The 57,671-nt window shown below is 63.3% G+C and carries 49 protein-coding genes and 2 rRNA genes (1 of these 51 only partly in view); 23 read left to right on the top strand and 28 right to left on the bottom strand.

Going from position 1 to position 57,671, the window contains the following annotated elements:
- Window positions 1-1,198 (top strand): 23S ribosomal RNA (locus E6P07_RS00025) (it extends 1,694 nt beyond the left edge of the window).
- Between the two features lie 78 nt (window positions 1,199-1,276).
- A 5S ribosomal RNA gene (gene rrf, locus E6P07_RS00030) occupies window positions 1,277-1,392 on the top strand.
- A 54-nt stretch (window positions 1,393-1,446) separates the two neighbouring features.
- Here the strand turns inward: rrf and rnhB are convergent.
- The 15 genes from rnhB to rpsB all read right to left on the bottom strand — a co-directional run bounded on the left by rnhB (window position 1,447) and on the right by rpsB (window position 16,015).
- Window positions 1,447-2,016 (bottom strand): ribonuclease HII, encoded by a 570-nt coding sequence (gene rnhB / locus E6P07_RS00035; RefSeq protein ID WP_153973723.1) that lies wholly within the window; start codon window positions 2,014-2,016, stop codon window positions 1,447-1,449.
- Window positions 2,017-2,076: 60 nt separating this feature from the next.
- The gene (gene lpxB / locus E6P07_RS00040; protein WP_153973724.1) at window positions 2,077-3,258 is read right to left on the bottom strand and encodes a lipid-A-disaccharide synthase; all 1,182 of its coding nucleotides are present in this window, start codon (window positions 3,256-3,258) and stop codon (window positions 2,077-2,079) included.
- 5 nt (window positions 3,259-3,263) lie between these two features.
- Complete coding sequence (lpxA, locus tag E6P07_RS00045; RefSeq protein ID WP_153973725.1) at window positions 3,264-4,034, bottom strand: acyl-ACP--UDP-N-acetylglucosamine O-acyltransferase; 771 nt, start codon at window positions 4,032-4,034, stop codon at window positions 3,264-3,266.
- Window positions 4,031-4,543, bottom strand: a complete 513-nt coding sequence (fabZ, locus tag E6P07_RS00050) for a 3-hydroxyacyl-ACP dehydratase FabZ (protein WP_153973726.1) — start codon at window positions 4,541-4,543, stop codon at window positions 4,031-4,033. The genes lpxA and fabZ overlap by 4 nt, the downstream gene beginning before the upstream one ends.
- On the bottom strand, window positions 4,543-5,589 hold the full coding sequence (lpxD, locus tag E6P07_RS00055; protein WP_153973727.1) for a UDP-3-O-(3-hydroxymyristoyl)glucosamine N-acyltransferase: 1,047 nt from the start codon (window positions 5,587-5,589) through the stop codon (window positions 4,543-4,545). The genes fabZ and lpxD overlap by 1 nt, the downstream gene beginning before the upstream one ends.
- Window positions 5,590-5,631: 42 nt before the next feature.
- Window positions 5,632-6,165, bottom strand: coding sequence for an OmpH/Skp family outer membrane protein (locus tag E6P07_RS00060; protein WP_153976093.1), 534 nt, complete (start codon window positions 6,163-6,165; stop codon window positions 5,632-5,634).
- A gap of 39 nt (window positions 6,166-6,204) precedes the next feature.
- The gene (gene bamA, locus E6P07_RS00065; RefSeq protein WP_153973728.1) at window positions 6,205-8,535 is read right to left on the bottom strand and encodes an outer membrane protein assembly factor BamA; all 2,331 of its coding nucleotides are present in this window, start codon (window positions 8,533-8,535) and stop codon (window positions 6,205-6,207) included.
- A gap of 79 nt (window positions 8,536-8,614) precedes the next feature.
- Window positions 8,615-9,985 carry an RIP metalloprotease RseP gene (rseP, locus tag E6P07_RS00070; RefSeq protein WP_153973729.1) on the bottom strand — a complete coding sequence of 457 codons (1,371 nt, stop codon included), beginning with the start codon at window positions 9,983-9,985 and terminating at the stop codon, window positions 8,615-8,617.
- An 83-nt stretch (window positions 9,986-10,068) separates the two neighbouring features.
- Window positions 10,069-11,256, bottom strand: coding sequence for a 1-deoxy-D-xylulose-5-phosphate reductoisomerase (gene ispC / locus E6P07_RS00075; protein ID WP_153973730.1), 1,188 nt, complete (start codon window positions 11,254-11,256; stop codon window positions 10,069-10,071).
- Between the two features lie 13 nt (window positions 11,257-11,269).
- Complete coding sequence (locus tag E6P07_RS00080) at window positions 11,270-12,115, bottom strand: phosphatidate cytidylyltransferase (RefSeq protein ID WP_170286773.1); 846 nt, start codon at window positions 12,113-12,115, stop codon at window positions 11,270-11,272.
- Window positions 12,099-12,875 (bottom strand): polyprenyl diphosphate synthase, encoded by a 777-nt coding sequence (gene uppS, locus E6P07_RS00085; RefSeq protein ID WP_281346820.1) that lies wholly within the window; start codon window positions 12,873-12,875, stop codon window positions 12,099-12,101. The genes E6P07_RS00080 and uppS overlap by 17 nt, the downstream gene beginning before the upstream one ends.
- 33 nt (window positions 12,876-12,908) lie before the next feature.
- Complete coding sequence (gene frr, locus E6P07_RS00090) at window positions 12,909-13,466, bottom strand: ribosome recycling factor (protein ID WP_153973732.1); 558 nt, start codon at window positions 13,464-13,466, stop codon at window positions 12,909-12,911.
- Window positions 13,467-13,470: 4 nt separating this feature from the next.
- A complete protein-coding gene (gene pyrH / locus E6P07_RS00095; protein WP_153973733.1) occupies window positions 13,471-14,193 on the bottom strand; it encodes a UMP kinase in 723 nt (240 codons plus the stop codon).
- A gap of 69 nt (window positions 14,194-14,262) precedes the next feature.
- Complete coding sequence (gene tsf, locus E6P07_RS00100) at window positions 14,263-15,144, bottom strand: translation elongation factor Ts (RefSeq protein WP_153973734.1); 882 nt, start codon at window positions 15,142-15,144, stop codon at window positions 14,263-14,265.
- 142 nt (window positions 15,145-15,286) lie between these two features.
- Complete coding sequence (rpsB, locus tag E6P07_RS00105; RefSeq protein WP_211363176.1) at window positions 15,287-16,015, bottom strand: 30S ribosomal protein S2; 729 nt, start codon at window positions 16,013-16,015, stop codon at window positions 15,287-15,289.
- A gap of 362 nt (window positions 16,016-16,377) precedes the next feature.
- Between rpsB and map the strand changes: the two genes are divergently transcribed.
- From map to E6P07_RS00145, 8 genes are all read left to right on the top strand, one after another.
- Window positions 16,378-17,160, top strand: coding sequence for a type I methionyl aminopeptidase (gene map, locus E6P07_RS00110; protein ID WP_153976095.1), 783 nt, complete (start codon window positions 16,378-16,380; stop codon window positions 17,158-17,160).
- Window positions 17,157-19,802: a [protein-PII] uridylyltransferase gene (gene glnD / locus E6P07_RS00115; RefSeq protein ID WP_153973736.1), complete on the top strand. Its 2,646-nt coding sequence runs from the start codon at window positions 17,157-17,159 to the stop codon at window positions 19,800-19,802. Before map ends, glnD begins: the two co-directional genes overlap by 4 nt.
- Window positions 19,771-20,298 (top strand): hypothetical protein, encoded by a 528-nt coding sequence (locus E6P07_RS00120; protein WP_153973737.1) that lies wholly within the window; start codon window positions 19,771-19,773, stop codon window positions 20,296-20,298. Before glnD ends, E6P07_RS00120 begins: the two co-directional genes overlap by 32 nt.
- Window positions 20,299-20,409: 111 nt before the next feature.
- A complete protein-coding gene (locus tag E6P07_RS00125; RefSeq protein WP_153973738.1) occupies window positions 20,410-20,874 on the top strand; it encodes a hydrogenase expression/formation protein in 465 nt (154 codons plus the stop codon).
- A gap of 18 nt (window positions 20,875-20,892) precedes the next feature.
- Entirely contained in the window at window positions 20,893-21,996 is a 1,104-nt protein-coding gene (locus E6P07_RS00130) for a hydrogenase small subunit (RefSeq protein ID WP_153973739.1), read from the top strand.
- Complete coding sequence (locus tag E6P07_RS00135) at window positions 21,993-22,655, top strand: hypothetical protein (protein WP_153973740.1); 663 nt, start codon at window positions 21,993-21,995, stop codon at window positions 22,653-22,655. The genes E6P07_RS00130 and E6P07_RS00135 overlap by 4 nt, the downstream gene beginning before the upstream one ends.
- Window positions 22,652-23,917 (top strand): (Fe-S)-binding protein, encoded by a 1,266-nt coding sequence (locus tag E6P07_RS00140; RefSeq protein ID WP_153973741.1) that lies wholly within the window; start codon window positions 22,652-22,654, stop codon window positions 23,915-23,917. The genes E6P07_RS00135 and E6P07_RS00140 overlap by 4 nt, the downstream gene beginning before the upstream one ends.
- A 61-nt stretch (window positions 23,918-23,978) precedes the next feature.
- A complete protein-coding gene (locus E6P07_RS00145; protein WP_153973742.1) occupies window positions 23,979-25,709 on the top strand; it encodes a nickel-dependent hydrogenase large subunit in 1,731 nt (576 codons plus the stop codon).
- A 47-nt stretch (window positions 25,710-25,756) separates the two neighbouring features.
- On the opposite strand, the gene E6P07_RS00150 is transcribed toward E6P07_RS00145, so the two are convergent.
- Genes E6P07_RS00150 through E6P07_RS00155 form a run of 3 tightly spaced genes read right to left on the bottom strand, consistent with a single transcriptional unit; the run spans window position 25,757 to window position 29,146 of the window.
- Entirely contained in the window at window positions 25,757-27,145 is a 1,389-nt protein-coding gene (locus tag E6P07_RS00150) for an alginate export family protein (RefSeq protein WP_153973743.1), read from the bottom strand.
- Window positions 27,135-27,305: a symporter small accessory protein gene (locus tag E6P07_RS13595; protein ID WP_170286774.1), complete on the bottom strand. Its 171-nt coding sequence runs from the start codon at window positions 27,303-27,305 to the stop codon at window positions 27,135-27,137. The genes E6P07_RS00150 and E6P07_RS13595 overlap by 11 nt, the downstream gene beginning before the upstream one ends.
- Before the next feature lie 5 nt (window positions 27,306-27,310).
- On the bottom strand, window positions 27,311-29,146 hold the full coding sequence (locus tag E6P07_RS00155; RefSeq protein WP_153973744.1) for a sodium:solute symporter family protein: 1,836 nt from the start codon (window positions 29,144-29,146) through the stop codon (window positions 27,311-27,313).
- Window positions 29,147-29,355: 209 nt separating this feature from the next.
- Here E6P07_RS00155 and E6P07_RS00160 point away from each other — a divergent pair, with 209 nt between their 5' ends.
- The 4 genes from E6P07_RS00160 (at window position 29,356) to rapA (ending at window position 35,671) form a co-directional block, all read left to right on the top strand.
- Entirely contained in the window at window positions 29,356-30,423 is a 1,068-nt protein-coding gene (locus E6P07_RS00160) for a phosphoglycerate mutase (protein ID WP_153973745.1), read from the top strand.
- Between the two features lie 237 nt (window positions 30,424-30,660).
- Entirely contained in the window at window positions 30,661-31,404 is a 744-nt protein-coding gene (locus E6P07_RS00165; RefSeq protein WP_153973746.1) for a glutathione peroxidase, read from the top strand.
- A gap of 92 nt (window positions 31,405-31,496) precedes the next feature.
- Window positions 31,497-32,876, top strand: a complete 1,380-nt coding sequence (gene gorA, locus E6P07_RS00170) for a glutathione-disulfide reductase (RefSeq protein WP_153973747.1) — start codon at window positions 31,497-31,499, stop codon at window positions 32,874-32,876.
- A 17-nt stretch (window positions 32,877-32,893) separates the two neighbouring features.
- On the top strand, window positions 32,894-35,671 hold the full coding sequence (gene rapA / locus E6P07_RS00175) for an RNA polymerase-associated protein RapA (RefSeq protein ID WP_246172872.1): 2,778 nt from the start codon (window positions 32,894-32,896) through the stop codon (window positions 35,669-35,671).
- A 72-nt stretch (window positions 35,672-35,743) separates the two neighbouring features.
- Here rapA and E6P07_RS00180 read toward each other — a convergent pair whose 3' ends face one another.
- Window positions 35,744-35,935: a Trm112 family protein gene (locus E6P07_RS00180; protein WP_153976097.1), complete on the bottom strand. Its 192-nt coding sequence runs from the start codon at window positions 35,933-35,935 to the stop codon at window positions 35,744-35,746.
- 538 nt (window positions 35,936-36,473) lie between these two features.
- On the opposite strand from E6P07_RS00180, the gene E6P07_RS00185 reads away from it, so the two are divergent.
- Both E6P07_RS00185 and E6P07_RS00190 read left to right on the top strand, forming a co-directional pair.
- Complete coding sequence (locus tag E6P07_RS00185; RefSeq protein WP_246172967.1) at window positions 36,474-36,644, top strand: zinc ribbon domain-containing protein; 171 nt, start codon at window positions 36,474-36,476, stop codon at window positions 36,642-36,644.
- Between the two features lie 201 nt (window positions 36,645-36,845).
- Window positions 36,846-37,295: a hypothetical protein gene (locus E6P07_RS00190; RefSeq protein ID WP_153973748.1), complete on the top strand. Its 450-nt coding sequence runs from the start codon at window positions 36,846-36,848 to the stop codon at window positions 37,293-37,295.
- On the opposite strand, the gene E6P07_RS14255 is transcribed toward E6P07_RS00190, so the two are convergent.
- A complete protein-coding gene (locus E6P07_RS14255) occupies window positions 37,179-37,475 on the bottom strand; it encodes a hypothetical protein (protein WP_484600313.1) in 297 nt (98 codons plus the stop codon). The two genes, E6P07_RS00190 and E6P07_RS14255, sit on opposite strands and share 117 nt — an antisense overlap.
- A 612-nt stretch (window positions 37,476-38,087) precedes the next feature.
- Here E6P07_RS14255 and zipA point away from each other — a divergent pair.
- The 3 genes from zipA to E6P07_RS00205 are packed head-to-tail and all read left to right on the top strand — an operon-like array spanning window position 38,088 to window position 41,298.
- Complete coding sequence (gene zipA, locus E6P07_RS00195; RefSeq protein WP_153973749.1) at window positions 38,088-38,951, top strand: cell division protein ZipA; 864 nt, start codon at window positions 38,088-38,090, stop codon at window positions 38,949-38,951.
- Window positions 38,948-41,029, top strand: a complete 2,082-nt coding sequence (ligA, locus tag E6P07_RS00200; protein ID WP_153973750.1) for an NAD-dependent DNA ligase LigA — start codon at window positions 38,948-38,950, stop codon at window positions 41,027-41,029. The genes zipA and ligA overlap by 4 nt, the downstream gene beginning before the upstream one ends.
- Window positions 41,026-41,298: a segregation and condensation protein A gene (locus E6P07_RS00205; protein WP_153973751.1), complete on the top strand. Its 273-nt coding sequence runs from the start codon at window positions 41,026-41,028 to the stop codon at window positions 41,296-41,298. The genes ligA and E6P07_RS00205 overlap by 4 nt, the downstream gene beginning before the upstream one ends.
- 110 nt (window positions 41,299-41,408) lie before the next feature.
- Here the strand turns inward: E6P07_RS00205 and E6P07_RS00210 are convergent, their stop codons facing one another.
- The 8 genes from E6P07_RS00210 to E6P07_RS00245 all read right to left on the bottom strand — a co-directional run bounded on the left by E6P07_RS00210 (window position 41,409) and on the right by E6P07_RS00245 (window position 50,708).
- Window positions 41,409-43,613: a tRNA(Met) cytidine acetyltransferase TmcA gene (locus E6P07_RS00210; protein ID WP_246172873.1), complete on the bottom strand. Its 2,205-nt coding sequence runs from the start codon at window positions 43,611-43,613 to the stop codon at window positions 41,409-41,411.
- Window positions 43,610-44,272, bottom strand: a complete 663-nt coding sequence (locus E6P07_RS00215; protein WP_153973752.1) for a protein-L-isoaspartate(D-aspartate) O-methyltransferase — start codon at window positions 44,270-44,272, stop codon at window positions 43,610-43,612. Before E6P07_RS00215 ends, E6P07_RS00210 begins: the two co-directional genes overlap by 4 nt.
- 207 nt (window positions 44,273-44,479) lie before the next feature.
- Window positions 44,480-45,775 (bottom strand): sulfide-cytochrome-c reductase, encoded by a 1,296-nt coding sequence (gene fccB, locus E6P07_RS00220; protein WP_153973753.1) that lies wholly within the window; start codon window positions 45,773-45,775, stop codon window positions 44,480-44,482.
- 14 nt (window positions 45,776-45,789) lie between these two features.
- A complete protein-coding gene (locus E6P07_RS00225) occupies window positions 45,790-46,389 on the bottom strand; it encodes a c-type cytochrome (protein ID WP_153973754.1) in 600 nt (199 codons plus the stop codon).
- Window positions 46,390-46,488: 99 nt separating this feature from the next.
- A complete protein-coding gene (locus E6P07_RS00230) occupies window positions 46,489-47,460 on the bottom strand; it encodes an ankyrin repeat domain-containing protein (RefSeq protein ID WP_153973755.1) in 972 nt (323 codons plus the stop codon).
- A 21-nt stretch (window positions 47,461-47,481) separates the two neighbouring features.
- Window positions 47,482-48,036: a NapC/NirT family cytochrome c gene (locus tag E6P07_RS00235; RefSeq protein WP_153973756.1), complete on the bottom strand. Its 555-nt coding sequence runs from the start codon at window positions 48,034-48,036 to the stop codon at window positions 47,482-47,484.
- A gap of 151 nt (window positions 48,037-48,187) precedes the next feature.
- Window positions 48,188-49,243, bottom strand: coding sequence for a quinolinate synthase NadA (gene nadA / locus E6P07_RS00240; RefSeq protein WP_153973757.1), 1,056 nt, complete (start codon window positions 49,241-49,243; stop codon window positions 48,188-48,190).
- A gap of 19 nt (window positions 49,244-49,262) precedes the next feature.
- Entirely contained in the window at window positions 49,263-50,708 is a 1,446-nt protein-coding gene (locus tag E6P07_RS00245) for a dynamin family protein (protein ID WP_153973758.1), read from the bottom strand.
- Window positions 50,709-51,129: 421 nt separating this feature from the next.
- On the opposite strand from E6P07_RS00245, the gene E6P07_RS00250 reads away from it, so the two are divergent.
- From E6P07_RS00250 to E6P07_RS00265, 4 genes are all read left to right on the top strand, one after another.
- The gene (locus E6P07_RS00250; RefSeq protein ID WP_153973759.1) at window positions 51,130-52,236 is read left to right on the top strand and encodes an efflux RND transporter periplasmic adaptor subunit; all 1,107 of its coding nucleotides are present in this window, start codon (window positions 51,130-51,132) and stop codon (window positions 52,234-52,236) included.
- Between the two features lie 45 nt (window positions 52,237-52,281).
- Window positions 52,282-56,130, top strand: coding sequence for an efflux RND transporter permease subunit (locus tag E6P07_RS00255; RefSeq protein WP_153973760.1), 3,849 nt, complete (start codon window positions 52,282-52,284; stop codon window positions 56,128-56,130).
- A gap of 163 nt (window positions 56,131-56,293) precedes the next feature.
- The gene (locus E6P07_RS00260) at window positions 56,294-56,770 is read left to right on the top strand and encodes a hypothetical protein (RefSeq protein WP_153973761.1); all 477 of its coding nucleotides are present in this window, start codon (window positions 56,294-56,296) and stop codon (window positions 56,768-56,770) included.
- An 85-nt stretch (window positions 56,771-56,855) separates the two neighbouring features.
- Window positions 56,856-57,629: a hypothetical protein gene (locus tag E6P07_RS00265; RefSeq protein ID WP_153973762.1), complete on the top strand. Its 774-nt coding sequence runs from the start codon at window positions 56,856-56,858 to the stop codon at window positions 57,627-57,629.
- Window positions 57,630-57,671 lie beyond the last annotated feature (42 nt).

Below are 57,671 nucleotides of genomic sequence, written 5' to 3' on the forward strand. Positions count from 1 at the left end.
TCTGAGTAGGTGAAGACCCGCGCGGTTGGAGCCGAGAGAGGTTGCAGTGACCAGGCCGCTGCGACTGTTTATTAAAAACACAGCACTCTGCCAACGCGTAAGCGGACGTATAGGGTGTGACGCCTGCCCGGTGCCGGAAGGTTAAGTGATGGGGTTATCCGTGAGGAGAAGCTCTTGATCGAAGCCCCGGTAAACGGCGGCCGTAACTATAACGGTCCTAAGGTAGCGAAATTCCTTGTCGGGTAAGTTCCGACCTGCACGAATGGCGTAACGATGGCGGCACTGTCTCCACCCGAGACTCAGTGAAATTGAATTCTCGGTTAAGATGCCGAGTTCCCGCGGCTAGACGGAAAGACCCCGTGAACCTTGACTATAGCTTTGCACTGGACGTTGAACCGACTTGTGTAGGATAGGTGGGAGGCTGCGAACCCCAAACGCCAGTTTGGGTGGAGCCGACCTTGAAATACCACCCTGGTTTGTTCGACGTTCTAACCTCGACCCGTGATCCGGGTCAGGGACCGTGCATGGTGGGTAGTTTGACTGGGGCGGTCTCCTCCCAAAGGGTAACGGAGGAGCACGAAGGTACCCTCAGGTTGGTCGGAAATCAACCCGCTGAGTGTAATGGCACAAGGGTGCTTAACTGCGAGACCGACACGTCGAGCAGGTACGAAAGTAGGTCATAGTGATCCGGTGGTTCTGAATGGAAGGGCCATCGCTCAACGGATAAAAGGTACTCCGGGGATAACAGGCTGATACCGCCCAAGAGTTCATATCGACGGCGGTGTTTGGCACCTCGATGTCGGCTCATCACATCCTGGGGCTGAAGTCGGTCCCAAGGGTATGGCTGTTCGCCATTTAAAGTGGTACGCGAGCTGGGTTTAGAACGTCGTGAGACAGTTCGGTCCCTATCTGCCGTGGGCGTTGGAGATTTGCGGGACGCTGCTCCTAGTACGAGAGGACCGGAGTGGACGGACCTCTGGTGTTCCGGTTGTCACGCCAGTGGCAGTGCCGGGTAGCTATGTCCGGACGGGATAACCGCTGAAAGCATCTAAGCGGGAAGCCCCTCCCAAGATCAGATCTCCCAAGGTACTCAAGACCTCTAAAGGTCCGTTGCAGACGACAACGTCGATAGGCGGGATGTGGAAGCGTGGCAACACGTGCAGCTAACCCGTACTAATTGACCGTGCGGCTTGACCATATAACACCCAAGCCCGTTTCCCTTACAGACTCACCGTTTCGCGGATCAGCGACCCCCAACCGCTGATCCCACCCTTCCCCTGGCGGCCATAGAGACTTGGAACCACCTGATCCCATCCCGAACTCAGACGTGAAACAAGCCTTCGCCGATCCTAGTCTGGGGCCTCCCCAGGCGAACCTAGGGCACCGCCAGGGACCCCTTCCCATGCCACTCTGCCCCCAAAGGGGGCAGTGTTTTTTATCCCATCATTAACCACACCGATCAAAATTCACTAGCGGCGCGAAGCTGTATCGGTGCCAGCGACAGGGACCAAGCCGGTCGATGGCCTCGAGATGCTCTCGGGTTGGATAGCCCTTGTGTTTGGCGAAGCCATAGCCAGGGCACTTGGCGTCCAGTTCGACCATGAAGCGGTCGCGTGCGACCTTGGCCAGGATGGAGGCCGCACCGATGGCGGGCACCAAGCCGTCACCGCCGACGATGGCCTCGGCCGCGATGTCCAGCTCCGGGTAGCGATTGCCGTCAATCAGCACCTTGATCGGGCGGAGCCGGAGCGATTCGACCGCACGGCGCATGGCTAGCAGCGTGGCCTGCAGGATATTGAGTCGGTCGATCTCCTCGACACTGGCCCAGGCGATCGACCAGGCGAGTGCCTGTTCCCGGATCAGCGGCTCCAGGCGCTCGCGGCGTGCGGGACTGAGTTTCTTGGAGTCACCGATGCCGACGATCGGGCGCGCTGGATCGAGGATGACCGCCGCCGCGCACACTGGACCGGCGAGCGGGCCGCGCCCAGCTTCGTCGACGCCAGCGATCAAATCCATGCTGGTCAATGTTTTACTCGTTTCGTAGTAGTCAAAAATGCTGAATACGCTGATAACCGTTTACGCCTGAATGTCGAGTAGCTCTAAGACGGCCCGTGCCGCGTTCGCGGCGGCATCGCGCCGCAATTCACGATGGATGCGATCATATTCGGTCTGGATCTCGGTAACGCGCTCGGGATCGTCCAGATAGGCGAGCAGGGCGGGGGCCAGACGCTCGGGCCGACAGTCCCCTTGCAGGAACTCGGGTGCAAGTGCGCGTCCGGCGAGCAGATTGGCCATGGCGATATAGGGCACCTTGACCAGCTTCAGCCACCTGACCAGATAATAGGTCAGAGGGTGTAGCCGATAGGCCACGACCATCGGGCGCTTGAGCAGCAGCGTCTCCAGCGTCGCGGTCCCCGAGGCGGTGAGTACGGCATCGGCGGCCGCGATGGCGTCGCGGCTGCGGCCATCGACCAGCGTGATCGGCAAGCCGGGGTCGAGTCGCTGCAATTCGGCCTCGAACAACGCCCGCAGCCGCGCATTGACCAGCGGCACGACGAAACGCAGCTCGGGCCGCGTCTGAAGACAGCGCCGCGCCGTAGCAATGAAGGGCGCCGCCAGCCGACGCATCTCGCCAGCGCGGCTCCCAGGCAGCAGGGCGATGACCGGCACATCCACCGAAAGTCCAAGCGCCGCACGCGCCTCGGCACGATCGACCTGGAGCGGAATCTCATCGGCCAGCGGATGACCGACATAGGTCGCCGGTACGCCATGCCGGCGCAGGAAGTCTTCCTCGAATGGAAAGATGCACAGCATCCGGTCGACTGCACGCCGGATCCACTTGACCCGCCCGGCGCGCCAGGCCCAAACGGTCGGACTGACCAGATGCACGGTCTTGATCCCGCGTTCGCGCAGCCGGCGCTCCAGCCCCAGATTGAAATCGGGCCCATCGACACCGATGAAGACCGCGGGCGGATGGGCGATGAAATGCTCCCGAAGCTGGCGGCGCAGACGCAGCAGTTCGGGCAGATGGGCCAGGACCTCGGTCAGGCCCATGACCGACAACCGCTCCATGTCGAACAGGGTCTCACAGCCGACCTCACGCATCCGTGGACCGGCCACGCCAATGAAGCACACCTCTGGATACTGGGCGCGGATCGCCTGCGCCAAGGCCGCCCCGAGCAGGTCGCCCGAGGGTTCATTGGCCACCAATCCAATGCAGATCGGGCGACCGGGGATGGCTGGATCGAGTGGGTGCATCGCCGTCAGCGCACCAACCCGCGTCCGGTCGTGCCGATGAACTCCACCAAGGGTTGGAGTTCGGGTACCGAAGCGGCCAGGGCGGCGATCCGGGCGCGCGCCTCGTCGAGCTTGAGATCGGCCAGATAGAGCAGGCGATAGGCGCGCCGGATGATCCGAATCACCTCAGGCGAAAAGCCGCGCCGCTTCAAACCCTCGGTGTTGATCCCATGCGGTGCGGCGGGGTGCCCGGCGACCACCACATAGGGTGGCACGTCGCGTGTCAGCACCGAGCCCATGGCACAGAAGGCGTGCGCACCGATGCGGCAGAATTGATGCACGATGGTAAAACCGCCGAGGATGGCCCAGTCCTGGATCTCGACATGCCCGCCCAGTGAGGCGGCATTGGCCAGGATCACCTGGTTCCCGATGCGACAGTCGTGGGCGACATGGGTATAGGCCATGAATAGGTTGTCGTCGCCGATCCGGGTAACGCCCTGGTCTTGGACTGTGCCGCGATGCAGGGTCGCGAACTCGCGCACCTGATTGCGATCGCCCATCTCCAGCCGGGTCAGCTCACCGCCGTATTTCTTGTCCTGTGGGTCCTCACCGACCGAGGCAAACTGAAAGATGCGATTGTCGCGCCCGATCCGGGTCGGGCCGCGCAGCACGGCATGGGGTCCGATCCAGGTGCCAGCGCCGATCTCGACCCCGGCCCCGATGATGGCAAAGGGGCCAACCTCGACCGAGGAATCGAGCTCAGCAGACGGATCGACCACGGCAGTAGGGTGGATCAAGCTTCGAAGTCCCGTGCCGTGCACATGATCTCGGCGCTCGCGACCAGCTTGTCGTCGACGCGCGCCTCGCCGTCGAACTTCCAGATCCCACGGCGCACTGGGCCTAACCGCACATCCAGGATGAGCTGATCGCCCGGTTCAACCGGACGCTTGAAGCGTGCCTGGTCGATACCGACGAAGTAATAGAGCGACCTTTCACCGATCAGGTCCGGACGCGAGGCCATGGCTAAGAGTCCGGTCGCCTGAGCCAGGGCCTCAACGATCAGCACACCGGGCATGACTGGGCGCACCGGGAAGTGGCCCATGAAAAAGGGTTCGTTGAAGGTGACATTCTTGAGTGCGATCAGATAATCATTAACCCTGTAGTCGATGACCCGATCGACCAGAAGAAAGGGATAGCGGTGTGGCAGAAGGCTTAGCACCTTATGAATATCCATCGTGGTCACGACGTCCTCCGAACGACCCGCGCACTGATCGGAAGTCTGTGGATTCGGATCTGATCCATCCATTAGGATGCCTCCTGCTCGCGTATTGCGTTCATATTGGTAATAAGGGTTTCAAGTTGCTTGACTCGGCGCGCTAGATCATCCAGGTGTCTGAAACGCACCACATTACGTCGCCAATCCGTGTTTGGCATGGCTGGTATCCCGCTGCTATAGACACCAGGGTCTTTGAACGACCGGGTGACCATGGCCATGCCGGTGAAGTGAACGTTGTCGCCGATCTCTAGATGTCCAGCCACGCCGACTGCTCCAGCGATGGTGCAGTGACGGCCGATGCGGGTCGAGCCGGAGATGCCGGTGTTGGCTGCCATAGCGGTGTGGTCGCCAATGACGACGTTGTGTCCGATCTGGATGTGGTTGTCGAGTTTGACCCCGTGGCCGATGACCGTATCGCCGATGGTGCCGCGGTCGACCGAGGTATTGGCGCCGACCTCGACATCGTCGCCGAGTACAGCACGCCCGATCTGGGGGATACGTACCCAGCGTTCGCCATCTTTCGCGAAGCCGAAACCCTCACGCCCGATCACCGCCCCTGGATGAATCAGGGCGCGCGCCCCGACCCGGGTCCCTGAACAGAGTGTCACGCGCGCCGTAAGGCGGCTATCGGCACCGACCTCGACCCCTTCGCCCAGGATACAGCCGGGGCCAACGAAGACACGTGGACCGATCACCACGCCGGCCTCCAGGACTGTCAGCGGCCCGATCCAAGCGGTCGGATCGACCGAAGCGGTCGGGTCGACCACGGCGGAGGGATGGATACCGCCGATGACCTCCGGCTCCGGATGCAGCAGACGCGCCGCGCGCGCGAAGGTCAGATAAGGGTTCTCGCTGAGCAGCACAGGCACTCGGGCATCGGCCGCGTCGGACTCCTTGAGGATCACGGCCGAGGCATGTGTCCCGGCCAGATGGACACGATAGGCCGGGTCACCAAGAAAGCTCAGGCTACCGGGTCCGGCGTTGTCGAGTGGGGCGATATGATCGACCATGACCCCGCCGTCGCCACGCAGGGGCACAGCGAGCCGCGCGGCGAGTTCACCGAGAGAGATCTGCATGGGTTGGGTCTCCAAAACCGGAGGAAACGGCACCGACGGTATCTAGCGCGGAGCCGAGGTGTCGGCACGCGGCCCGGAGTTCTTCTCGAACTCCTGCTTGAGCCGCTCAATCACTAGATCTGAGATGTCGATCCGAGGATTGGAATAGACCAGACCTTCGCTCAGGATCAGGTCGATCTTTTGTTCCTTGGCCAGCTCGACAACGACTTCTTGGACCTGGCGGCTGAGTTTGGTTCGCAGCTCGTTCTGGCGCAACGCGAAATAGTCCTGAAACTCATCGCGCGCATATTTGACCTTGCGCGTGCGACTGCGGATGTCATTCTGGAGTCGCTGGATCTCACTCTCGCTCATCAGTGGTCCGTCGCGTTCGAGCTGGCGTTGCAGGGCCGCGATTTGTTCCTGCTGTTCGCGCAGATCGCGCTCGCGCTCCTCGATCTCGCGCTGGAGCGCATCGCGCGCGGCCTCGTATTGGGGCGACTGCTCCACGACACGATTGGGATCGACTACGGCGATGCGATAGTCTGAGTCGGCAGACAGCACAGGTTGGGTCGCGACACCAAGGAGTGTGGTCGCCATGAACGTCCGGGTTAGTGTCTTCACGGACACCTCCATGGGCTAGAAGATCTGGCCGAATCCGAACTGGAAGACCTGGGTCTTGTCGCCGTCCTTCTCATTGAGCGGAATGGCGAAGCTAATCGACAGCGCCCCGACCGGCGAGAGCCAGGTCAGTGAGATGCCGGTCGAGTAGCGCAGGTCACCGAGGTCGAAGCCACTGTAGGTCAGCAGATTCGAGTCATAGGTGGACCAGACGTTGCCGAGGTCCAGGAAGGCGCCCAGACGCAGGGATTTCTCGAATTTCCCGCCGACCGGGGCCGGGGCAAAGAACTCGATACTACCAGTGAGCTTGAGGTTTCCGCCCACGGGGTCGTCGCTGCCGACCTCGCGCGGACCGAGCGTGTTGGCCTTCCAGCCACGTACCGAGCGCGGACCACCGGCATAGAAGTTCTCGAAGAAGGGCAGGTAGTTGGTCTCACCATAGCTGTCGCCATAGCCCAGATTGGTACTCAGCGCGACGATATAGCGCGAGGTCAGGGGGATGTAGAGCTGCTCATCGTAGCGGATCCGATAATAGTTGAGATCGCTTCCGGGGACCGTCACCTCAGCCTGGAGACTGCGCAAAGAGCCGCGGGTTGGAAAAATGGCCTTGTCGCGTGTATCGCGTGTATAGCTGGCGATGAGCGAGAAGTCGTTGAAGGTATTGCCGTTGTCGGCAGCGAACGCCTGGGCGATCTCGGACTCGCCAGCGGTGAAATCGGTGTATTGATAGTTAAACCCCAGCCCGGCACGGCTGTTGTCCGTGATGGGCAGACCGAAGTTCACCCCGGCGACCCCGACGTCGGTGGAGTAATCGGCACCGACCAGCTCGTCGTAGTCGGTCTCGCGATAGGAGAGGTTGAAACCACGGCTGATGCCATCGACCGTGTAATAGGGATTGGTGTAACCAAACTGATAGAGGGTGGTCGAACTGCTGTTGTTGAAGGCAACCACCACGCGCTTGCCGGTTCCGAGGAAATTGTTCTGAGTCACGCTGGCATTGAGCAGGATGCCGTCGGACTGCGAGAAACCGATACCGGCGGCCAGATTGCCGGCGGGTTTTTCTTTGACCTTGACCTTAACGTCGACCTGATCGGAGGACCCAGCAACGGCCGGCGTCTCGATCGCGACCTCTTCGAAGTAGCCCAGACGCTGCAAGCGTTCGCGCGACTTGCGTACCAGATCGGCTGAGAACCAGGCGGTCTCGAGCTGGCGCATCTCGCGGCGCAGCACCTCGTCGCGGGTGCGGGTGTTACCCTGCATCTCGACCCGGCGCACATAGACGCGCTTGCCGGCATCGACGAAGAAGGTGACGGCGACCTCGTGTTTCTCTTCGTCGATCTCGGGGATGGTGTTGACATTGGCGAAGGCATAGCCCTCGTCACCGAGCAGGTTGGAGATGCGCTCGGCGCTCTCGGTGACGAGCTTGCGCGAGAAGAACTCGCCTCGCTTGAGATGGATCAGTGGAAAGAGCCGTTCGGCCGGCAACGCGGGTGCGCCAGCGAGCTTGATGTCGCTGATCCGGAACGGCTGGCCTTCATCGATGGTGACTGTGATATAGATGTCCTTCTTGTCGGCGCTGATCGAGACCTGGGTCGACTTGACTTCGAACTTGATGTAGCCGCGGTCGAGATAGAAGGAACGCAACGACTCCAAATCAGCGGCGAGCTTCTGCTTGGAGTATTGGTCGTTCTTGGTATAAAAGGAATTCCAACGTGTCGGTCCCAGATCAAACTGCTTGCGCAATTCCTCGACCGGGAAGGACTTGTTACCGATGATGTTGATCTGTCTGATGCGCGCCGTCAGCCCCTCGATGATCTCGATATTGACTGCGACCCGGTTACGTTCCAGCGGCGAGACGGTCGACTGCACCACCACGCCGTACTTGCCGCGTGCGTAGTACTGCCGCTCCAGTTCCTGTTCAATGCGGTCCAGCACCGAGCGGTTGAAGACACGGCCTTTTTTGAGTCCGATGTCGGCCAGTGCGGTCTCGAGCGCCTTGGTCTCGATGTCCTTGTTGCCGCTGATCTTGATCTCGGCGATGGCCGGTCGTTCCCGGACCTGGATGACCAGCACATTGCCGTCGCGCTCAACCCGCACGTCATCAAAGAATCCAGTCTGATAGAGTGCCCGGATGATGCCGCCCGTCACGTCGTCACCGACGGTGTCGCCGACCTGGATCGGCAGATAGTTGAAGACTGTGCCCGGGGCGATGCGGCGCAGGCCCTCGACCCGGATGTCGGTGACCTGGAAGACCTCCGCGATGGCCGTGCCAGGCGCGCCAGCGGCAAGGGCGCAGAGCAGGAGCGCTCGCCAGGCGCCATGGCGGAATGACTGAGTTTTAGCGCGCAAGACGGTTTCCCCTGAATTGAAGCCGGATGTGCCGGGCGGCCGGCATCCAAGGCGCGCTAGTATAAGGGATGGGCTCGGATTAGCCCAATAGTCGCGACAGGTCAACGTAGAAGGCAAGGGTCATGAGCACGGCCAACAACACAAAGCCAACCTTCTGGCCCTGGATCATGGCCTCCTCGGAGAGCGGGCGGCCCTTGATCCATTCGATGAGATTGAACATCAGGTGTCCACCATCGAGCACCGGGATCGGCAGCAGGTTGAGGATGCCCAGACTGATGCTGACGACGGCCAGGAACTTGACGAAGGCGTTCAGACCCTGGCTGGCAGTGCGTCCGGCGTTCTCGGCGATACTGATCGGGCCGCTCAGGTTGTGGATCGAGGCCTCGCCGATCAGCATCCGGCCCATGACGCGCAGCATCAGGGCGCTCATCTCGTAGGTCTTACCGAATGCCAGCCCCAGGGCCTCGATCGGGCCGTGACTGACGCGCACCAGATAGTCTTCCATGAGATCCGCGCGCGCCTCGACCCCGGCACCGATGCGTCCAACCCTGCGTCCATCGGCGTCGAGAGCGCGTGGGATGAGTCTGATCTGCCGGAGCCCAACGTCCGGGCGCTCGACATCAAGGATGATCGGTATCTCGGGGCGTTCGCGCACCAGCTCCACCAGCTCGCGCCAGGAGCCGATCGGCCGGCCATCGGCAGCAATCACCCGATCGCCGATCTGTAGGCCGGCCTGTTCGGCGGGCTCGCCGGGCAGGATCTCGCCGATCACGGCCGGGAGGCTCGGGCGGTCTGGTGTGACGCCGAGGCGTGCCAACAGATCCGGCTCCTCGCTCAGACCGGCGACGGATTCGCGCGGGATCAGCCGATCACGGACCTGACCGGTGTCGTCGCGCACCTGGACGATCAGGTCGTTTCCATCCATGGCGGCGACCGTCAGGGCAAGCAGGGCGTTCTCCCAACTCTGGATCGGACGCTCGCCCACGGCCAGCAGTTCATCGCCGGGCCGAAACCCAGCCTCGGCGGCGACCGATGCGGGCTCCACAGTGCCGATGATGGGCCTAAGTTCGGTGTCGCCGACCATGAAGATCGCCCAGTAGGCGAGCACAGCAAACAATAGGTTGAACAGCGGACCTGCGACCACGATCGCCGAGCGTTTCCACAGCGCCTGGCGGTTGAAGGCGCGATCGAGTTCGGACTCAGGGATCGGCGCTTCGGCCTCGTGCTCGTCGAGCATCTTGACATAGCCGCCGAGCGGGATGGCGGCCAGGACGTATTCGGTGCGGTCGGCCCCGAGGCGCCAGGCGAGGAGCGGCCGTCCGAAGCCGATGGAAAAACGCAGCACCTTGACACCGAGCCGTTTGGCCGCCCAGAAGTGACCGTACTCATGCACGGTGATCAGGATTGCCAGGGCAACCAGAAAGGAGGCGAGGCTGAAGGGGATGTCCATGGGTCGAGCAAAACCTTGGATGCGCTGAACACTGGGTCTGGTATTTCAAGATGGGGACGCGCTAAGACCTCAGCAACCTGGGGTTAGCCGAGACGCGCCTCGATCAAATGTTCGGCCTGCTCGCGCGCGCGCCGATCGACCTCGAGCAGGAATTCAAGCCCCTGTCCCTCGACCGACTCGCACGGTAGTGCCTCTAGCGTCCCCTCGACCACGGCGGCGATGTCTAGGAAGTCGATGCGCCGATCGAGGAAGGCCGCGACCGCGATCTCATTGGCCGCGTTGAGCACGACTGGCGCCGTACCGCCGACCCGTGCCGACTCGAAGGCCAGGCGCAGACAGGGGAAGCGCGCGAAGTCCGGCGCCTGGAAATCCAGACGGGCCACGGCAAACAGATCAAGCGGCATCACACCCGAATCGATCCGCTCGGGCCAGCCCATCGCATGCGCGATCGGAGTGCGCATGTCGGGGTTGCCGAGCTGCGCCAGGACCGAGCCGTCCTCGTACTGGACCAGCGAGTGGATGACGCTCTGCGGATGCACCACGACCTGGATGTGGTCCGGATCCGTGCCGAACAGCCAGCAGGCCTCGATCACTTCGAGCCCCTTGTTCATCATGGTCGCCGAGTCGACCGAGATCTTGCGCCCCATGTCCCAGGTCGGATGGGCGCAGGCTTGCTCAGGGGTGACTGAAGACAGACGCTCCAGTGGCCAGTCGCGGAAGGGGCCGCCTGAGGCGGTCAGCAGGATGCGCCTCACCCCGACCCGCTCCAGACCGACGCTGAAGTTGGGCGGCAGACACTGGAAGATGGCATTGTGCTCGCTGTCGATCGGGAGCAGTTCGGCGCCGCTGTCGGCCACCGCCTGCATCAAGAGCGCCCCGGCGACGACCAGTGACTCCTTGTTGGCGAGCAACACGCGCTTGCCGGCGCGCGCGGCAGCCAGGGTCGGGCGCAGACCCGCCGCCCCGACGATCGCCGCCATGACATAGCCCACCTCGGGCAGGGCCGAGACCTGTTCGAGCCCCGCAATGCCGCTGAGGATCTCGGGGCGCCCGGGCAGGTCGGCCAGCAGTGATTCGAGACGCCGTGCGGCCTTGGGATCGACCAACACGGCGTATTTGGGCCGATGGCGGCGACACTGTTCGGCCAGACGTTCGGCGTCGGTGTTGGCGGTGAGGGCCACCGCGTAGAAACGATCCGGATGACGCGCCAGCACGTCCAGGGTGCTGACGCCGATGGAACCCGTGGCTCCAAGTACGGTTACGCCAATCACAGTGCTACTCCAGTCAGGTCAGGGCCCAGGTCATGCCCAGGGAATAGAGTGGGGCAGCCGCCGTCAGGCTGTCGATACGATCGAGCAGACCGCCATGGCCGGGCAAGAGTTGGCTGACGTCCTTCAATCGGCGCTGGCGTTTGAGCAGGCTCTCGTAGAGATCGCCGATGATCGACAGCATGGCGACCAAGAGACACAGCATCACGACGGCCAAGGCACCAAGCGGCGCCAGACCAAGCCAGACGGCGATCAGCACACCGACCAGCGCGGCCCCGATCAGGGCGCCCTGGACACCGGCCCAGGTCTTACCCGGGCTGAGCGCGGGGGCGAGCTTGGTCCGACCCCAACGTTGCCCACTGAAATAGGCAACTGAATCGACCGTCGCGATCAGGATCAGGAGCGATAGCACCAGACCAGGGCCACGGGATTCGATCCGGTGCAGACTCAACAGGGCTGCCCAGGTCGAGGTCAGGATCAGCAATCCGGTGACCAGCAACCAGGGACGCAGTCCCTCGACAAACTCGACGTGCTGGATACGGGGAATGATCAGACTCTGTACGATCCACCAGATCAGGCTGGCCAGCAACAGCAGTGGCCAACTCAAGGCGGACCAGTGCCAGAGAGCCGCCAATACGGCGGCGATGAATGCCAGATAGAAGCGGCGCCCGGCCGGTTCGCGGAGACCGGCCAGAACGCACCACTCCCAAGCGGCGACGAGCATTGCGAAACTCAGAAAGAGCGCGAAGGCCCAGTTGGGCAACAACACGATCCCAACCACGAGCGGCACGAGCCAGAGCACGGTCTGGGTGCGGTGTCGCAGATTGTTGGCAACAGGCGAGGAGCTATCCGACACAGGCATCGACCAGGGTCAGGCGTCTGTCCTCGACTTGCTCGCCGGTGAGCCCGAAGCGACGCTGACGCCGGGCATAGTCGTCGAGTGCCTCGCCATAGGCCGCGGCATCGAAGTCCGGCCAGAACAGGTGCGAAAAATACAGCTCGGAATAGGCCGACTGCCAGAGGATGAAGTTGCTCAGACGCTGCTCACCGCCGGTACGGATGAAGAGATCCGGTTCGGGCAGGTCGGCGAATGACAGACGCTCGGCCAGGCAGTGTTCGTCGATTTGACTCGGATCGAGCCGTCCAGCCTGGACCTCGAGCGCCAGCCGCCGCGCCGCCTGGACGATGTCCCAGCGTCCACCGTAATTAGCAGCGACCTGGAGATAGAGCCGGGTGTTTTGGGCCGTCAGTGCCTCGACCTCGGCGATGCGGCGCTGGAGCTTCTCGGGAAAGGCGCTCCGCTCGCCGAGGATGCGCAACCGGATCCCGTTTTCGTGTAGCCGCCTGGCCTCGGTGCGTAGCGCGCTCATAAAGAGCTCCATGAGCACATTGACCTCAACGCGCGGTCGACGCCAGTTCTCACTGCTGAACGCAAACAGTGTCACGACCTCGATGCCTCGGCGCACGCTCTCCTCGACCACGGCGCGCACACTCTTGACACCCTCGCGATGGCCGGCCGTGCGCGGCAACCCGCGCTGCCTGGCCCAACGGCCGTTGCCATCCATGATAATGGCGACATGCCGTGGCAGCCGCGAAAGGGCGATGTCTGAATCGGTTTCCACGATGAATTCGGATAGGGTCTTGACGCGCAAGCCTTAGATGGACATCAGGTCCTGTTCCTTCTCGGCCAACACGGCGTCGATTTCCTTGATGTACTGATCGGTGAGCCTCTGCACGATCTCCTGGCCGCGACGTTCGTCGTCTTCGGAGATCTCCTTCTCCTTGACGAGATCCTTGAGGGTCTGATTGGCGTCGCGGCGGATGTTGCGTACCGCCACGCGCGCCTGTTCGGCCTCGTGGCGCGCAATCTTGATCAGATCGCGCCGGCGCTCCTCGGTCAGGGGCGGCATGGGCACACGGATGGCAGTCCCTGCGGTGTTGGGGTTGAGCCCGAGATCGGACTGTATGATCGCCTTTTCGACCGCCTGGACCATGTTGCGCTCCCAGGGTGTGACCAGCAGGGTGCGCGCATCCTCGGCGTTGATGTTGGCGACCTGGCGGATCGGTACCTCCTGCCCATAGTAAGAGACCAGGATGTGGTCGAGCAGCGAGGGGTGGGCGCGTCCGGTGCGAATCTTGGCCAGTTCGTGGGTGAGCGCCTCGACGGTCTTGGCCATACGCTCAGCGGTGTCTTGCTTGATATCGTCGATCATGATGTCAGTTTCCGCTTACGACCAGTGAACCGACGTCCTCGCCGGCCATGAGACGGGACAGGGCGTTCGGTTCGTTGATGTTCATGACCCGCAGGGGCATGGCGTGATCGCGGCACAGCACGATCGCGGTGGCGTCCATCACCCCAAGCCCCTCGCGTAGGGCCTGATCATAGCTGAGTCGGGGGTAGAAGATGGCGTTCGGATCCTTCACCGGATCGGCGGAATAGACCCCATCGACCTTGGTGGCCTTGATCAGCAGGTCAGCCCCAATCTCGATGGCCCGCAGACCGGCCGCCGAGTCGGTGGTGAAGAAGGGATTGCCGGTACCGCCGGCAAAGATCACCACGCGCCCCAGCTCCAGATGACGCACGGCGCGAAGGTGGTTGTAGTCCTCGCAGACCCGATCGATCGGCAGCGCCGACATCACGCGCGTCGGCACCGACATCCGCTCGAGCATGTCGCGCATGGCCAGGGCGTTCATCACCGTGGCGAGCATCCCGATCTGATCGCCCGTGACCCGATCTAGGCCGCGCGCCGCCAACCCGGCACCGCGAAAGATGTTGCCGCCCCCAATCACGAGCGCAACCTGGACACCTGAAGCGATCAGGTCGCGGATATCGCCCGCGAGCCGTTCCAGGACGTCCGGATCGATACCATGGTCGCCCGCGCCCATCAGCGCCTCGCCACTGAGTTTGAGCAGGATGCGTCGATACGCAGGAGCGGTCATGGCCGCGGGCCTCGTGGTGATGTGACTCGTGGTGATGTGATCGGATGGGCGGCAGGATACCGTAACGGCTCAGCTGCCGCGAACCTGCGCCATGACCTCTTCGGCGAAGTTCTCGACCTTCTTCTCGATCCCCTCGCCGACCTCCAGGCGCATGAAGCGACGCACCTCAGCGCCGGCCTGCTTGAGCAGCTGGGCGACGGTCTGGTCGGGGTTCTTGACAAAGGGCTGACCGAGCAGGGTGACTTCTTCCAGGAACTTGCGCACCCGGCCCTCGATCATCTTCTCGACGATCGCCTCGGGCTTGCCGCTGCCGAGCGCCTGGGCCCTGAAGATCTCGCGCTCCTTGTCCAGGGTCGCGGCCGGCACCTGATCGGCGCTGATGCACATCGGGTTGCTGGCGGCGATGTGCATGGCGATGTCGCGACCGAGCGTCTCGTCGCCGGCGACCAGCTCGACCAGCACACCGATGCGCACACCATGACGATAGCTGTAGAGCACACCCTCGGCGCCGTCGAAGCGCACCAGACGACGCACCTGGATGTTCTCACCGATCTTGGCGATCAGGGCCTCACGGGCGGCATCGACGGTATTACCGTCGGCCAGGGTCTGGCTGGCCAGTGCCTCGGCATCGGCTACGCCGCTGCTGAGCGCGGCAACGGTGACGGCCTCGGCGAAGGCCAGAAAGTTGGAGTCCTTGGCCACGAAGTCGGTCTCGCAGTTGATCTCGACCATGACGCCCTGTTTGCCGTCTTCGGCAATCCGGATCATGACCACGCCCTCGGCGGTAGTGCGTCCGGACTTCTTGGCGGCCTTCGCCTGACCGGACTTGCGCATGGCCTCGATGGCGGCCTCGATGTCTCCATTGGCTTCCACGAGCGCGGCCTTGCACTCCATCATGCCAGCGCCGGTGCGTTCGCGTAGTTCCTTGACCAATGCGGCTGTAATCGCCATGACTAGAACACCTCGTCGACCCACTTGGGGTCTGCTTGAATTCGGATATGAAGAGTCGCCGCATCGAGCGGCGTCTCTGAAGAACTGGATCGGCTGAGACGGGCGGCGCACCCCGTCTGCTCGGGGCGAGGCGCGCGGGCGATCACGCCTCGACCTGAGCCTGGTCCTGGATGACGTCCGAACCACGGCCCACCATGGCGGCGGCGGTATTGCGCCCATCGAGGATGGCGTCGGCGGCACCGGCGATATAAAGCCGCACGGCGCGGATGGCATCGTCGTTGCCGGGGATGACATAGTCGACATTGCTCGGGTCGTTGTTGGTGTCGACCACGCCGACGACGGGGATGCCAAGCTTATTGGCCTCGCTCACGGCGATCTTCTCGTGACCGACGTCGATGACGAACATGGCGTCCGGCAGGGCATCCATGTCCTTGATCCCACCGAGACTCAGCTCGAGCTTGTCGCGCTCGCGCGCCAGACCTAGGGCTTCCTTCTTGTTGAAACGCTCGATGGTACCGCTCTCGAACATGGCCTCCAGGTCTTTCAGACGCTTGACCGACTGACGGATGGTCTTGAAGTTGGTGAGCATGCCGCCAAGCCAGCGATGGTTGACATAGGGCATGCCACAACGCTCGGCCTCTTCCCGGATGGCGTCACGCGCGGCGCGCTTGGTGCCGACGAAGAGGATCTTGCCGCCGTTGGCCGCCAAGGTGCCCATGAAATTCACGGCCTCCTGGTAGAGCGGCAGGGTCTTTTCGAGGTTGATGATGTGAATCTTGTTGCGCTGCCCGAAGATAAAGGCCCCCATCTTGGGGTTCCAGTAACGGGTCTGGTGGCCGAAATGGACGCCGGCCTCCAGCATCTGGCGCATGGTGACGTTGCTCACGATCTTTGGCTTCCTTAAGGATAATGATTGGGTTGGACCTCCACGCACCCCAGGCGACAACCCGCGTCAATGGGCACCCAGTCATCTGTGACGGCGCGTGTGTGGATGGATCAGGGCGTCTATCGATCTTTGCGATCAAGACAGACGGGCCTGGCCGAAGGCTCAAACAAATTAAAGAGGGGAAACTAGAAGTTCCGCCTTGGTGTCACTGTCGCACGCCCCCACCCTGAATGGAGGGTGGCTGGTTGTCGATTGCGACAGGGCGCTGCCCCTTATACCATAGACCGTTACACATGGGCAAATACCCGAACGTCACACCAAAGACCGTGGATGCTTCCAATCGCAAGATGAATGTACGGATCAAGACCCCCGAGGCGATCGAGAAGATGCGTCTCGCCGGACGTCTGGCCGCTGATGTGCTCGATATGATCGAGCCCCATGTCCAACCCGGAGTCACCACCGAGGAGCTCGATCGGATCTGTCACGACTACATCGTCGATTATCAGGGCGCCATCCCGGCCCCGCTCGACTATCGCGGTTTCCCAAAGTCGATCTGCACCTCGGTCAACCATCAAGTCTGTCACGGTATCCCAAGCAATAAGCGTCTCAAGAAGGGCGATATCATCAATATCGACGTCACCGTCATCAAAAACGGCTATCACGGCGACACCAGCCGGATGTTCTTCGTCGGCGAGCCGTCCATTCTGGCGCGTCGGCTGGTGACCGTCACGCAGCAGGCGATGATGCTCGGAATCGCTGCCGTCAGGCCGGAGGCCACGCTCGGCGACATCGGGTACGCCATTCAGCGCTTTGTCGAGTCCCAGGGCTATTCGGTGGTGCGCGAATATTGCGGACATGGTATCGGTGAGGAATTCCACGAAGACCCCCAGGTACTGCATTATGGCAAGCCCGGAGAGGGATTGCGGCTCAAACCGGGGATGTGCTTTACCATTGAACCCATGGTCAATGCCGGCAAACGCTTCATCAAGGTCCTGCCGGACGGCTGGACCGTCGTCACCAAGGATCGCAGTCTGTCGGCCCAGTGGGAGCACACCGTACTGGTCACGGAGACGGGCCACGAGATCCTGACCCTGGGCGCCGCCGAGCGCGCGGCACGGGCGACCTCATGACCCAGTGCGCCGCCCAAGTGCCGGTCGAGCCACGGCGCTTGCCGTCAGACTCGCTGCACTTTTTTAAGGAGCGGTTGAAGACAGGCAAGGAAAGACTCTATCGTCGCTATGACGAGGGCGTCCCGGTGACTTGCCTGGTCCGTGAGCTGAGCGAACTCATCGACGCCGTCTTGCGTGATGTCTGGACCCTGCATCTGAGCGAATCCTCCGCGGCGGCGCTCGTGGCGGTCGGCGGCTATGGACGACGCGAGCTCCATCCGGCCTCTGACATCGACATCCTGATCCTGATCGAGGACGCGTCTGCACCATCGCTGATCGAGTCCATCGAACACCTGTTGACACTGCTGTGGGATCTCGGACTGGAGATCGGTCACAGTGTCCGCACCGTCGAGGAGTGTGCGCGCGCGGCCGCAGACGACGTCACGATCATGACCAATCTGCTCGAGGCGCGCTGGCTGGCCGGCTCAGAGACGCTGTTTCAGCAGATGCGCGTGGCCACCGGGCCCGATCGTCTCTGGGACAGCGAGCGCTTCTTCGCCGCCAAGACCCAAGAGCAGCGTGCACGCTGGCTCAAGTATGGCGACACCGCCTACAACCTTGAACCCAACATCAAGGAAAACCCCGGCGGACTCAGGGATATCCAGACGATCGCCTGGGTGGCCAAGCGGCATTTCGGTGCCGAGACCCTACACGAGCTGGTCGACCACGGCTTCCTGACCGAATCCGAGCATCAGACCCTGATCGATGGCCAGACCCTGCTATGGCGCATCCGCTTTGCCCTCCACCGCTTGGCTGGACGGCATGAAGACCGGCTGCTGTTCGATCATCAGCTTACCCTGGCGCGTCAGTTCGGTTTCAGCGACGGCGAGAACAATCTGGCCGTCGAGCAGTTCATGCAGCAGTACTACCGCACCGTCCAGGAGCTCAACCAGCTCAATGAGATGCTGTTGCAGCTCTTCGGCGAGGCGATCCGGCTGCACGACGATCTCGGCCCGCCGGTGCCGATCAACAAGCGTTTCCAGTCACGTTGCGGCTATCTGGAGGTCACCTCGCCGAGCGTGTTTCAGCGCACCCCGATCGCCTTGCTGGAGGTCTTTCACATCCTCCAGACCCATCCCGAGCTGCAAGGGGTACGCGCGAGCACCATCCGCCTGATCCGCGAGAACCGCCATCGCATCGACGACGCCTTTCGGGCCGATCTCCGGGCACGGAGTCTGTTCATGGAGATCCTGCGCGAGCCCTCCGGGCTCACCCATGCCCTGCGCCGCATGAGTCGTTACGGGGTGTTACCGGCCTATATCCCGGCCTTCGCCAACATCGTCGGGCGGATGCAGTACGACCTATTGCATGTCTATACGGTCGATGAGCACACCCTGATGCTGATCCGCAATCTGCGCCGTTTCGTCATCCCCGAGTACGATGAAGAGCTGCCGCTCTGTAGTGCCCTGGCACGGCGCATCCCCAAATTGGAACTGCTCTATCTGGCTGGACTCTTTCATGACATCGCCAAGGGCCGGAGCGGCGATCACTCGCTCCTGGGCGCGCGCGAGGCCTGGGACTTCTGTCGGCACCATGGTCTGAGCGACTTCGACAGTCGCTTGGTGTCCTGGCTGGTCGAGCACCATCTGGTGATGTCCATGACCGCCCAGCGCAAGGACATCAGCGATCCGGAGGTCATCCAGTCCTTCGCCGCCCTGATCGGCGATCAGACCCGGCTCGATTATCTCTATCTACTGACCGTGGCCGATGCACGGGCCACCAATCCGGGACGCTGGAACAGCTGGCTCGATGCCCTGCTGCGCGAGCTCTACTACAGCGCCAGGCGCGCCCTGCTGCGTGGACTCGACAACCCCCAGGCCCAGGACGAGCTCATCGCCCAAAAGCAGGCCGAGAGTCTGCGGCTAGTGGCGCGCCATGGTATCAAAGCGGACGCCTGTCAGGCACTTTGGCAGCGTTTCAACCACGACTTTTTTATTTACAATTCACCCGACGAGATCGCTTGGCAGACCAGACGCATTTTGGAGGCCGGCGCTGTGGACCGGCCAGTGGTCGACATCCGCCCGATCACAGCGCGCGGTGGCAGCGAGATCTTCATCTACTCGCGCAATCGCGACAATCTGTTCGCCCGTACCACGGCCGCACTCGATCAGATGGGTCTGAGCGTCATGGATGCGCGTGTCATGACCACCAGCGATGGCATGGTGGTCAACAGCTATCAGGTGCTCGATCAGGGCGGCACCCTGCTCAACAATCCCGCCCGACTCAGCGAGGTGCGCGAGCAGCTCGCCGCGCGTCTCACTGAGCCGAGTCAGGCCCGGATTCAGGTCACGCGCACGCCTTCGCGCCGGCACCGACATTTTCCGATCGAGACGCGGGTCTGTTTTTCCGTCGACGAGCCCAACCAGCGTACCATCATGCGTCTGACGACCCTCGACCGTCCGGGGCTGCTGGCCGAGGTCGGGGCCGTATTCGAGCAGTGCGGTATCCGGCTGCAGAACGCCAAGATCGCCACCGTCGGCGCCGAGGTCGACGATGTCTTCTTCATCACCACCGCCGAGGAGACGCCCATCACCTGCGAACAGGTGCTGTCCTGCCTGAGGCGCGAGATCCATGATCGACTCGAAGCGTCCCATTCCGTTTGAAGCGATGCGGCTCGGAGGCGGTCGCGCTTCGGCAGCGGTCTGTCTGCTGTGCGGCGGACTGCTGCTGGGTGTCGAAAGCGCATTCGCTGAGCCGGCGGCCCGGGGGCCTAATCCGGCGTTGACAGGCGAGATTCAACCCAATCAGGTATCATCCTGGCTCGACGAGGTGCGCGCCCAGCGTGAGGCCTGGGAGGCGCGACGGTCGGCGGTACGTGAGCAGCATGAACAACGCCACCGTCTCCTTCATCCGCGTGGGGCCATACAGCAAGAGAACTGGGAAGAGGATCTGCGCCGCCGTCGCGCTGAGCGTCAGGAGCGCATCGATCAGGATCTCGAGGTCTTTCGTCGACTCGGACCTGAGGTCTGGGGACCGCTTCTTCCTTTCCCCGAGGATGGATCCGAGGTCTCCGGACGGTCAGAACCTCTGTTGCCGCCCGGGCCGCCACCCGTCTCACCGCCGGGCTGGGACAATCTCTGGTATTTTCGCGGTTACTAGACCATCGAGATATCACGACTCGATTAAATGCTAAAATACCTGCTCCAGGTCAAATCAAAAATCCCTGGACCGTCTTAGAATCCACTCCATCGACATCGAGATGGAGTGGTCATGTCCAGCCTGGAACCCAAGATCGATCCGCCCGCGCCGGGTGGTTCCTGCCCTGGAGCCACGCCCGAACACGGGCAGGTGCTCTCCATCTTGTACGAGGTCCGTCACGCGCTCGAACGTCTGCTCGCCAGCGGCGAGTCGACGTGCATCGACCTCCACTCCATGCCCTTTGGTCCGGGCGATCTGGAACGTCTGACCGCCGTGCTCGGTTCGGGCGAGGTCCAGGCGCGCGTCGAGGCGCTCGGCCCGACCCTGATCCAAGAAACCGCCATCCCCGGTGTCTGGCTGGTCGACTACCGCAGCCTGGAAGATCAGCGCCTGAGCTATCAGGTCGAGATCGCCGCCATCCCCGAGATCCTGCGTCCGCACCCGGAGGATCTCGCCGAGTCGCTCAGTGCGCTCAATGCACGACTCGCCGAGTCTGGCCTGGATACCACGCTGAACGCTTCGCCACCTTCGTCCTGACACCCGAGAGGAGGGACCATGCGCAAGAAACCCGATAAGACACTGGGCGAGAGCCTGCGCGATCATGGCCTGTCGCGTCGCGGATTTCTCAAGCTCTGTGCCACGACCGCCTCGCTGATGGCCCTGCCGCCAAGCATGGTACCGACCATCGCCGCTGCACTAGAGCAGGCACGCCGCCCCTCGGTCATCTGGCTGTCGTTTCAGGAATGCACCGGCTGTACCGAATCCCTGACCCGCGCCCATGCACCGACGCTCGAAGACCTGATCCTTGATTTTATCTCGCTGGATTATCACCACACGCTCCAGGCCGCGTCCGGTGATGCCGCCGAGGAAGCACGCATCCAGGCGATGGAAGAGAACAAGGGCCAGTATCTGGTGATCGTCGACGGTTCCATCCCAGGTCCTAAATCCAATCCGGGCTTCTCGACCATCGCAGGTCACAGTAATTACGACATCCTGATGGAAACGGTCGAGCATGCCGTCGCCGTGATCGCGGTCGGTACCTGTGCCGCCTTCGGTGGTCTGCCCCAGGCACGGCCCAACCCGACCGGTGCCCTGTCGGTCAGGGAGCTGGTTCGGGACAAGCCGGTCATCAATGTCCCCGGCTGTCCGCCGATCCCCATGGTCATCACCGGCGTGATTGCGCACTATCTGGTCTTCGGTCAGCTGCCCGAGCTGGACGGCTATGGCCGGCCGCTCGCCTTCTACGGCCAGTCGATCCATGACCGCTGCTCTCGCCGGCCCTTTTACGACAAAGGACTCTTTGCCGAGGGCTTCGATGATGAAGGGGCCAAACAGGGCTGGTGTCTGTATCGGCTCGGCTGCAAGGGACCGACCACCTACAACGCCTGTGCCACCATGAAATGGAACGACGGCACCAGTTGGCCGGTCGAATCCGGGCATCCCTGTCTGGGCTGCTCCGAGCCGAGGTTTTGGGATGCCGGAGGTTTCTATGAACCGGTGTCTGTGCCGCTCACGCTCGGACCCACGACACTCTTGCAGGCGGGGGCGGCCGGGGCCGTCGTCGGCGGTGGACTCGCAGCCCTCTCCCGCAAGAAGGGCAGGGACGCCGCGGCCACGCGCCAACCCGTCACCGTCGCCGAACTGGAGCAAAAGCTATGAGCGGTTCGATGGAATTCCTGCTGTGGACCAAGGGTCCAGTCTTCGATATCGCGCTGGCGATCTTCGCCATCGGTCTCATGGTACGTCTGGTCGAGATCTTCATGCTCGGACGCGCGCCCAACTATGCCGAGCCGCGCGCCCATGAATGGCCGGCTGGACTGCGTACCATGCTCACCCGGAGCGTCGCCGATCCGGGCACCTTCAGGCGCGCACCCTTCAATGTGGTGGTCGGCTGGGTCTGGCACATCGGCTTCCTGACCGCGCTCCTGTTCTTCGTGCCCCATGTCGAGCTGATCCGGGGCGTGCTCGGGTTCGCTTGGCCGGGGCTGCCCACGCCGCTGGTCGACTTCGCCACCGCCATCACCCTCCTGGCCCTGATCGCGACCCTGGTGCATCGGCTCAGCCATCCAGTGAAGCGGCACATCAGCACGCCCGAGGACTATCTGGTGTGGGCCGTGGTGTTCATGGTGGTGCTCACTGGCTATCTGGCCTATCACCGTCTGGTCGCGCCCTATCCGCTGGCGCTCGGCATGCACATCCTCAGCGCCGAGATCCTGCTGATCATCCTGCCCTTCACCAAGCTCACCCACATCTTCACCGCCTTCGTCGCGCGCTGGTACAACGGCGCCGCCTTTGGTCGCAAGGGGGTTCAGTCATGAGCGAACTGACACTCGAACGGGGCCTGGCGGCCTTCCGCGCCGAGATCGATGCGCCGACGGCGGCCTTCTTCTCCAGTTGTGTGCACTGCGGACTCTGCGCCCAGGCCTGTCCTTTCTATCTCGAAACCGGCGATCCCAAATACACACCGATCCTGAAGCTCGAACCCCTGCGTCGGGTGTGGGAGAACGAATTCACCCTCTGGGGCCGGATCAAGGGTCGGCTCGGGCTCCAGCAACCGGTCACGGATGAGATGCTGGCCGAATGGGAGGAGCTGCTCTACGACTCCTGTACCCTGTGCGGCCGCTGTTCCATGGTCTGTCCGGTCGGCAATGATCTGGCTTACATGATCCGCAAGACCCGCGAGGGCATGGTCCAGTCGGGCCATGCACCCGAAGGGCTGATCTCGGCCGCCTCGCGCGCCATCCGCACTGGTAGCCCCATGGGGCTGCAATGGAAGACGCTTGCGGTGCAGATCCAGCATGTCGAGGCCAGCAGCGGTCTGACGGTGCCGGTCGACCAGGAAGGCGTCGAGTATCTGGTGTTGCTGTCCTCGATGGAGGTCATCAACTTCCCCGAATATCTCGCGGCCATCACCAAGATCTTCGACCATGCGGGCATCTCCTGGACGCTCTCGACCCAGTGTTTCGAGGCCACTAATGCGGGGGTCCAGATCGGAAGCAAGGACATCGCCGCCGAACTGGTCGAGCGCATGGTGGCGGCAGCGGAAGCGCTCAAGGTATCTAAGGTCATCAGTCCCGAATGCGGTCATGCCTACACCGCCATCCGCTGGGAGGGCCCGAACCTGATCGGACGCGCCTATCCGTTCCGCGTCTTCCACATTATCGAGGTGCTCGACGAACTGCGCGCCGCCGGACGGATCAAGATCGCAGACAAAGAGGACGCCCGGCTTTCGCTGCACGATCCCTGTAATCTGGCGCGCAAGAGCGGCGTGATCCAGCAGCAGCGCCATCTGATGGCGCTGGTGGCCGAGAACTTCGTCGACCTCAAGGAGCATGGCAAGTATCAGTGGTGCTGCGGGGCCGGTGGCGGCGTCAGCTCCAACGAACGGGCCGAGGAGCTCCGGATGAGGGCCTTTAAGCGCAAGAAGGCCCAGATCGAGGAGGTCGCACCCGACCGGATGGTGACCATGTGCGCCACCTGCCGCACCCAACTCGAAGAGGGCCTGGAGGCGTTCAACATGGACATCCCGGTGATCGGGCTCACCGAGATGATCGCCGAGCACCTGGTCGAGCGCGACTGAACCGAACACCTGTTCTTAGAGCCGGGCCGCGTTGGCGGCCCCGTATCGGAGATCCGCCAACATGACTGAACGCATCGTCGTCGATCCCATCACCCGCATCGAGGGCCATCTGCGCATCGAGGCCCAGATGGACGGCGCCAACATCGCCCAGGCCTACAGCTCGGGCACCATGGTCCGGGGCATCGAGACCATTCTCAAGGGCCGCGACCCGCGCGATGCCTGGGCCTTCGTCCAGCGCATCTGCGGCGTCTGCACCCTGGTGCACGGCATCGCCTCGGTGCGCGCCGTCGAGGACGCGCTCAGGATCGAGCTGCCGCTCAATGCCCAACTCATCCGTAACCTCATGATCGGCGCCCAGTACATCCACGATCATGTGATGCACTTTTATCATCTCCATGCGCTCGACTGGGTCGATGTGGTAAGTGCACTGAATGCCGACCCACGGGCGACCTCAGAGCTGGCCCAGTCCATCAGCCCTTGGCCCAAATCCTCGCCCGGTTATTTCGCCGACACCCAGAAGCGCATCAAGACCTTCGTCGAGTCCGGCCAGCTCGGCATCTTCGCCAACGGCTATTGGGGCCATCCGGCCTACAGGCTCCCGCCCGAGGCCAATCTGATGGCGGTCGCGCACTATCTAGAGGCGCTCGCCTGGCAGCGTGACATTGCCAAGTTCCATGCCATCTTCGGCGGCAAGAATCCGCATCCGAACTTCGTCGTCGGCGGCGTACCCTCGCCGATCGATCTGGAATCCGACTCGGCGCTCAATGCCAAACGGCTGGCCGAGGTCCTGAACCTGATCCAATCGATGCGCACCTTCGTCGATCAGGTCTATGTGCCAGACACCCTGGCCATCGCCGGGTTCTACAAGGACTGGGGCGAGCGCGGCGAGGGGCTTGGCAATTTCCTCTGTTATGGCGATCTGCCCTCGGGCGCGGCCATGGATCCGGCGACCTTTTTGTTTCCACGCGGGGCCATCCTCGACCGCGACCTCTCGGTCATCCACCCAGTCGCTCTGGAGGATGGGGACGAGATCCAGGAGTTCATTGCCCACTCTTGGTATCGTTACAGCGTCGGCAACGACCGCGGATTGCATCCCTACGAGGGCCAAACCACGCTGGAATACGACCGGCGCGGCGGGGTCAAGCCGCCCTACAAACAGCTCGATGTCAGCGACGGTTATTCTTGGCTCAAGGCGCCGCGCTGGAAGGGGCGTTCGGTCGAGGTCGGGCCGCTGGCGCGTGTCCTCATGCTCTATGCCACCGGCCACGAGCAGACTCAGGCGCTGGTCGACAGCACGCTCTCCCGGCTCGAACTGCCGATCAAGGCGCTCTACTCGACCCTGGGACGCACGGCGGCGCGCACCCTGGAGAGCAAGATCCTGGCCGACAACATGCAGGGTTGGTACGACGCACTGATCGCCAACGTCAAATCAGGTGATACCAAGACCTTTAATGAAACCCTGTGGGAGCCGTCACGCTGGCCGAGTCGGGCCCAAGGGGTGGGCTTCATGGAGGCGCCGCGCGGCGCGCTCGGACATTGGATCGTCATCGAGGATGGTCGCATCGCCAACTATCAGGCCGTGGTGCCCTCGACCTGGAACGCCGGACCGCGCGATGCAGAGGACCAGCCCGGTGCCTACGAGGCGGCACTCCAGGACAATCATCAGCTCATCGACGTCAAGCGGCCGATCGAGATCCTGCGCACCATCCATTCGTTCGATCCCTGTATCGCCTGTGCGGTGCATCTGGCCGATCCCGAGTCGGGCGAATCCTTTCAAATCCGGGTCGTTTGAACCCGTTCGAGCCCCGATGGCCGGGCCGGAGCGGCCCGGCCCTGACCTCACCAGCTTAGGTTCAGCTCCGCCCGGATGAAGAACGAGTCGTTGCGGCGGTTTTCGGCATAGTAGTCCCCCGGCCTCAGATACTCGGCGACCAGATGTCCCGAGACGTTCTTGGTGAACTTGCCCTTGAGCCAGGCCGTGAACAGATGGCCACGGAAGTCGCCATCGCCGCTCAGGTTGACCCTCTGGGCCGCGGTGCGGGTGCTCTGTTCATTGGCCCAGAGCGCATGGTAGTCGATCAGGAGCTGGGTCGTCGGATGGACCTGGGCGATCCAACCGAGGTTGAAACGCCTGAGGTTGGTCGCCTCGCCCACGCGCGACTCCAGCGGCCACTGATAGATCATGAGCTCACTCCACTGCGGCCAGCGACCCCAGAGCGGATCGAACGCCTGATCCTTGGCGCTGTCCGGGTCGTCGCCGGACAGATACTCGAAGTCAGCGTGGACCTGATTCTTGAGCGTATCGTTGAGGCTGTAGGTCAGTCGGCTGTTGAAGCCGAAGGCGCTCAGATCACGCTCGTTGCGCGTGCCCCATTCGTAGGCGGTCTCGGCACGCACTGACCAGTTGGGTGTCAGCTTGGAGTCAGTGCGCAGACCTGCGGCATAGAGGTCGCCTGAGTCGCTGGCCGAAGCGAAGGGTGTGCCGTTGTTGATACGGAGGTTGCGTGAGGTCAGGTTGGGCCTGTTGTGCTTGTAGATGAAATAGCCATCGAGATCCGTGCCCTCGATCAGCGACCTGTTACGGCCATAGAGGATGACGCCGGTCTCGTGCTGCTCGGTCTGGTCCTCGACCTCGCCGTTGAGCGACGGCGGGAAACGCCCGGTATCGGCGCTCTGGTCGATAGAGATGAGATCGAGCGTAGTGCCAAGCGACCTCAGCTCATAGGTGGCGCGCGCGGCATCGAAATAAAGGGTGCGCGAGCCGTCGAGCGGCGTGCCGTCGAGCACCAGCCAGCCGTTGCCCAACATGATGTCCTGGCGCCCGAGCTTGAGCGAGAGCGGCGCACCGCCGATCTCCTTGGCGGTGATTGTGATCTGATCGAACAGCACGCCGCCGCTGTACCAGGTCTCGAAGCCGGGAACCGGCCAGTTGGAGGAGGGAGGGTCTTGATAGTGACGCCCCTCCCACATGAGCCGGGCGCCGGCCTCGAACTGGTCGCCGAACGCATAGGAACCCCAGAGTCGCCCGCGATAGCGCTGGAAGGTACGATCGCCGGTGGGACTGTCGGCGTCTAGTCCCACATTGTCGATCCAGACCTCGCGCAGACGCAGGTCGGCGCCCCACTTGAAGGGTCCGCTGGTCTGTTCGGCCGCGACCGCCGAGCAGGCGAGGGTGAGGGTAGCGCCGAGGCCAAAGGCCAGGAGGCTGTTGTTCTTGTTAGATTTCATCATCCACCTTCTTTTCTTCGAGCGCCCATTGGCGGTCTTCTTCAGTGATTTCATCGCGCGCGGCATTGCGACGGATGAGTCCATAGAGAATGCTCAGGACGGCTAGGGCAATGATGCCCAGATAGGCCGCGAGTACGAAGGGATCATCAAGACCCAGCATAGGCTTTACCTCGTCTCCGGGAAGCAGCGTTGCAGGTGTTCCTCATCCGGCGAGCGGGTGAAGGCACTGACCAGGATCAGGGTCAGGAAGGCGGCGGGCAGGGCGATCACGATCGGATCGACCGCGGGCCAGTTGGGATGATCGGCCAAGATACTGGTCTTGCCGCCGGTGACGAGCTGCACCAGACCGATGGCGCTCGCCTCCTTGGACTTGACCAGCAGCAGCCAGAACAGCGACACCAGCAATCCGACCGTCATCGAGGCCAGGGCGCCGGCCTTGGTGACGCGCCGCGAGAAGAGTCCACCGAGATAGGCCGGTAGGAAGCTCGCCGCGCATAGCCCAAAGAAGATGGCGGTGAAGCGGGCGATGACGTATTCCTGACGGACGCTATAGCTGATGGTCACGGCGATGAAGAGACCGACCAGGATCGCCAGCCGCATGACTCGGATGCTCGGTTCGCGTGGCTGACCCTTGACGGCGATGCGCTCATAGAGGTCGCGCCCGGCCGCGGTGCCGATGGTGTGGAACTGGCTCGACAGGGTGCTCATGGCCGCCGCCAAGAGGGCCAGGAAGAAGATGGCCCCGAACCAATGGGGTAGGGCAGTCGCGATGAAGGTCGGGATGATCTTGTCGGCATCGCCCTTGACATAGGTGACGACTGAGGATCGCCCGCCGACCAGCTCGAGGCGCGAGCCCTGCACGTCCTCGGACTCCTGGCGCTCGGTGACGATCAGGGCCGCCGTGGCCGGGGTCTGGGTCTTGGGGTTGAGGATCGCGCTCCAGGCCCCGCTGTCGGTCTTTTGCATCAGCTCGACCAGGGCGTGGTCCTTCTCGGGGTCGAGGACCTGGACCAGCTTGCCATGGAGGGGCGGACCATGCTGGGCGAACCAGGCGTTTGCCAGACTGCCGACCAGGAAGGGCGTACCCGTCATCAGCAGGATGAAGACCGCGCCGATTGGCACCGCCCGATCCAGCTCGCGCCGGCTGCGTACCGTCATGAAACGCACCACCAGCTGGGGTTGCGCCAACACCCCGATGCCGACGCCCAGGATGATGGCCGTGATCACCGTCCACCACAGGTCATACCTCGGCGCCCCCCAGCCGAAGGCCGGCATCCGGGTCCAGCCCTGATGGCCGATCTGGGCAAGCGGCGCGGGGACCATGTCCTGCATCTCGGCCAGGGCGCGATGGGCCTCGGTCACGCCCCCCAGGCTCGAATAGGTGAAGACCAAGAGAAAGAGCATGGCCAGCACCATGACGAGGCCCTGAAAGGTGTCGGTGTACATCACCGCCTTGATGCCGCCCGGGATGACATAGGCCGCCGTGATCAGGGCGAAGATTAAAAGTGCAACCTCGAAGTCGAGCCCAAACTGGGTCGCCGCAAAGACGCTGCCGCCGGTCATGACCGCCGCGGCATAGAGCGGCATGAAGAGAAAGATCAGGGCCCCGGCGAAGATCTGGATCGCCCGGCTCTGGTAACGCAGTCCCAGCAGCTCTGGGAAGGTGTGGGCGCCGAGATGGTGTCCGAGCCGGCGGGTCGGCTCGCCGAGCACGATGAAGGCGATCAGGATCCCGACCCCAATGTTGAGGAAGGTCAGCCACAGCAGACTCATCCCGAAGAGCCCGGCCACCCCGCCGAAGCCAACGATGGCGGCCGTCGAGATGAAGGTGGCCCCATAGGAGACCGCCATGATGATCGGGTGGGCCGAGCGCCCCCCAATCAGGAAATCAGCCGCCGAGCGCGTGCCCCGGTAGCCGAGCCAGCCCAGATAGGCCGTGATGGAGAGGTAGGCGAGGATGACGATGATATCGATCCAGCCCACGGATGCATGATCGGGCATGTTTCCCCCTATTATTTTTGAATTTGTGGTATAGCCACCACATTACCCGCCTCTGGCCATGACGGTTCGAGTGGCGGGAAGGAGAACATAACCCGATTCAGGAGACGGTTGTATAGCCGCCGTGCCGAAAAGCCAGTTCTTCTCCATCGAGCTGATTCTGGACCCTTTGATTGTAACCGACCCGGGGAGACGCCAGACCAGGGTGCGCCATGAACGCCTTCATCCATGCGCCAGCGCGAAATCGCTCTCAATCGCCAGACACGCAACGCACTAGCCGGGCGCATCTGGAGATCCTGTGTCCAACCCTGCTTAGGCCCATCCCCGAGCACACCGGACTGAGGATGCGCACCCCGGCCATCGCGCGTCTGCTGGCGCGCGCCGAGCGCCGGCCCGGTCGCAACGCCGACCCCGTTGCGGCGCTCATGGGGGCCTTCGGGCTTGATGGTGAGCGACCGACCGCCCCGATCGCCGTGCTGGGAGAGGGTGTTGCGGTTGAACCCGAAAGATTTTGGATGCACGCCGATCCGATCCATTTGCGCCCGGATCGCGAGCGTCTGCTGGTCTATGCGGGGACAAGCATCGCTCCGGACCCTGACGAGGCCAAGGCCCTGGTTGAAGGTTTCAATCGTCATTTTGCCGACGAGGGTCTACAGCTCATCGCTCCAGCCCAGGCGCGCTGGTATCTCAGGGTCGATCGGCCCATGCCTGGCTGGCCGATGGCGCCCCTGCATCGAATCCAGGGTGGCTCTATGGCCGAGTATCTGCCGCGCGGATCCGAGGCCTGTGATTGGGTACGCCTGCTCAATGAGATCCAGATGCTCTTCCATGCCGATCCTGTCAACCGACGTCGTGAGGCGGCAGGACGTCCGATCATCAACGGGATCTGGATCTGGGGTGGGGGGACCTTGCCGAGGCCGTCGGAATTTGGGTCGGCGCCGGACACACTGGTCGGCGATCATCCATTGCTGTTGGGATTGGCGCGTCTGACCGGACGCCCACGACGCTCGCTGGCGAACTGGTTGGACGATCCAGGGCCCATTACCGGTCAGCAGCTCGTCTTTTGGGACCGTCCTTGGCGAGCTTGGCTGGAATACGACCTGGAGACCTGGTCAGGCGCCATACGCGAACTGGAGGCCGCGATCGAGCGACTATGGACGCCGTTACGTGTCGGGCGTCTTGGAACAATCCAGCTCGATCCCTGTGACGGCGAGACATTCGCGCTCACGACGCGCCAGACCTGGCGGTTCTGGCGGAGACGGGCTAGGATCCATGACTGACGGCGCGGCATCCCCATCCAGGCACTCAATGCTCGAGATCGCGTATCTAGGCCCCACCACAGGCCGGGCGTGGGACAAAGACGGTTTCATAGCCTGCACCAATCGGAACGATTTTTACAATCCATTTAATTCGACCAATGTGCTTGGGTTAATCTGATGTTCGTCGGCCCAGCGGGGCCAACCCGATCATCCAAACGAACAAACACCTCATCAGCCATCAATCAGGAGAACCAACGCATGTTTCAGGATCGTACCGGAAGTCGTGTTCCAAACGTCACCTTTCACACTCGCCGTGGCCACGAGTGGGTCGATGTGACCACCGACGAGATCTTCGCCGGCAAGACCGTGGTCGTCTTCTCGCTGCCGGGTGCCTTCACCCCGACCTGCTCGTCCTCACACGTACCGCGTTACAACCAGTTGGCGCCGACCTTCAAGAAATTGGGTGTCGATTCCGTGGTCTGTATCTCGGTCAACGACACCTTTGTCATGAACGAATGGCAAAAGGCCCAGAACGCCTATAACCTGATCTTCCTGCCCGACGGCAACGGCGAGTTCACCGAGGGCATGGGGATGCTGGTCGACAAAGACGCACTCGGTTTCGGCAAGCGCTCCTGGCGCTACTCGATGCTGGTGCGCGATGGTGTGATCGAGAAGATGTTCATCGAGCCCGAGGTCGAGGGCGACCCCTATGAGGTCTCGGATGCCGACACCATGCTCCGCTATCTGGCGCCCGACAAGCCCAAGCCGCTCGACATCGCCGTGTTCAGTCGCGAGGGTTGTCCATTCTGCTTCAAGGCCAAGGAGCTGTTGCGCAACGCTGGTCTGGACTTCGAGGAACTGGTGCTCAACCGTGACTATACCGAACAGGGTCTGCGCGCCGTCTCCAACCAGGCCACGGTGCCCCAGGTCTTCATCAATGGCCAGCACATCGGCGGCTCCGATGCCCTGGAGACCTGGCTGCAACAGCACAAAGCGGCCTAAGGTAGCGTCTTGATCCCTGACAGGCCCTGGGTGAGCATCGCGCCCACCCGGGGCCTTCATTTTGCGGCGCTGTAACAGACAGGAGTAAGGAGATGACTCAGCATTTCGACCTGATCGCCATCGGTGGCGGTAGCGGCGGCCTGGCGGTCGCCGAGAAGGCGGCCCAGCTCGGCCGGCGCGTGGCCCTGATCGAAGCGGCCAAGCTAGGCGGCACCTGTGTCAATGCCGGCTGTGTGCCCAAGAAGGTGATGTGGTATGCGGCCAATCTGGCGGCGGCGGTCGCGGATGCGCCCGACTATGGCGTCCAGGTCCAGGCCAGCGGTTTGGACTGGGGCAAGCTGGTTGCCGGACGCGATCGCTATATCGCCGCCATCAACCGCTATTGGGACGACTATGTGGAGCGGCTGGGCATCACCTGCGTCAACGGCCTCGCCCGTTTCGTCGATGCGCGCACGGTCGCCGTCGGCGATCAGCATTACACGGCTGATCATATCGTCATCGCTACCGGCGGGCGCCCGATCGTGCCGCGGATGCCAGGCGCCGAACTCGGCATCACCTCGGACGGCTTCTTCGCGCTGGAAAGACAACCGAAGCGGGTCGCCATCATCGGTGGCGGCTATATCGGGGTGGAACTGGCAGGGGTCTTGAGCGCGCTCGGCACTGAGATCACCATCGTGGCCCTGGAGGATCGGCTGCTCGCGCTGTTCGATCCACTCATCAGCGCGACCCTGGCCGAGAACATGCAGCAGCATGGCATCGACATCCACCTGCAATTCGAGGTTGCCGCGATCGAGCGCGATGCCCAAGGACTGGTCCTGGCTGCGCGCGACGGCCAGCGTCTGACCGGCTTCGATCAGGTCATCTGGGCGGTCGGGCGCACCCCCAACACGCGCGCGCTGAACCTAGAGGCCGCCGGCATCCGGCTCGAGCCGAGCGGTGTCATCCCGACCGATGCCTATCAGAACACCAATGTCCCTGGCCTCTATGCCATCGGTGACGTCACCGGGCGCGAGCCCCTGACCCCGGTCGCCATCGCCGCCGGGCGGCGGCTGGCCGAGCGTCTGTTCAACGACAGGCCGGACCTCAAGCTCGATTACGAGAATGTACCCACGGTGGTCTTCGCCCACCCGCCGATCGGCAAGGTCGGACTGACCGAACCCGAGGCGCGCGAACGCTACGGCGACAGCCTCAGCATCTACGAGACCCGTTTCACTCCCATGCGTTATTCGCTCAACGCGCACGGACCCAAGACCGCCATGAAGCTGATCTGCGCCGGTGAGGATGAGAAGGTGGTCGGCATCCATCTGATCGGCGACGGCGTCGATGAGATGTTGCAAGGCTTTGCCGTGGCCGTGAAGATGGGCGCCACCAAGTCCGATCTCGACAACACGGTCGCCATCCATCCGTGCAGCGCCGAGGAGCTGGTGACGCTGAAGGAACCAGTGCGCCGTTCCGGTCAGACCAATACTTGACTCCTATGCAGAACTTCGTGCCCGGTCAACGCTGGCTGAGCGAGACCCAATCCGAGCTGGGGCTCGGACTGGTCGAGGCCGTCGAGGGGCGCCATGTCCGCATCCTCTATCCGGCAACCGGCGAGACCCGGATCTATGCGCGTGACCAAGCCCCCTTGGTCCGCCTCGTGGTCCGGCGCGGCGAACGTATCCGCGACCGCGCCGGACGCGAACTGCGGGTGCTGGATGCGTGTACCGAGCAGGGACTCATTACCTATCGCGCTGAGGACAGCGCAGGTCTGATCCATGCCTTGCCCGAGTCCGAACTCGACGATCGTCTGAGCTTCAACCGTCCGGGTCAGCGACTGCTGGCGGCGCGGTTTGACAGCGATGTCTGGTTTAGACTGCGCTACCGTACCTGGCTTCAGAGGATGCGCGCCGCAGGCTCGCCGACCCTAGGTCTGGTTGGCGCACGCGTCGCGCTCATCCCGCATCAGCTGCATATCGCCGCCGAGGTCTCGCGGCGCGAGGCCCCGCGTGTGCTCCTGGCCGACGAGGTCGGTTTGGGCAAGACCATCGAGGCCGGGCTGATCCTACACCGGATGCGACTCACAGGCGGTGCGCGCCGGGTGCTGATCCTCACCCCCGAGCCGTTGCTGCATCAGTGGCTGGTCGAGATGCGCCGGCGTTTCAATCTGGCACTCGCCCTGTTCGATCGGGAGCGCTTCGAGTCGATCCGGGACGACAACCCCTTTCTGTCTGAACAGCGCGTGCTCTGCGGGTTGGAGTGGCTGGTTGAAGCGCCTGCCGCCGGGCAGGCCGCGCTGGACGCCCCCTGGGATCTCTTGATCGTCGACGAGGCGCATCGCCTGACCTGGACCGAGACCGCGCCCAGTCCGGCCTATCGGTTGGTCGAGGCGTTGGCGAGCCGGATCCCGTCGGTGCTGCTGTTGACCGCTACCCCTGAGCAACTCGGGCGTGCCGGACACTTCGGGCGTCTGCGTCTGCTCGACCCAGCGCGTTTCCAGGATCCCATCGCGTTTCAGGAGGAGGAAGCACGCTATGCGCCCATCGCGGCGCTCGCCGCGCGGCTGCTCGACGACGAACCGCTCGCTGCCGCCGATCGGGAACGCCTCGCCTCACTGCTTGGCAACATCGAGGGACTGGATCGCGACACATTGATCGATCGCTTGATCGACCGTCACGGTACCGGGCGCGTGCTCTTTCGCAACACCCGCGCGACCATCCCTGGCTTTCCGCGTCGCGAACTGATCGCCTATCCGCTCCCCGAACCCGAAGCCTATCGAGGACTTTCCGAGCCGCTGCTGCGGCTGACGCCCGAGTATGCGCACGGTCCCGGCTGGGAGACGATCGACCCGCGTGTCGACTGGCTGATTGCGACCCTGCGCGACCTGCGCCCGGCCAAGGTGCTGCTGATCTGCGCCCGGGCGCGCACCGTGCTCGAGCTGCGCGAGGTGTTGCGTCGGCGCGCCGGCATCCAGGCCGCCGTCTTCCACGAAGGTCAGGAGATCGTCGATCGCGACCGGGCGGCGGCCTATTTCGCGTCCGTCGAGGATGGCGCCCAGATCCTGCTGTGCTCGGAGATCGGCAGCGAGGGACGCAATTTCCAGTTCGCCCATCACCTGATCCTGTTCGACCTGCCGCTGGACCCGGATTTGCTCGAACAGCGCATCGGTCGGCTCGACCGCATCGGCCAGACTGAGACGATCTACCTGCTCCTGCCTTATCTGAGCGGCGGACCCATGGAGACGCTGTTTCGCTGGTATGCCGAGGGGTTGGGCGCGTTCGAGCATCCGTGTCTGGCGGCAGCGGCCGTGTATGAACGTCTAGGCGAGCGCCTGAAAGAGGCCCTGACCAGTCCAGCCGATTCCGCGCTGACCGAGGCGTTGATCACCGAGACCCGCGGGCTCGCCGCCCAAATCAAGGCCGAACTGGCCGCCGGTCGCGATCTGTTACTCGAGCTGCACTCACACCGGCTGACGCGCGATGCCGCCCTGGTCGAGTCGATTGCCGCGATCGATGCCGAGCGCACGGTTGCCGATTATCTGACCGACTTTTGGGACGCCTTCGGCGTCGAGCACGAGCCTGGTCCGGCTGGATCCGTGGTGGTACGACCCGGTCCGCAGATGCTCCAGGAGACCTTCCCGTGCCTGCCAGAGGATGGGCTGACTGTGACCTTCGACCGTGCCCAGGCGCTCGCGCATGAGGATTACGAATTCCTGACCTGGGAGCATCCCATGACGCGCGCGGCGATGGAACTGTTGACGACCTCCGATCTGGGCAGCGCGGCGCTGGTCCTGATCCGGGGCGACGCACGCCTTCCGCACACGACCCTGTTGCTGGAGATCCTCTATGTCGCCGAGTGTCCGGCCCCGCCCGAACTCCAGGTCGAGCACTTCCTACCGCCGACCCTGGTGCGGTTGCTGCTCGACGCCGAGGGGCGGGATCGTGCCGCAGAGATTGAGCACGAAAGCCTCAGGGGCGACTGTCTGAGTCACAACACCAAACTGGCCCGCGCCCTGATCGCCTCACAGGCGTCGCGTCTGACCGAATGGCTGGAGCGGGGCGAGGCACTGGCGCACGGCGCGCTGGAGTCCTTGGAGCAAGGGGCGCGCAGGCGCATGCATCAGGTACTTGGCGATGAGCTGGAACGCCTACTGGCCCTGGCGAAGGTCAATCCCAGGGTACGCCCCGACGAAATCGCACGGCTACGGCACAGGCGCGAGCGGCTCGATGCGCTGCTCGGCCAGATCCATCTACGGCTTGACGCGCTGCGGTTGATTGTCGCCCATTGATGGGCGACGAGTCGGATTGCATTTGAGTGCAGGGGCAGGCGGACGGATATCCCCCGTCCGCCCCTGTCTGCGTCAACGATAGCTGTCGAGCTCATCTAGCGTTAGTTGCCGCGCTTCTTCTTCCAGCATGATGGGGATGTCGTCGCGGATGGGATAGGCAAGCTGGGCCGATACCGAGATGAGTTCCCCGCGCGTCTGGTCAAGGATCAAGGGCCCCTTGGTGACAGGGCAGACGAGGATGTCGAGGAGTTTCTTGTCGAGCATGGATTGATCGCCGTCGTCAAAAAGTGCGCCAAAGTGCGCGCGTTTCTTTATCCTGCCCCAATGTGTCTTACCGACCACGGTCGTATCTGACAGGCGTGACTTTCCCGGCTACGACAGGAGCCCCTCCTGCCGCAGCGCCGCCATTGCTGGACGGACTCGCCGCGGGTAGGGCAGTTAAGGTTGCCAGCCGTTTCGGATTGCGCACGGCATCGAGGTCGCGATGGTGTTTTCAATCAGACAATAATAAATTGTCAAGATTTGCAAAACTAGAGTCAGATTCCCTGGACGAGACAGGGCTTGGTGGATGGTTTAACAGCCCTCCTGTCCCTGGGGAGATGTGGCAACTTCAGGCTTGTTTATGGCACATCACCAAGAGGCGTTGAACCATGCTTCGCACGGCAGCGATCGAGCTCGACGTTGCACCTGAACCAGCCGTGCGTCTTGCGGCCTTGCAAGCGGCCTACGCACGACTTCGGGCCAAAACGCCCCTTGGCAGCCAGATGTTCGGAGAGAACAACCTCGCCGCTCCTGTGGATGTCTGGGCAAGCGCTCGAGGCATCGCTTCGAGTGCCCCCACTGTGGTCTCCGGGCGCACAGCGACTTAAACGCCAGTCGAAACCTGGCCCGGATTGGCGGGACTGCCGTTTTGCCAAGGGCGGTCGTAGATACGCCCGATGTCGGGGATGGACATGCGTTCGTCCTACGATAAGGCCTTCGACTTCAGTCGAGGGTTATTTACACCGGAGTTTGACGTAAAATGGGAGTCATGGTGGTTTACTTGAGTCGCGACACCCTGATCTCGTCAAACGCGACCTGTACCATCCTAGTCTCCCGCAGGGGGGACTGTCCCTTGCGGAAGAGCACCAAAATACCACCTAGCTATCCACCGTTCGGCAGGAGGAGTCTCGACATGGTCGCTTTCGAACAATTACACGCTCAGAACCACAAGATCACTGAGCTCTCGAACGTCTTCCTCTATCTGGTGAGGGATCGTTCCATGTGCGACACCGATGTCGCCTGCGACATCTTCTTCAATCTGACCAACCATGTGCGCGAGCACATGGAAGTCGTCGACCGTGATCTCTGCGGCAAGCTGCTGTCCTATCCGGACCAATCGGTCAAGAACACGGCCAACCGCTTTCTGTCGGGCTCGACCGAGATCAAGCGCATCTTCAGCGCTTATGTCAAACAATGGTGCTCGGAAAAACGCCATTCACTGACGATTAGCGATTATGCCTCCTTCCTACAGGATACCGAGCAGATGTTTGCCCTGGTCATGGATCGTCTGCAACGCGAGACCGAACACCTCTACCCCCTGATCCGTAAGCTCGAAGAGAAGCAGCGTCAGGTCGCGGCTTGAGGGCCTAGGCGTCGGCCTGGACCGTCCGTGCGATCCAGGCCTCCCGGCAGTCATGCCGACACTAGGCTGCGAGCCGGGCGCAGATTGGCTTGTGTGCTCGATCGGTACCGACTCGCCGGTCGATGCGGCCTCTTCGAGGCGCAGACCCTTGGAGCGAATCAGACGTGGATCGACCGGCACCTTGTCGCCTGATCCTGGTGCGCGCCAAGCCCCTTCGTTTAGGGCGAGATCGGGGTGCGCTGCGCGCAGACGGCGCAGCCATCCTATAATCTTTCTGCCGCTGAAACCCAAGGCAGCCTAGGGCGGGGCACGCCGGAAGTCATACCTGTGGAGAGACGAGCCGCTGTTGGGGCTTGGCCCAGGAACCCACCGAAGCGCATGACGGATTGCCTTGAGTGCATCCTCGGCCTTACGCAGGAGGGCAAGGCCGAGGGCGGAGTTGAGGCCCCCTTGCGCGAAAACCTCGCTTCATCGTGTATTTCTATGTCCAGGATCCAGGGTTGGCCCCGATCCAATGGGTCCGGTTCCATCGCTTCGCTCGGACGAAGTCACCGCGGCATCCTGTGCATTCACCCGATCGTCTCGACTCGTGGCGCCCAGAAACCGCCCATGGCACGCCGGCAGGCAAGGCGGTGAGGCTTTGGTTAAGTTTGATTAAGAGGGTGGCGACACCTGATCGAGACTCATCCGCGGCTTGGTCGCCCCTGAAGAACCGACGAAAAACCGGCGGTCCTTGGGTATACTTGCGGCCTTGTATGACATTTAAAAATTCCATCAGACATAAGCATTCGAATGGACGCCAGCACCATCCGCCTGATCCTGATCGTCGTCGGGGCCATCCTGATCGTTGCGCTCTATCTATGGGAGCGTCATCGCGAGCGTCAGGGCGTCTATCAAGATGACCACGAGGACGATGGCCTGTTTGATGAACGAGGTGCGCACGGGCCTCACGGCATCCATCAGCGCCGGCGTGCGCCGATACTCGATCAGTATGACGATGAGGAGTGGCCCGACGACGAGGACTCTGCCACCAAACCGTCGCGGCCCGTCAAGTCCTGGTCGCGTTCGCGCGCCGACAAGGAACCGGAGCACGAGTCACGGCCGGAAGACGCGCGCACGCCCATGTCCGAGGATGTCGCGGATTCCAGATCGGTCAAGACGTCCAGAAAACCCGCACCTCCTCCACCACCCAAATCGCCGAAACGCCGTGAGATCTCGGTCCCGGATCCGCTGCTCATCCAATTGACCGTCAGCGCGCGCCGCTACCCCTTTAAAGGACCTGACATCCTGGAGGTGGCTGCCAGTTGCGGGCTCTATCCAGGCGAGATGGACATCTTTCACTGTTTCGACGAGTTCGAGGACGAGATCCGGGTCTATTTCAGCATGGCCAACATGGTCAAGCCGGGGCGCTTTCCCTTCGACGATATGGATGGGTTCTCGACCCCCGGGCTGGTGCTCTTCGCCCAACTGGAGGGTGATCCCGAAGACATGACCATCCTCGACGAGATGCTGGCCACGGCGCGCAAGCTGGCCCTATCGCTCAATGGAGACGTACTCGATGAGACGCGCCGCCCCCTGACGGTCAAGAAGGAAGAGGAGATGCGTCAGGCCGTGCTCGACAACGAACGGCGCTGGAAACGGACCCCGCGCCTGTGACCTCCTCGGATATCGCCCGGCGCATCGAGGCGCTGCGCGCCGAGATCCGCCATCACAATCATCGCTATTATGTACTCGACGACCCGGAGATCCCGGACGCCGAGTACGATCGGCTGTTTGCCGAGCTCCAGCGCTTGGAGGCCGAACACCCCGAGCTGATCACCCCCGACTCGCCCACCCAGCGGGTCGGCGCCGAGGTGCGTCCAGATCTCAGCGAGGTTCGGCATTCCGTCCCCATGATCTCGCTCGACAATGCGATGAACGACGCGCAGCTGGTCGAGTTCCATCGTCGTATCACCGCCGCCCTGCCTGAGCTCGATCCTGTGCCCTATACCGCCGAGCCCAAGTTCGACGGCCTGGCGATCAGCCTGCGTTATGAGTCCGGCGTCCTGGTGTTGGCCGCCACCCGTGGCGATGGCACGCGCGGCGAGGACGTGACCCACAATGCGCGCGTTATCCCGAGCGTGCCGCTGCGGCTTTTGGGGGGGGACTGGCCCGAGGTGTTGGAGGTGCGCGGCGAGGTCTATATGCCGCGCGCCGGATTCGATCGGCTCAACGCCGACCTGGAGGCGCGCGGCGAGCGTCCCTTCGCCAATCCGCGCAACGCCGCCGCCGGCAGCCTGCGTCAGCTCGATCCGCGCATCGCCGCCCAGCGCCCGTTGCGCTTTTGCGCCTATGGCTGGGGCGAGATTTCGGGCGAGACGGGCACGAGTCAGTTCGAGATGCTCCAGCGTCTGGCGGGTTGGGGGTTACCGATCTCGCCCGAGCTGCGGCGGGTGGCGGGACTCGACGGCTGTCGCGCCTATTTCGAGGCATTGGCGCAGCGACGCGCGGTGCTCGACTACGACATCGACGGGGTGGTGTTCAAACTCGACCACCTGCCGGCACAGGCAGCGCTCGGGGCCACGGCACACCATCCGCGCTGGGCCATCGCGCGCAAGTTTCCGGCCCAGGAGGCCCTGACCGAGGTCGAGGCGGTCGAGTTCCAGGTCGGGCGCACCGGGGCGGTGACCCCGGTAGCGCGACTGCGTCCGGTAAGGATCGGCGGCGTGACCGTCTCCAAGGCCACGCTGCACAATCTCGACGAGGTTCGGCGCAAGGACGTGCGCATCGGGGATACCGTCTCCATCCGCCGCGCGGGCGATGTGATCCCTGAGATCGTCCGTGTGCTGGTCGAGCGGCGTCCGGACGGGGCGCGTCCAGTCGAACTACCGACCCGGTGTCCGGTCTGCGGGTCGGACGTGATCCAGCCCGAGGGCGAGGCGGTCGCACGCTGTAGCGGTGGGCTTTGGTGTCCGGCCCAGCGCAAGGAGGCAATCCGGCATTTTGCCTCGCGCCGGGCACTGGATATCGAAGGGCTGGGCGAGAAGCTCATCGAGCAACTGGTCGATCTGGACTGGGTGCGCGAGCCGGCGGATCTCTATGGTCTGACTGCCGACCGCTTGGCCTCGTTGGACCGCATGGGCGAGAGGTCGGCAGCCAATCTGATCGCGGCGCTGGAGCGCAGCAAAGAGACGACGCTGGCGCGCTTCGTCTTTGCGCTCGGGATCCGCGGGGTCGGTGAGACCACGGCGCAACAACTGGCAGAGCATTTCGGCAGGATCGAGGCGCTGATGGCGGCGCGCGTCGAGGAGCTGGTCACGATCAAGGGCATCGGCCCGGTGGTGGCGGCCCACATCGTCGGTTTTATGGCCCAGCCGCACAATCGCGCGGCGATCGCCCATCTGCTTGCCGCTGGGATCCACTGGCCCGAGGTCGAGCGCTCGGCTTCAGCCCCCGCCGAACCGAGCGCCTTACCCCTGAGCGACAAGACCTTCGTCATCACCGGTACGCTCAGCCGCCCGCGTCACGCGGTGGCGGCCCAGTTGCGCGCCCTGGGCGCCAAGGTGACAGAGAGCCTCTCCAAGAAGACCGATTATCTCCTGGCAGGTACGGCGCCCGGGTCGAAGCTCGCCCAGGCCGAGAGGCTGGGGGTGAGGGTGATCGATGAGGCCGGGCTGGACACCTTGATCGCGCGGCACCAGCTCCCACTTGAGGGGGAAGCCATTTCCAGAGACACCACAGGGGGTATGCGATGACTGAGCTCTCGAAGGAACAACATCTCCTGATCGCCATGCGCAAGACCTTGACGGCGATCATCAAAGATGTCACGCCCCCGCCGGGGATGCGGCATCCGTTCTCGGAGGCGACCATCCAGCAGGTGCGTCAGTGTCTGGGGCTGATCGCCGCACGCGAGCAGGAGTTGGCACTGGAGCAGGGGCGCGGCGGCGAGCGGCCTTACTACAGCGACGAACGCCCAGATGTGCAGCTCGTGGCCTTCGACACGATCAAGCGTCGGCCCAATTGAATCCATGCCGGCGCCCTTAGGACAGGCCGGATTCGATCCTATGGGGCTTGGAGTCGACATCCTGCGCCTCAACCATTGACGACACCGGGATTGTGGCGGGATCTGCAGCCTTATCGCTCGACGAGTCGCTTGAACACCGCTCGTATTCGTTCAAGTAGCCTCCCGCGCCCTTGGACCCCAAGACCTCGCGCCAGTCCAGTGAGTGGGTGATATTGAAGCAAGGCCGCGACCAGCAAGGCGGCCTCCTGCCGCTCGATCCGCCCGCTCGCGAGCGCCGCGGTGAGATGGCGACGGACCAGGTGCGACAGCAGCGGAAGACTGGCCTCCAGGGTCCGGTGTCCGGCGACGAAGGCGTCCAGTTCCGCGTCCCAGGCGTTCGGTTCGGGCGAGGCCGGGGGCGGGCCGGAGATTGATTGGATCAGCATGGCGGCAATCTCAGGATCGAGCTCGCGCAAGGGTCCAGCGAGCCAGACCGGCAGACCGTCGGCGAGCCGCCGTTGGGCTTCCTCGAGCAGGGCCTGGCCCGCCTCCGAGACCGCTTTGAGTACCACGACCGCGTGCTCACCGCTGGCCGCGTTGCGGCTGGTACCGATCTGGGCCGGTGTGAAACCACAGGCAGACCAAAATTCCAACAGTTCGACGGATGCGCCGAAGCTGGCACCCAAGAGGTCGATCTGCTCGGCTCGAGCGGTCTGTTGTAATTCGGTTAGGAGCCGCCGTCCCAGCCCCCGCCGCCTCATGGCCGGATGGACGACGATCCGGATCACTCGCCAATAGCGATAGAGCGGTGCATCCAACAGACCGCCGTGGGCCGAGAGTGTCTGGGGGAGCAGATGACCGCGCGGTCGACGTCGTCCGTAGAAGATCGCCGTGCGCAGTTTCGGGTCGCACATCCCGCCTTCCGCGGCGACGAGCAGCGCGCCGATCAGATGGCCGGCCCGTCGCAACGCCAGGAGGCGGACATTGGGTCCATCGAGCAGCATCCACAGATCCAGGGGGCGTGTCTGATAGTGGGCAAGCACCAGCAGTCCGAAGAGCTCGCGTAGGGTCGTTTCATCCTGGAGCAGGGCGTCGCGGTCGAGCCACTGGGCGTGCGGTTCGTTGGTGGCCCCAAGGACCGCAGCAGATGCCGCCGGCGCGGCATCGAGCAACAGGGCGCGGAAGACCAGGGATTCGAGCGGGTCGTCAGCCGCCCAGCGGATCGGGGTGGCGAGATGGATGGCCCGCCAGCCTGGGATCAGGCGGTCCAGGATGGCGCGGAAGCGGATCTCAAAGCCCCGTCCGGTGCCCTCGTAGCCATGCACGGTGCTGGCGAAGACGATGTGGGTATAGTGGTTGAGCAGCGCCGCGAGCAGTGGGGTCGGGATGCCGGCGGCCTCGTCGACCAGGACCAGATCGGCCTGGGGAGGGTGCGCGACGAGGTTGGCAGGCGAGTGAAAACGAAGCGATCCGCGCCCCAGCGAGGCATCGCGGCGCAGATCGAGTCTTAATCCAACCGCGCGCAAGACGGCCTCGGCATGGCGATAGAGGGTCGCGACCGCCTCGCGTCTGGGGGCCGTGACCACCAGATGGCGTCCACCTTCGAGCAAGAGGGATCCGGCGGCCAGGCCAAGCGCGGCGCTCTTCCCACGTCCGCGATGCGCGGTCAAGACCAGCGGGCGGCGGGCCCAACCGCGCGCGGTCTCGAGGATGGCGGCGACGGCCTCGGCCTGATCGGCTGTGGCGGGGCGGATCTGGTCATCGAATGGCGAGGGCCAATCGCGACCCCCCCTCGGATCTGGAGCCGGCATCGGTGCGGTTACAACCGACCGCTCGTCCTGGTCGATGCGCACGACGTCCGGGTCGGATTCCAGCACGGCGATGAGACGTGCGATGAAGCGTCGGCTCAGGGTCTCTGGTTCGAATGGCCAGACCGCGATCCGCGCTGACCCTGGATCGGGCCGGCGCGCCCACTCGTCTGGCGGTGGCGTCAGGAGCACCAGCAGTCCACCGCCTCGGATCGCGCCCGTGGCCGCGCCGAAGCCATCGGGGTCGAATCCACCGTGGAGATCGAGGAGCAAAAGCTCCAGCTCCGATCCAAGCAGATGGGCCGCCGAGCCTAGGGGCTGGCTCGGTTCGGTGAGGATCGGGCGCTCGGCGAGACAGACCCGGCTCAGCCCTGGCAAGGCCGCGACGACCCAGCGCGCACCGGCTGCCGTCCATTCAGGCGTCCCGCGCATCCAGAGGGTTAGACGATGGTTGCGCGCCCGCGCTGCCTCGCGCCGATCGCGTATCCACTGGGCCGTCAGGCGCCCGAGCCCCGATGCGTCGTTCAAGGCTCCATGTCACCCGTGACCGGCACGAAGCGCACCGGAAGCAGATCGCGTCGCACCAGCTCGCCGTTCTCATCGCGGCTGAAGACCGCCAACCATTGCACGCGCTCGGCTGTCCCCATGGGGATTACCAGCTGGCCATCGGGTGCGAGCTGCTCGACCAGCCGACGCGGGATACGGGGTGCGGCAGCGGTGACGATGATGCCGTCGAAGGGCGCGGCCTCCGGCCAGCCGAGCCAGCCGTCCCCCGTGCGCACCTGGACTCGATCATAGCCGAGCGACCTCAGTGTCTTTGCCGCGCGCTCGGCCAGCTCGGCCAGGATCTCGACCGTATAGACCTCGACCCCCATCTCGGCCAGGATCGCGGCCTGATACCCTGAACCCGTGCCCAGCTCATAGACCCGATCGCCCGGTTTGACCTCAAGTAGCTGGGTCATGATGGCGACGATATAGGGCTGCGAGATGGTCTGACCAGCGCCGATCGGGAGCGGCGCGTTGACATAGGCGAGCGCCCGCTCGGACTCCGGCACGAAGCGTTCGCGCGGCACGCTGAGCAACGCCTGCTCGACCTGGGGATCGAGCCGATCGAACCCCAATTCATGGGCCGTTGCCCGGACTTCGGCCTGGATCAGCTCCACCAGACGCCGACGCTGTTCAACCATGCTCATTTCCTCCATTGCCTGGACCGTTGCGGACATCCCGAGCCCCAGGAGCAAACCCGCTTCTAGGATCCAGCACGATCGATCCGGATGTGACATCGTGAGCCCCTCCGGCTGAACCTTTTAATTTAGGATTCCAAAAGGATAGCGCAGCATGAAAAAGGGGCCATCCGGCCCCGTAAATCAAGATCTGCGGATCTGCTGTCGTGCTTACCCGAAGGTGTCATGCACGATGTTGTTATACCAGCTATGGGCGTACTGGACCTCGCGCTCCAGGACCCAATCCGGGGCATCCACCGGGGTGATACCCCCTGAATCCGGTACGGCCTCGATGGCTTTCCCCTCGGCGTTCGGACGATAGACAGCAGCGATCGAGATGCCGTAACCTGGTGCCAGGATCGAATAACAGGTATTGAGATAGGACGGCGTACCCGGCTCTTCGCCCTTGAGCAGCGCGACCACGGCCGCGGCGGCAACCTTGGCCTGACTGTTGGCCGAATAGGCCGATTTGGGCATGGGGGCGGCATTACAGGCATCGCCGATGACATGGATGCCCGGCTGGAGGCTAGATTCGAAGGTCCGGATATCGACCGGGCACCAGCCAGAGTCATTGGTCAAGCTGGCGCTTTGGGCGATCTTTCCTGCGCGCTGCGGCGGGATGAGATTGATGACGGCGGCCTTGAAGGTCTCGCCGAAGCTCGTCTCAACCGTCATCGCCTCGGTATCCGTCTTGACCACGGCGGCATCCGGGCCCGGGTGCCACTCGATCAGTGCGTTCTCCGTGCCGAAGCCATAGAGTCGTTCCCAGCCCTTGGTGAACTGGGCCTGTTTGGAGAAGGTCTGACTGTTGTCGAGGATGATGACCTTGGACTTGGATTTGTGGGCCTTGAGGTAATGGGCGATCTGACTGGCGCGCTCATAGGGCCCGGGCGGGCAGCGGAAAGGCGGGGCCGGGGGGGCGATGATGACCACACCGCCGTCGTCCATGGATTCGAGCTGACGGCGCAAGAGCGCAGTCTGTTCGCCGGCCTTCCAGGCATGGGGGAGCTTAGCGGCGAGCGCCTCGCTGTAGCCCTCGATCTTGTCGTAGAGCAGGTCGATGCCCGGGGCGACGACACAGCGGTCATAGGCGAATTCGGCCCCCCCGGCGGTCTTGACCAGCTTCTTGTCGGGGTCGATTCCCAGGGCGCTGTCGTGCACGACCTGGATGCCGTGCGCCCTGAGGCCATCATAGCCGACCCTGAGCGAAGCGAGCTCGCGGTCGCCACCGATGACCTCGTTGCTCATGTAGCAGGTGTAATAGGTCTCGTTGGGCTCGATCAGGGTGACCTCGATGCTGGGATCAGCGAGCTTGATGTACTTGGCCGCCGTCGCTCCGCCGGTGCCGCCACCGACCACGACGACCTTGCGTCCGGCGCCAAAGGCGAGATACGGGAAGCCCAGGATACCGACCGCCGCCAGCGCGGTGCCTGAGGTCTTGATGAAATCGCGTCTGTTCAATCGCATGTCAGGCTCCTCGATCATTGCTGGCTGGCATAGAAGGCAAAGAGTGCATCGAGCCCGTCCTCACCCTCGGCCTTGAGCAGTTCCTTGAGTTTAGAGGCCATCTTCTTTTCCATTGGACGACGTTCGGCGCGAAAGTCCTCGATGGCATACCTGAGATAGGGCGTCCACTGGCCGGCGAGGATGTGGTACTCATCCTGGTCAGCAAGCGGCTTGCCGCTCTCGACATGGCATTTCTCGCAGTATTTATCGTGCAGCTTGGTACCCTTGGCGACCAGCGCCTTGTCGAAGGACTGTTTGACCGGCTGATAGGTCTGCTGCTTGAAATACTCGGCCATCTTCTGGAAATCCGCCGTCGAGTAACCCTTGGCGATGCGACCCATGATCGTCGACTGGATCTCACCGCTCTTGAACTGTTCCATCACCTCGACGAAGACGGCCGGGTCCATCTGGGCGATCGAGGGCGAGGCCGGGCCGGCGCTGTTGCCACGGGTGCCGTGGCAACCGGCGCAATTGTTGGCCAGCATCTCAGCCGTGGGCTCGGCGCCGGCATTGGACGCGAGTCCAGATGCCAGCACGCTGACCGCGAGCATGAGTCTCTTGGTGCTTGGTGTCATGGTGTTGCTCCTCTCTCCTCTTGGTTTAATTCAGTAAATTCAACCGCTTTTGTTGTCGAAGATCCATGTAAGCTGGTCTCTGCGCCTCTCGGGCCCATCTCACGGCGTCGGCGCGAAATCCGGCACCAGGCGCGCGATCGCCTGCGAGCGACCCAGTTGCAGTGCGCGGTCGGCCGCAGTGCGTCCGGCGGCGTCTCTGAGGTCGGTGCGAGCACCAGCGGCAAGGAGCCGATCGATGATCTCGGCATGATCCGTGGTCACCGCCTCCATCAGGGCCGTCGTGCCCTCATGGTCCTGCCGGTCGGGATCGGCGCCCATGGCGAGTAGGCGCTCGACCATGGCGACATGACCGTGCCCGACGGCCAGGATGAGTGCGGTCGACCCCAGCGCATCGACGGCATCGAGCTGGGCACCGAGTCCGACGAGCGTCTCGACCGCAGCCACCTGTCCCCGTTCGGCGGCGATGAGCAGGGCCGTGGCGCCTTGTTTGTCACGCGCCTCCAGATCCGCCCCGGCCCTGACCAACAACGGCAGGACCTCGGTATGCCCCTTGGCGGCAGCCTGCATGAGCGCCGTGCGTCCCTCACGATCGGCGGCCTTGGGATCGGCACCCTTGGACAGCAGCTGCTCGACCATGGCGGTGATGCCATGGCGCGCGGCGATCATGAGGGCATCCCAGCCGGAGTGGGTGCGATCCTGGACACGGGCGCCGCGCTCCAGGAGCATGGCGCTGATATGGATGTGTCCGGTCTCGGCGGCAAAGGTCAGGGGGGTACAGCCGGCGACGGTGCGGGCATTGATATCGGCCCCTCGGTTCAGGAGCAGTGTGACCGTCTCTAGGTCGCCGCTCTCAACGGCGAACATGAGCGCCGTCTTGCCGAATGGGTTGGGTGCATCGACGGACGCACCTCGGTCAAGCAGGGCGGCAGCACCCGCGGCGTCGCCGATCATGACGGTCAGACGTAGCTCGGTCTCAAGGTCTGTTTCGGCGGCGCAGACAGGTCCTCCGACCAGGACCAGTCCGGAGAGAAGCAGTGCGGCCTGGAGGCAAAGGGTGCGAGATGGGGCCATGGCGGCTGATCGACGGCTGAGTTAGGGGTTAGTGTCCGGCTCGCTCGGCTCGTGATGGACCACGCCCTTGTGGCACTCGATACAGGTCTGACCCTTGTCTTGGGCGGCCGAGTGACGACTACGCGCCGAGCGGCTCTGCTCCGAGAGATCCATATTGGCATAGTCGTGACAGCTGCGACATTCACGCGAGTCGCTCGCCTCCATCCGTTTCCAGACCAGGTTGGCCAGATACCACCTGCGGGCCTCGAACTTCTCAGGCGTGTCGATGGTCCCCATGACCTCGTGATAGACATCCTTGGCTGCCACGAATTTGGTGACGAGCTTGGGACCGAGCGGTTTGGGCACATGGCAGTCGGCGCAGGTGGCCTGGACGCCCGAGTTGTTCTTGTAGTGACGCGATTCCTTGTATTCCTCGAAATTGGTCTGCATGGTGTGGCAGGAGGTGCAGAATTCGAGGGTGTTGGTGATCTCGATGCCGAAGTTGATGGTCCAGACGAAGGCGATGCCCCCGACGACGGCCAAGCCGAGTGCAAGCAGGGAAATGCGCTTGACCGAAGTGGACTCGGGCTTCGACATTGAGAGGGTCTCCCTAGTGGCTGACGGATCGGATGCCGTTTCTATTTATTTCGTTGTGATCGTTCGGATGCCAAGGTTAGCGAACGGCATTCCGATTGACAATTGTCATGGATCCTAAAGAAAACCCAAGCTGGATGTATAGTGCCTCAGGTCAGGCGCGTGCCGGGCGTTGGCGGGCGAAATCGAGCATGCGGCGGATGGGGATCAGGGCGCGCTCGCGGATGGCTGGGTCGATCTGGATCTCCTGATCGCCGGTCAATAGCACCTGTTCCAGATTCTGGAGTGCGTTCATCGCCATCCAGGGACAGTGGGCACAGCTTTCGCAGGTCGCGCCCGCCCCGGCTGTGGGGGCGGGGATGAGGGTCTTGTCAGGGGCGACCTGACGCATCTTCCAGAGGATGCCGGCATCGGTGGCGACGATGAACTTCGGGTGCGGCAGCTCGACCACCGCACGGATGAGCTGGGTGGTCGAGCCGACCACGTCGGCCTGATCGACGACCTCGGCGGGCGCTTCGGGGTGCACCAGCACGGCGGCATCTGGATGCAGCCGCCGGACCCGCTCCAGGGCGAAGGATTTGAACTCCTCATGCACCACACAGGCGCCGTTCCATAGGAGCATCTCGGCCCCGGTCATGCGCTCGATGTAGCGCCCGAGATGTCTGTCGGGCGCCCAGAGGATCTTCTCGCCGCGCGCGGTCAGATGTTCGACCACCGGCAAAGCGATACTGGAGGTCACGACCCAGTCGGCACGCGCCTTGACCGCGGCGCTGGTGTTGGCATAGACGACCACGGTGTGATCCGGGTGGGCGTCGCAGAAGGCGCTGAATTGATCCGCCGGGCAGCCCTCGTCGAGCGAACAGGTGGCGCGCAGATCCGGCATCAGTACCCGTTTTTCGGGGTTGAGGATCTTGGCCGTCTCGCCCATGAACCGTACACCGCAGACCACGAGCGTTTCGGCGTCGCTCTCGGTGCCGAAGCGCGCCATCTCCAGCGAGTCGGCGACGCATCCGCCGGTCTCCTCGGCGAGCGACTGGAGCTCGCCATCCGTGTAATAGTGGGCGACGAGCACGGCGCGGCGCTCGGCGAGCAACCGTAGGATCCGGGCGCGGAGTGCCGCGCGCGCCTCTTCGCTCAACTCCGGCCATGTGGGAGGCGGGGGGACCTCGATCGAACGGATCGTGGGCGCTGCGCAGATAGACTCGACCATGGGCGCTCTCCTAAAACATTCAGCCCTTCAGTCGGTTGGGGTTGGTGAAGCGCTCATTTAGGGTCTGGATATAGCTTTCGCAACTCTGCAAGACCTCGTCGAGCTCGACCCGGGTCTTGCGACCCCAACCGAACGGACGCCCCAGGATCACAGGACGCCAGAAGCGGGTGTTCTTCTCGAAGGCGGCGATGACATGACCCGGCGGATTGAGTTGGGCGAGACGCTTGCGCAACCAGGGCATGAGGCTGAGCGCGGCCAGATGGCGCACACCGAAGTGCACCAGGATCACGACCAGCACGCCCAGCCCCTCCAGGGCCCCTAGCCCCCAGGGGATGCTCTTGACCAGTTCCAACCAGTCGGCACGATAGGTCAGACCCTGCCAGTGTTGAGACTTGAGGCTCCAGGTCATGAAGGCAGACACGGCCATGAGCAGGAGCAGGGTCTCGGTGACCAGGGTCCGGCGGCGCCAACGGCGCATCGCCTCCTGGAGCAGGGGCACGGTATCTCGGGCGAAATCGGTCACGCTCTTGCGTAGAGCGGCGATGATTCGATAGGCACGCTCGACCTCGACATTTTCCATGCGCCGGTAGATGTCGGCGAGATCCTCGTCGCGCTTCTTCTCGAAGCGCCGGCGTCTGTGCTCGTCTGGGATATGGATCGCCACCTCAGGACAATAGATGGTGTAGAAACGCCCAGCGGTCAGGCCGGCCTCACCGATCGCCCGCAGCCAAGCGGCGACCACATCCTCAGGGTTGTCTTCCCCGGCGGCCGAATCGAGTTGATTGAGGATATAGAGAAACTTGCCGGCATCTGGGCGCTTGATGGTGTCGGCGACTAGGTGCTTGAGTGTGTCGCGCATGGCACCCGGCTCGGGGTGGCGCGCATCGAAGAATACCAGCACCAGGTCCGAGAGGTCGATGATATGATCCGTGATGCGCAACACGCCGGTGCGTTGGGCGTCGGCATCGAATCCGGGCGAGTCGATGATGATCTTGCCGCGCAGACGCTCGCTGTTACAGGTCTTGAGCTGGAGATAGGTATCGATGCGGCTGCCCTCGCCGCCGGCGACCTCCTCGATGGCGTGCGACATCCGAAAGAAAGGGAAGCGCGGATCCGAGTCGAGCGCCACCCCGGGCAGGGTGCGACTGACGTCCTCTGGGCTGTAGACGATGACGGTGAAGCGGTCGTCGACGGCCTGGTTGCCCGAACGTTGCACTTTCTGCCCCAGGTAATAGTTGATGAAGGTCGACTTGCCGGACGAGAAGGTCCCAAGGATCGAGATCAGCGGCCACCAGGGGATCTGGGTCGCGAATGACTGGTTCGACTCCATCAGACCCATGCGATAGGCGACGCGGTCGAGTGCCCGAAAGCTCTGGACGACGTTCAGGAGCACGGGGTTTTCCTGCTCCAGGTGGGATTCGAGCTCGGACAGACGTTGCTGGAGGGCGTCGGCCGTGGACGTCATCGGGAAATTCCTCGGTTGCTTGATTGGGTTGAGGGCATGGCCGCGGATGTTGCGATGCGGCGGCAAGGGCGTGGCGCGGGTGCCACGAACAAATTGGCTAAAATCTTACACCCAACACAGGTTTGGACGGTAGCCGTGTCCGGATGTCGAATAGGACTCGAGGTGGACGCAACGAGGCGACCTACCACGCCGCCCAGCTCTAAAACTTAGTCTGGTTTGTGGGGCGCAATGACGAGCGTGCTCGATCGAGTCATGTTGGGTTGCTTGAATGTCTCATCAGGCTACAGGCATACTGCGCAATCGTTTGTTCAGACCACGTCATCGCCCCCTCGGGCGACCCCTGACCATCATAAAACGATTGGTGCGCGATCCGATGGGAAGCAAGACTTTAATCCCCCTTAGTGCCTGTCTAATCGCCTGCATGGCGACCCTCGCGCCCGTACCTGCAGGGGCGCAGACGGGTGAAATCTTCGTCGTCCAACAGGCCCAGGGCACGCCCACGGTCTCCTTGGGCGGAACAGTCATCCCTTATAAAGAAGTGACGCTTGCCGCCCAGCTTCCCGGCCGCGTGACCTTCATCGCCGGGCGCGAGGGCGACAGATTCGAGCAAGACAAACTGCTGGTGGCCATCGGCGACGAGGAGCTCGTCGCCAAACGCCACGCCCTGCTGGCCCAGCTGGCCGCCGCCGACGCCCAGCTGCGCAATGCCGGCGTCCAGTACACCCGCGAGCTCTATTCGCCTCAATCACGCAGTGCACCCGGCGGTATGGGGTTGCCCAATCTGTTCGATCAGATGTTCACCCGCCCGATGGAGACCTTCATCGGTGAACGCGATCGGGGTGCCGAACGCTCGGCCGACATCTTCGCCTCGGGTATCCAGATCCAGGAGGCCCAGAGCGCCATCATGCGTCTGCAGGCCGAGTTGAAGGCACTCGATTCCAAGATCCGCGATGCGCGCGGTATCGCACCCTTCGACGGTGTGATCGTCAAGAAACACGTCGAGGTCGGCGATACAGTTCAGCCAGGGCAGCCATTGCTGAACTTTGCCGACATCGAATATCTCCAGGTCGAGGTCGATGTGCCGGCCCGGCTGCGTCCGGGCCTGCGTGAAGGCCAGCTGGTGCAGGCGGAGATCGAGCCCGGCAGTCAGCGCGTCCCGGTGCGCGTGGCCCAGATCTTCCCCATGGCTGACCCCCAACGTCACACGGTCAAGATCAAGTTCGATGTGCCCCAGGGCGTCTCCGAACCTGGCATGTACGCCAAGGTGCTGGTGCCGGACGAGGGCGCGCCGGCGCGCTCCAACCCGGTTATCCCGCTCAGCGCGGTGCGCTACAACGGTAGCTTGCCAGGGGTCTATGTGCTCGACGAGCGGGGCGAGCCTCAGTTACGCCTGATTCGCGTCGGTGAGGAATTGAGCGGTGGCTTCGTCACAGTCTTGAGCGGACTGCGCGTCGGCGAGCGCGTGTTGGCCAATCCGGGGCCGCAGATCAGCGCAGGCTGGTCGAAGGACACCGTGCCGGATCGTTGAAGAAGCGGATCTAAAATCCTCTAAACCCTGGATCCTAGACCGGATATGAATCAAGACATCGACTCACCGTTGGGGACCAACGTGCCTCAGGCGATCAACGGCGAATCCCCTGGGATCGCTGGACGCATGGCGCGGTTCTTCATCCGCTCGCCGCTCTCACCGCTGTTCTATGCCGCCATGCTGATGATGGGTCTCCTGGGTCTGATCATGACCCCTCGTCAGGAGGATCCCCAGATCTCGGTGCCCATGATCGACATCTTTGTCCAGTATCCGGGTGCCTCGGCGCAGCAGGTGGCCAACCTGGCCATCCAGCCGCTCGAACGGATCATGAGCGAGATCCCGGGGGTCAAGCATGTCTACTCGGCCTCGCAGCGCGCTCAGGGCCTGGTGACGATCGAGTTCGAGGTCGGCGAGCCCATGGGTCCGTCCTTGGTCAAGGTGAACGACAAGCTCGCCTCCAACATGGACAAGGTCCCGCCGGGTGTGCTGCCGCCCCTCGTGCGCAGCAAGGGGATCGACGACGTGCCCATCGTCACCCTGACGCTGTGGTCGAAGGATCTGGACGGCGACGGTTCGCCCGATGTCGACGACGCCCAGTTGCGTCTGCTCGCGCAGGACGTGCTCCAGGCGCTCAAACAGGTCAAGAACACCGGCAATGCCTTCATCGTCGGTGGACGGCGCGAGCAGGTCACGATCAACGTCTCACCCGAGCGGCTCTCGGGCTATCGCATCAGCCTCGATCAGGTCGCACAGACGCTCAAGAGCGCCAACGCCGAGGCGATCGCCGGCGGGGTTGAGAGCGGCGGGGCGCGTTTCTCGGTGACCACCGGTGCCTTCTTGACTGGGGTCGAGGATATCAGCCGACTGGTGGTCGGCACCTACAACAACGTGCCCGTCTACATGCACGATGTCGCCGAGGTGCGACTCGGGCCGGAGGAAGACGCCTCGCAGCTGGTGAGCTACTACACAGGCCCAGCCTCCGAGATCAGCGAGCGCGCCGATGGGCGCCCAGCCGTCACCATCGCCATCGCCAAGAAGGAACTGACCAATGGCGTGACTGTGGCCAATGCCATCATCGCCAAGGTCGAGGAACTCAAGGGCTCGCGCATCCCAGCCAACGTCGAGGTCAGCGTCACCCGCAACTATGGCGAGACGGCCAACGACAAGGTCAACGAGCTGATCTTCAAGCTCATCGTCGCCACCTTCTTTGTCTTTGTGCTGGTGCTGGTGGCCTTCCGTGCCCTGCGTCCGGCGATCGTGGTCATGTTGGTCATCCCAGTCGTGCTCTTCATGACCGTGTTCACGGCCTGGATCTGGGACATGACCATCGACCGGGTGAGTCTGTTTGCGCTCATCTTCTCGATCGGCATCTTGGTCGACGATGCCATCGTGGTGGTCGAGAACATCTACCGCCGCTGGCTAGAAGAGGGGCGTACCGATGATGAGACCGCCGTCGATGCGGTGCGCGAGGTCGGCAACCCAACCATCCTCGCCACCTTCACCGTCATCGCCGCCCTGCTGCCGATGGGCTTCGTGAGCGGTATGATGGGGCCCTACATGGCGCCGATTCCAAAACTCGGCTCGGTGGCCATGTTCATCTCGCTGTTTGCCGCCTTTGTCTTTACGCCCTATCTGGCCATCTCCAGGTGGCTGCGGCCGACGATGGGCTATCTAACGGCGGCCGAAAAGCGCGAACACAAGGGCTCCGAGCGGCTGGAGCGCTTCTTCCGGCGCGTACTCACACCCTTGATGGAGAATCCGCGTCGGCGCGCGCTGTTTCGGCTGACACTCTGGGGCACCTTCCTCTTCACCTGCTCGTTTTTCTATTTTCATTGGGTGGTGGTGAAGATGCTGCCGCTCGACAACAAACCCGAGTTCTCGGTCGTGATCGATCTACCCGAGGGTACGGCCCTGCCAGTGACGGCCAATCTGGCCCATCGTATGGCCGAGGAGATCCGCACCATCGAGGAGGTGACGGCAGTGCAGCTCTACGCCGGCACCGCGCGTCCATTCGACTTCAACGGCATGGTGCGTCACTACTATCTGCGCTCCGAGCCCTGGCAGGCCGAGCTCCAGGTCCAGCTCACCCACAAGAGCAAACGCAAGCGCAGCAGTCACGAGATCGCGGTCCAGGCGCGCGAGCTGCTCCAACCCCTCAAGGCGGGTACGGGCGCGCGCATCGCCGTGGTCGAGATGCCGCCCGGCCCCCCGGTGCTGCAATCCGTGGTCGCCGAGATCTATGGCCCCTCGCCTGAGATGCGCCGCCAGTTTGCGCGCGACCTGACCGCGATCTTCGAGCAGGCCGAGAGCACGCGCGACGTCGACAACTATCTGCGCGATCCCTTCGACTACTGGCGTTTCGAGGTCGACACCGAAAAGGCGATCCGGCGCGGGATCTCGGTCGAGACCATCAACCGCAATCTGTCGATGGCGCTCGGCGGAACGACGCTCGGCGACATCAAACAGCAATCGGGGCGTCAGAGTGGTCACGAGCCGATCCAGATCCTGCTCCAGGTACCGCTCGCGGAGCGTTCGCAGATCCAGCGTCTCGGTGATCTGCCGATCCAGTCGAACTTTGGCTATACAGTACCGCTGAGTGAGCTGGGTGTCTTCCAGCGCGCCGTCGAAGACGACCTCATCTATCACAAGGATCTGCGTCCGGTCGAATACGTGGTCGCGGATGTCGGTGGTCGCTTGGGCGCCCCCGTCTACGCCATGTTCCAAATCCAAGATCTAATGGCCAAGACCGACTATCGGGCGCCGGACGGCACGCGCCCGGCGGGCACAGCCGGTTTTGGTGATGCCTTCTATTGGCTGGGCCCGCCACCCGACGACAGCCGTCTGGCCTGGGAATGGGGCGGCGAGTGGACCGTTACCTATGAGACCTTCCGCGACATGGGGGCAGCCTTCGTCGTGGCGCTACTCCTGATCTATATCCTGGTGGTCTGGGAGTTCGGCAACTTCCGCATCCCGCTGGTGATCATGGCCCCGATCCCCCTGACCCTGCTCGGCATCATCCCGGCCCATGCCGTGATGTTCGCGCTGGGCAAGGGCGGCGAGTTCACTGCGACCTCGATGATCGGCTGGATCGCGCTCGCTGGCATCATCGTGCGCAACTCGATCCTGCTGGTCGATTTCGCCATCCATGAGCTCCAGAAGGGCGTGCCCGTGACCGAGGCCATGATCCGCGCCTGCAAGATCCGCACGCGCCCGATCCTGATCACGGCCCTGGCGCTGGTGGCCGGATCGAGCGTCATCATCACCGACCCGATCTTCCAGGGCATGGCGATCTCGCTGCTCTCGGGTGTGCTGGTCTCGACCCTGCTGACGCTGGTCGTCATCCCGCTTGGTTGTGTGGCGGCGCAGGAAGACATGTGCCGTGTGGCAGCCGCCTCGATGCCGCCCGGGGTCGATATACCCTGTCTGCTGGAACGCGAGGGACGGGAGCCGACGGCGGCCAGGCTGTCCCCCGGGATCCCCAAGTCCAAGGGGCTGATCCTGCGTCTGTGGGGCGGCCTGGTCGAGGCCTTGGTACTGGTTTTCTATCTGGTGCGCGGCATCTTTCTTCTGATCGGCGAGGCGTTCAAGGGCTTGACGGCCAAGAGGTCCAGGCCGGCGCCGCGTCATTCTGTCCCTCCGAGTACCCAGTGGGCTTCGGCAACCTCGACGCCGACTGCCAACGAGACCAAGTCAAGGGCCGAGACGGATCCTGTGACACCCGGTCCTGCGGTCAAAACGACAGCCAATGCGTCGCCCCAAGAAACCGCCACGACCAGGCACGCGACCAGACCCAAATCGACGACGGGCGAGAACCGCAAGATCGCGACAAAACCGCGTAAGACGACCAGACGCGGAATTCGCCTGAAGGACGACACGCCGTCTGACTCGAATTGAGTCGTGCCGGGCTCATTCCGGGGGGATGCCCTGTTGTCTGGCGTTGATTCGGAGAGGGTTTAAGTATTCAATTCAGACAATCCAAACCACGTCTCTGCTGGACGCTCGTCGTGATGGCCTGGTGTTGGATCCTGGCCGGACGAGATGTTTGACGGGTGGTGCCATGTATTGGCTCATGTTGTTCGCGGGGATCGCGGTACCGATCATGGCGTTGGCCCAGTCTCGCTTTCAGGCGCTGGAACCCGACTATACGCAAGGCTACGAGCGGTCCGATTCGCCGCGCGCAGACCAGCCGGGGGTGGATCCCGGATACTGGGTGTTTCCCGATGGAACACGTTCGGGACCGCTCGGATCGGAGGCCCCCAGGTTCGGCCAACCGCCCGTGACGGAGACCGGCGCAACGCCCAAGTATCGCTTTCGCGGTGATCCGCCGCCGGGTGAAGGCCGGTCCGTTGCGCCAGACTCCGACCTGAGATTCAGGCCACTCACACCCAGAGAGCGCGAGCGTCAGGGGCCGACCACGCGCTGGCGACCGACGGACGAGGAGCGTCGCGGCGCGCTGACCGAGCGCCCGACACTGTTCGACACCCTGGTGCCGGGTGAACCAGGGTGGCCCGACCCCTGGAACCGACCGCCCTGACTTCGGACATCGCCCGAGTGTGCGCCGAACCAAGCGATCGTTATGATCTGGAACCCGAAAAGATGATGAGAGGAGAGCAAGCACCATGAGAGTCGATAAACACGCGCACTGGTTGATCCTTGCTGGACTGTTCCTGACGGCCTCGGCGCGTGCCGAGATCGCCGGCGTCCAGTTCTCGGCGGATACGGTCAGTCGCGGCCCCGACGGCCAGGTGAGCACCGGCAAGATGTATGTCGGCGCCAACCGGATGCGGGTCGAGATGTCCCACCAAGGCCAGCAGATGATCCGCATCCACGATCAAAACCGTCAGATGGAATGGGTCATCCTGCCCGATCGCCAGGCGTACATGGAGCGATCGGTGCCGATGGCTGGGGTGACCCCAGGATCGATGCCGACACACTCGGCCGAGATCAATCCCTGTCAGGGCATCCAGGGGTTGACTTGCACCCGAGTCGGCGAGGAAGACGTCGCCGGGCGCAGGGCAGTCAAGTGGGAGATGTCGATGACGCACGAGGGCCAAACCCTGACCGGCGCTCAGTGGCTAGACGTTGAGCGCGGTCTGCCGCTCAAGTACCAGATGCCCAACGGTCAAGCCATGGAACTGCGGATGCTCGGCACCGAGTCGATCGCCGGACGCCGTGTCGAAAAATGGGAGATGACGACTACCACACCTGACGGACAACCTGTCCAGTCGCTGCAATGGTACGACCCGGAATTGAAGCTTGCGGTGCGTGAGGAGTTTCCGGGCGGTTTCGTGCGCGAACTGACCAATATCCAGGTCGGTCCACAACCAGACGCGCTCTTCACCATCCCCCCGGGCTACTCCAAGATAGAGCCACCGCCTGCACCACAGCGTTGAAACCTTGAGCAAGGGGCGGCAGCTTGATCACGGCCTCGGGTC

The organism is Thermochromatium tepidum ATCC 43061 (assembly GCF_009664085.1).
Lineage (GTDB): Bacteria > Pseudomonadota > Gammaproteobacteria > Chromatiales > Chromatiaceae > Thermochromatium > Thermochromatium tepidum.

Bases quoted from the DNA above. Each gene is read 5' to 3' on its own strand.
- E6P07_RS00205 (WP_153973751.1), top strand. From the start codon at position 41,026: ATGACTGAGCTCTCGAAGGAACAACATCTCCTGATCGCCATGCGCAAG.
- tsf (WP_153973734.1), bottom strand. From the start codon at position 15,144: ATGGCGATTACAGCCGCATTGGTCAAGGAACTACGCGAACGCACCGGC.
- E6P07_RS00060 (WP_153976093.1), bottom strand. From the start codon at position 6,165: ATGGCGACCACACTCCTTGGTGTCGCGACCCAACCTGTGCTGTCTGCC.
- E6P07_RS00265 (WP_153973762.1), top strand. From the start codon at position 56,856: ATGAGAGTCGATAAACACGCGCACTGGTTGATCCTTGCTGGACTGTTC.
- nadA (WP_153973757.1), bottom strand. From the start codon at position 49,243: ATGGTCGAGTCTATCTGCGCAGCGCCCACGATCCGTTCGATCGAGGTC.
- E6P07_RS00140 (WP_153973741.1), top strand. From the start codon at position 22,652: ATGAGCGAACTGACACTCGAACGGGGCCTGGCGGCCTTCCGCGCCGAG.
- E6P07_RS00255 (WP_153973760.1), top strand. From the start codon at position 52,282: ATGAATCAAGACATCGACTCACCGTTGGGGACCAACGTGCCTCAGGCG.
- rseP (WP_153973729.1), bottom strand. From the start codon at position 9,985: ATGGACATCCCCTTCAGCCTCGCCTCCTTTCTGGTTGCCCTGGCAATC.
- zipA (WP_153973749.1), top strand. From the start codon at position 38,088: ATGGACGCCAGCACCATCCGCCTGATCCTGATCGTCGTCGGGGCCATC.
- pyrH (WP_153973733.1), bottom strand. From the start codon at position 14,193: ATGACCGCTCCTGCGTATCGACGCATCCTGCTCAAACTCAGTGGCGAG.
- E6P07_RS00250 (WP_153973759.1), top strand. From the start codon at position 51,130: ATGGCGACCCTCGCGCCCGTACCTGCAGGGGCGCAGACGGGTGAAATC.
- fccB (WP_153973753.1), bottom strand. From the start codon at position 45,775: ATGCGATTGAACAGACGCGATTTCATCAAGACCTCAGGCACCGCGCTG.
- glnD (WP_153973736.1), top strand. From the start codon at position 17,157: ATGACCCAGTGCGCCGCCCAAGTGCCGGTCGAGCCACGGCGCTTGCCG.
- E6P07_RS00235 (WP_153973756.1), bottom strand. From the start codon at position 48,036: ATGTCGAAGCCCGAGTCCACTTCGGTCAAGCGCATTTCCCTGCTTGCA.
- frr (WP_153973732.1), bottom strand. From the start codon at position 13,466: ATGATCGACGATATCAAGCAAGACACCGCTGAGCGTATGGCCAAGACC.
- E6P07_RS00260 (WP_153973761.1), top strand. From the start codon at position 56,294: ATGTATTGGCTCATGTTGTTCGCGGGGATCGCGGTACCGATCATGGCG.
- E6P07_RS00155 (WP_153973744.1), bottom strand. From the start codon at position 29,146: ATGCCCGATCATGCATCCGTGGGCTGGATCGATATCATCGTCATCCTC.
- E6P07_RS00145 (WP_153973742.1), top strand. From the start codon at position 23,979: ATGACTGAACGCATCGTCGTCGATCCCATCACCCGCATCGAGGGCCAT.
- E6P07_RS00180 (WP_153976097.1), bottom strand. From the start codon at position 35,935: ATGCTCGACAAGAAACTCCTCGACATCCTCGTCTGCCCTGTCACCAAG.
- gorA (WP_153973747.1), top strand. From the start codon at position 31,497: ATGACTCAGCATTTCGACCTGATCGCCATCGGTGGCGGTAGCGGCGGC.
- E6P07_RS00160 (WP_153973745.1), top strand. From the start codon at position 29,356: ATGAACGCCTTCATCCATGCGCCAGCGCGAAATCGCTCTCAATCGCCA.
- E6P07_RS00165 (WP_153973746.1), top strand. From the start codon at position 30,661: ATGTTTCAGGATCGTACCGGAAGTCGTGTTCCAAACGTCACCTTTCAC.
- map (WP_153976095.1), top strand. From the start codon at position 16,378: ATGAATGTACGGATCAAGACCCCCGAGGCGATCGAGAAGATGCGTCTC.
- E6P07_RS00190 (WP_153973748.1), top strand. From the start codon at position 36,846: ATGGTCGCTTTCGAACAATTACACGCTCAGAACCACAAGATCACTGAG.
- rpsB (WP_211363176.1), bottom strand. From the start codon at position 16,015: ATGCGCCAGATGCTGGAGGCCGGCGTCCATTTCGGCCACCAGACCCGT.
- E6P07_RS00245 (WP_153973758.1), bottom strand. From the start codon at position 50,708: ATGACGTCCACGGCCGACGCCCTCCAGCAACGTCTGTCCGAGCTCGAA.
- E6P07_RS00130 (WP_153973739.1), top strand. From the start codon at position 20,893: ATGCGCAAGAAACCCGATAAGACACTGGGCGAGAGCCTGCGCGATCAT.
- E6P07_RS00125 (WP_153973738.1), top strand. From the start codon at position 20,410: ATGTCCAGCCTGGAACCCAAGATCGATCCGCCCGCGCCGGGTGGTTCC.
- lpxB (WP_153973724.1), bottom strand. From the start codon at position 3,258: ATGCACCCACTCGATCCAGCCATCCCCGGTCGCCCGATCTGCATTGGA.
- E6P07_RS00230 (WP_153973755.1), bottom strand. From the start codon at position 47,460: ATGGCCCCATCTCGCACCCTTTGCCTCCAGGCCGCACTGCTTCTCTCC.
- rnhB (WP_153973723.1), bottom strand. From the start codon at position 2,016: ATGGATTTGATCGCTGGCGTCGACGAAGCTGGGCGCGGCCCGCTCGCC.
- E6P07_RS00150 (WP_153973743.1), bottom strand. From the start codon at position 27,145: ATGAAATCTAACAAGAACAACAGCCTCCTGGCCTTTGGCCTCGGCGCT.
- E6P07_RS00120 (WP_153973737.1), top strand. From the start codon at position 19,771: ATGATCGACTCGAAGCGTCCCATTCCGTTTGAAGCGATGCGGCTCGGA.
- E6P07_RS00080 (WP_170286773.1), bottom strand. From the start codon at position 12,115: ATGCCTGTGTCGGATAGCTCCTCGCCTGTTGCCAACAATCTGCGACAC.
- E6P07_RS00215 (WP_153973752.1), bottom strand. From the start codon at position 44,272: ATGGTTGAACAGCGTCGGCGTCTGGTGGAGCTGATCCAGGCCGAAGTC.
- E6P07_RS13595 (WP_170286774.1), bottom strand. From the start codon at position 27,305: ATGCTGGGTCTTGATGATCCCTTCGTACTCGCGGCCTATCTGGGCATC.
- E6P07_RS00225 (WP_153973754.1), bottom strand. From the start codon at position 46,389: ATGACACCAAGCACCAAGAGACTCATGCTCGCGGTCAGCGTGCTGGCA.
- E6P07_RS00135 (WP_153973740.1), top strand. From the start codon at position 21,993: ATGAGCGGTTCGATGGAATTCCTGCTGTGGACCAAGGGTCCAGTCTTC.
- lpxD (WP_153973727.1), bottom strand. From the start codon at position 5,589: ATGCAGATCTCTCTCGGTGAACTCGCCGCGCGGCTCGCTGTGCCCCTG.
- fabZ (WP_153973726.1), bottom strand. From the start codon at position 4,543: ATGGATGGATCAGATCCGAATCCACAGACTTCCGATCAGTGCGCGGGT.